The sequence below is a fragment of the Pseudomonas duriflava genome (genome assembly GCF_007830155.1).
Lineage (GTDB): Bacteria > Pseudomonadota > Gammaproteobacteria > Pseudomonadales > Pseudomonadaceae > Chryseomonas > Chryseomonas duriflava.
Genome location: NZ_VLKY01000005.1, coordinates 171,217 through 228,887 on the forward strand (window position 1 = coordinate 171,217; position 57,671 = coordinate 228,887).

At 55.5% G+C, this 57,671-nt stretch carries 52 protein-coding genes and 1 tRNA gene (2 of these 53 only partly in view); 15 read left to right on the forward strand and 38 right to left on the reverse strand.

Annotation, left to right across the window (positions count from 1 at the left end; all coding sequences use genetic code 11):
• The 17 genes from IQ22_RS08965 to gabD form a co-directional block, all read right to left on the reverse strand.
• Nucleotides 1-139, reverse strand: partial view of a sugar ABC transporter substrate-binding protein gene (locus IQ22_RS08965; protein ID WP_145140862.1) — the 5' end (the start) only. 803 nt of this gene lie to the left of the window's left edge; 139 of the gene's 942 nt are visible here — the first part of the coding sequence; the start codon lies at nt 137-139; its stop codon lies off the left edge, out of view.
• Nucleotides 140-207: 68 nt separating this feature from the next.
• Nucleotides 208-423 (reverse strand): hypothetical protein, encoded by a 216-nt coding sequence (locus IQ22_RS08970; protein WP_145140864.1) that lies wholly within the window; start codon nt 421-423, stop codon nt 208-210.
• Between the two features lie 298 nt (nt 424-721).
• Nucleotides 722-1,744: a Gfo/Idh/MocA family protein gene (locus IQ22_RS08975; protein ID WP_145140866.1), complete on the reverse strand. Its 1,023-nt coding sequence runs from the start codon at nt 1,742-1,744 to the stop codon at nt 722-724.
• A 138-nt stretch (nt 1,745-1,882) separates the two neighbouring features.
• Nucleotides 1,883-2,743 (reverse strand): sugar phosphate isomerase/epimerase family protein, encoded by an 861-nt coding sequence (locus IQ22_RS08980; protein WP_145140868.1) that lies wholly within the window; start codon nt 2,741-2,743, stop codon nt 1,883-1,885.
• Between the two features lie 65 nt (nt 2,744-2,808).
• Nucleotides 2,809-3,819, reverse strand: a complete 1,011-nt coding sequence (iolG, locus tag IQ22_RS08985) for a bifunctional inositol 2-dehydrogenase/D-chiro-inositol 1-dehydrogenase (RefSeq protein ID WP_145140870.1) — start codon at nt 3,817-3,819, stop codon at nt 2,809-2,811.
• Nucleotides 3,820-3,916: 97 nt separating this feature from the next.
• Nucleotides 3,917-5,854, reverse strand: coding sequence for a 3D-(3,5/4)-trihydroxycyclohexane-1,2-dione acylhydrolase (decyclizing) (gene iolD / locus IQ22_RS08990; protein ID WP_145140872.1), 1,938 nt, complete (start codon nt 5,852-5,854; stop codon nt 3,917-3,919).
• 93 nt (nt 5,855-5,947) lie between these two features.
• Nucleotides 5,948-6,790, reverse strand: a complete 843-nt coding sequence (locus IQ22_RS08995; protein ID WP_145140874.1) for a TIM barrel protein — start codon at nt 6,788-6,790, stop codon at nt 5,948-5,950.
• A gap of 88 nt (nt 6,791-6,878) precedes the next feature.
• Entirely contained in the window at nt 6,879-8,381 is a 1,503-nt protein-coding gene (locus tag IQ22_RS09000) for a CoA-acylating methylmalonate-semialdehyde dehydrogenase (RefSeq protein ID WP_145140876.1), read from the reverse strand.
• An 82-nt stretch (nt 8,382-8,463) separates the two neighbouring features.
• On the reverse strand, nt 8,464-9,930 hold the full coding sequence (locus IQ22_RS09005) for a sugar porter family MFS transporter (protein ID WP_145140878.1): 1,467 nt from the start codon (nt 9,928-9,930) through the stop codon (nt 8,464-8,466).
• Between the two features lie 140 nt (nt 9,931-10,070).
• Entirely contained in the window at nt 10,071-10,880 is an 810-nt protein-coding gene (iolB, locus tag IQ22_RS09010; RefSeq protein WP_145140880.1) for a 5-deoxy-glucuronate isomerase, read from the reverse strand.
• 11 nt (nt 10,881-10,891) lie between these two features.
• On the reverse strand, nt 10,892-11,803 hold the full coding sequence (gene iolE, locus IQ22_RS09015; protein ID WP_145140882.1) for a myo-inosose-2 dehydratase: 912 nt from the start codon (nt 11,801-11,803) through the stop codon (nt 10,892-10,894).
• A gap of 52 nt (nt 11,804-11,855) precedes the next feature.
• On the reverse strand, nt 11,856-13,799 hold the full coding sequence (locus tag IQ22_RS09020; protein ID WP_145140884.1) for a bifunctional 5-dehydro-2-deoxygluconokinase/5-dehydro-2-deoxyphosphogluconate aldolase: 1,944 nt from the start codon (nt 13,797-13,799) through the stop codon (nt 11,856-11,858).
• A 371-nt stretch (nt 13,800-14,170) separates the two neighbouring features.
• Nucleotides 14,171-15,517, reverse strand: a complete 1,347-nt coding sequence (locus IQ22_RS09025; protein WP_145140886.1) for an OprD family porin — start codon at nt 15,515-15,517, stop codon at nt 14,171-14,173.
• 196 nt (nt 15,518-15,713) lie between these two features.
• Complete coding sequence (locus IQ22_RS09030; protein WP_145140888.1) at nt 15,714-16,685, reverse strand: sensor domain-containing diguanylate cyclase; 972 nt, start codon at nt 16,683-16,685, stop codon at nt 15,714-15,716.
• A 106-nt stretch (nt 16,686-16,791) separates the two neighbouring features.
• Nucleotides 16,792-17,982, reverse strand: a complete 1,191-nt coding sequence (desA, locus tag IQ22_RS09035; protein WP_145140890.1) for a delta-9 fatty acid desaturase DesA — start codon at nt 17,980-17,982, stop codon at nt 16,792-16,794.
• A 597-nt stretch (nt 17,983-18,579) separates the two neighbouring features.
• Nucleotides 18,580-19,860, reverse strand: a complete 1,281-nt coding sequence (gabT, locus tag IQ22_RS09040; RefSeq protein ID WP_145140892.1) for a 4-aminobutyrate--2-oxoglutarate transaminase — start codon at nt 19,858-19,860, stop codon at nt 18,580-18,582.
• Nucleotides 19,861-20,105: 245 nt separating this feature from the next.
• Nucleotides 20,106-21,554 (reverse strand): NADP-dependent succinate-semialdehyde dehydrogenase, encoded by a 1,449-nt coding sequence (gene gabD, locus IQ22_RS09045; protein ID WP_145140894.1) that lies wholly within the window; start codon nt 21,552-21,554, stop codon nt 20,106-20,108.
• A gap of 570 nt (nt 21,555-22,124) precedes the next feature.
• On the opposite strand from gabD, the gene IQ22_RS09050 reads away from it, so the two are divergent.
• Nucleotides 22,125-23,270, forward strand: coding sequence for a dienelactone hydrolase family protein (locus IQ22_RS09050; protein ID WP_145140896.1), 1,146 nt, complete (start codon nt 22,125-22,127; stop codon nt 23,268-23,270).
• A 150-nt stretch (nt 23,271-23,420) separates the two neighbouring features.
• Nucleotides 23,421-23,497: transfer RNA gene (locus IQ22_RS09055), tRNA-Arg, on the forward strand.
• 404 nt (nt 23,498-23,901) lie between these two features.
• On the opposite strand, the gene IQ22_RS09060 is transcribed toward IQ22_RS09055, so the two are convergent.
• The 4 genes from IQ22_RS09060 to IQ22_RS09075 all read right to left on the reverse strand — a co-directional run bounded on the left by IQ22_RS09060 (nt 23,902) and on the right by IQ22_RS09075 (nt 27,755).
• On the reverse strand, nt 23,902-24,207 hold the full coding sequence (locus IQ22_RS09060) for an ArsR/SmtB family transcription factor (RefSeq protein ID WP_145140898.1): 306 nt from the start codon (nt 24,205-24,207) through the stop codon (nt 23,902-23,904).
• 89 nt (nt 24,208-24,296) lie between these two features.
• On the reverse strand, nt 24,297-25,421 hold the full coding sequence (locus tag IQ22_RS09065) for an alkene reductase (protein ID WP_145140900.1): 1,125 nt from the start codon (nt 25,419-25,421) through the stop codon (nt 24,297-24,299).
• Between the two features lie 485 nt (nt 25,422-25,906).
• Nucleotides 25,907-27,025: a murein transglycosylase A gene (gene mltA / locus IQ22_RS09070; protein WP_145141182.1), complete on the reverse strand. Its 1,119-nt coding sequence runs from the start codon at nt 27,023-27,025 to the stop codon at nt 25,907-25,909.
• A 226-nt stretch (nt 27,026-27,251) separates the two neighbouring features.
• Complete coding sequence (locus tag IQ22_RS09075) at nt 27,252-27,755, reverse strand: hypothetical protein (RefSeq protein ID WP_244309044.1); 504 nt, start codon at nt 27,753-27,755, stop codon at nt 27,252-27,254.
• A 365-nt stretch (nt 27,756-28,120) separates the two neighbouring features.
• On the opposite strand from IQ22_RS09075, the gene IQ22_RS09080 reads away from it, so the two are divergent.
• The 3 genes from IQ22_RS09080 (at nt 28,121) to IQ22_RS09090 (ending at nt 34,244) form a co-directional block, all read left to right on the forward strand.
• Nucleotides 28,121-29,830 (forward strand): peptidoglycan D,D-transpeptidase FtsI family protein, encoded by a 1,710-nt coding sequence (locus IQ22_RS09080; protein WP_145140902.1) that lies wholly within the window; start codon nt 28,121-28,123, stop codon nt 29,828-29,830.
• A gap of 331 nt (nt 29,831-30,161) precedes the next feature.
• On the forward strand, nt 30,162-32,063 hold the full coding sequence (locus tag IQ22_RS09085) for a pyruvate kinase (protein WP_145140904.1): 1,902 nt from the start codon (nt 30,162-30,164) through the stop codon (nt 32,061-32,063).
• Nucleotides 32,064-32,198: 135 nt separating this feature from the next.
• Nucleotides 32,199-34,244: a M13 family metallopeptidase gene (locus tag IQ22_RS09090; protein WP_145140906.1), complete on the forward strand. Its 2,046-nt coding sequence runs from the start codon at nt 32,199-32,201 to the stop codon at nt 34,242-34,244.
• Between the two features lie 212 nt (nt 34,245-34,456).
• Here the strand turns inward: IQ22_RS09090 and IQ22_RS23335 are convergent, their stop codons facing one another.
• Nucleotides 34,457-34,624, reverse strand: a complete 168-nt coding sequence (locus IQ22_RS23335) for a hypothetical protein (RefSeq protein WP_167654165.1) — start codon at nt 34,622-34,624, stop codon at nt 34,457-34,459.
• A gap of 112 nt (nt 34,625-34,736) precedes the next feature.
• On the opposite strand from IQ22_RS23335, the gene IQ22_RS23555 reads away from it, so the two are divergent.
• From IQ22_RS23555 to IQ22_RS09105, 3 genes are all read left to right on the forward strand, one after another.
• Entirely contained in the window at nt 34,737-34,886 is a 150-nt protein-coding gene (locus IQ22_RS23555; RefSeq protein WP_244309045.1) for a hypothetical protein, read from the forward strand.
• An 11-nt stretch (nt 34,887-34,897) separates the two neighbouring features.
• Nucleotides 34,898-35,221 carry a GNAT family N-acetyltransferase gene (locus IQ22_RS23560; RefSeq protein WP_425298852.1) on the forward strand — a complete coding sequence of 108 codons (324 nt, stop codon included), beginning with the start codon at nt 34,898-34,900 and terminating at the stop codon, nt 35,219-35,221.
• A gap of 231 nt (nt 35,222-35,452) precedes the next feature.
• A complete protein-coding gene (locus IQ22_RS09105; protein WP_145140908.1) occupies nt 35,453-36,268 on the forward strand; it encodes a DUF1206 domain-containing protein in 816 nt (271 codons plus the stop codon).
• A gap of 126 nt (nt 36,269-36,394) precedes the next feature.
• On the opposite strand, the gene IQ22_RS09110 is transcribed toward IQ22_RS09105, so the two are convergent.
• Nucleotides 36,395-36,928, reverse strand: a complete 534-nt coding sequence (locus IQ22_RS09110) for a 2,4'-dihydroxyacetophenone dioxygenase family protein (protein ID WP_145140910.1) — start codon at nt 36,926-36,928, stop codon at nt 36,395-36,397.
• A gap of 193 nt (nt 36,929-37,121) precedes the next feature.
• Here IQ22_RS09110 and IQ22_RS09115 point away from each other — a divergent pair, with 193 nt between their 5' ends.
• Nucleotides 37,122-38,090 carry a helix-turn-helix domain-containing protein gene (locus IQ22_RS09115; protein WP_145140912.1) on the forward strand — a complete coding sequence of 323 codons (969 nt, stop codon included), beginning with the start codon at nt 37,122-37,124 and terminating at the stop codon, nt 38,088-38,090.
• 66 nt (nt 38,091-38,156) lie between these two features.
• Here IQ22_RS09115 and uvsE read toward each other — a convergent pair whose 3' ends face one another.
• On the reverse strand, nt 38,157-39,182 hold the full coding sequence (gene uvsE, locus IQ22_RS09120) for a UV DNA damage repair endonuclease UvsE (RefSeq protein WP_145140914.1): 1,026 nt from the start codon (nt 39,180-39,182) through the stop codon (nt 38,157-38,159).
• Nucleotides 39,183-39,277: 95 nt separating this feature from the next.
• The gene (locus tag IQ22_RS09125) at nt 39,278-40,171 is read right to left on the reverse strand and encodes a LysR family transcriptional regulator (RefSeq protein WP_145140916.1); all 894 of its coding nucleotides are present in this window, start codon (nt 40,169-40,171) and stop codon (nt 39,278-39,280) included.
• A gap of 146 nt (nt 40,172-40,317) precedes the next feature.
• On the opposite strand from IQ22_RS09125, the gene IQ22_RS09130 reads away from it, so the two are divergent.
• A complete protein-coding gene (locus IQ22_RS09130) occupies nt 40,318-40,905 on the forward strand; it encodes an NAD(P)H-dependent oxidoreductase (RefSeq protein WP_145140917.1) in 588 nt (195 codons plus the stop codon).
• 232 nt (nt 40,906-41,137) lie between these two features.
• Here the strand turns inward: IQ22_RS09130 and IQ22_RS09135 are convergent, their stop codons facing one another.
• Nucleotides 41,138-41,380: a hypothetical protein gene (locus IQ22_RS09135; RefSeq protein ID WP_145140919.1), complete on the reverse strand. Its 243-nt coding sequence runs from the start codon at nt 41,378-41,380 to the stop codon at nt 41,138-41,140.
• Between the two features lie 336 nt (nt 41,381-41,716).
• Between IQ22_RS09135 and IQ22_RS09140 the strand changes: the two genes are divergently transcribed.
• A complete protein-coding gene (locus tag IQ22_RS09140; protein ID WP_145140921.1) occupies nt 41,717-42,562 on the forward strand; it encodes an NAD-dependent protein deacetylase in 846 nt (281 codons plus the stop codon).
• Between the two features lie 27 nt (nt 42,563-42,589).
• On the opposite strand, the gene IQ22_RS09145 is transcribed toward IQ22_RS09140, so the two are convergent.
• The 8 genes from IQ22_RS09145 to IQ22_RS09180 all read right to left on the reverse strand — a co-directional run bounded on the left by IQ22_RS09145 (nt 42,590) and on the right by IQ22_RS09180 (nt 50,481).
• Nucleotides 42,590-42,943, reverse strand: coding sequence for a response regulator (locus IQ22_RS09145; RefSeq protein WP_145140923.1), 354 nt, complete (start codon nt 42,941-42,943; stop codon nt 42,590-42,592).
• A complete protein-coding gene (locus tag IQ22_RS09150) occupies nt 42,940-44,664 on the reverse strand; it encodes a histidine kinase famiy protein (protein WP_145140926.1) in 1,725 nt (574 codons plus the stop codon). Before IQ22_RS09150 ends, IQ22_RS09145 begins: the two co-directional genes overlap by 4 nt.
• 176 nt (nt 44,665-44,840) lie before the next feature.
• A complete protein-coding gene (locus IQ22_RS09155) occupies nt 44,841-45,452 on the reverse strand; it encodes a LysE family transporter (RefSeq protein ID WP_145140928.1) in 612 nt (203 codons plus the stop codon).
• A 74-nt stretch (nt 45,453-45,526) separates the two neighbouring features.
• The gene (locus IQ22_RS09160) at nt 45,527-46,318 is read right to left on the reverse strand and encodes a helix-turn-helix domain-containing protein (protein ID WP_145140930.1); all 792 of its coding nucleotides are present in this window, start codon (nt 46,316-46,318) and stop codon (nt 45,527-45,529) included.
• 414 nt (nt 46,319-46,732) lie between these two features.
• Nucleotides 46,733-47,995, reverse strand: a complete 1,263-nt coding sequence (locus IQ22_RS09165; RefSeq protein ID WP_145140932.1) for a hypothetical protein — start codon at nt 47,993-47,995, stop codon at nt 46,733-46,735.
• Nucleotides 47,996-48,204: 209 nt separating this feature from the next.
• A complete protein-coding gene (locus tag IQ22_RS09170) occupies nt 48,205-49,287 on the reverse strand; it encodes a GGDEF domain-containing protein (protein ID WP_145140934.1) in 1,083 nt (360 codons plus the stop codon).
• A 275-nt stretch (nt 49,288-49,562) separates the two neighbouring features.
• Nucleotides 49,563-50,018, reverse strand: coding sequence for a DUF2267 domain-containing protein (locus IQ22_RS09175; RefSeq protein ID WP_158635420.1), 456 nt, complete (start codon nt 50,016-50,018; stop codon nt 49,563-49,565).
• Between the two features lies 1 nt (nt 50,019).
• On the reverse strand, nt 50,020-50,481 hold the full coding sequence (locus tag IQ22_RS09180) for a DUF2267 domain-containing protein (protein WP_145140938.1): 462 nt from the start codon (nt 50,479-50,481) through the stop codon (nt 50,020-50,022).
• A 217-nt stretch (nt 50,482-50,698) separates the two neighbouring features.
• Between IQ22_RS09180 and IQ22_RS09185 the strand changes: the two genes are divergently transcribed.
• Both IQ22_RS09185 and IQ22_RS09190 read left to right on the forward strand, forming a co-directional pair.
• Nucleotides 50,699-52,063 carry an erythromycin esterase family protein gene (locus IQ22_RS09185; protein WP_145140940.1) on the forward strand — a complete coding sequence of 455 codons (1,365 nt, stop codon included), beginning with the start codon at nt 50,699-50,701 and terminating at the stop codon, nt 52,061-52,063.
• Between the two features lie 2 nt (nt 52,064-52,065).
• Nucleotides 52,066-52,731, forward strand: coding sequence for a phosphoribosyltransferase (locus IQ22_RS09190; RefSeq protein ID WP_145140942.1), 666 nt, complete (start codon nt 52,066-52,068; stop codon nt 52,729-52,731).
• A 30-nt stretch (nt 52,732-52,761) separates the two neighbouring features.
• Here IQ22_RS09190 and IQ22_RS09195 read toward each other — a convergent pair whose 3' ends face one another.
• Nucleotides 52,762-53,835, reverse strand: coding sequence for an SMP-30/gluconolactonase/LRE family protein (locus tag IQ22_RS09195; protein WP_145140944.1), 1,074 nt, complete (start codon nt 53,833-53,835; stop codon nt 52,762-52,764).
• Nucleotides 53,836-54,194: 359 nt separating this feature from the next.
• Entirely contained in the window at nt 54,195-54,578 is a 384-nt protein-coding gene (crcB, locus tag IQ22_RS09200; RefSeq protein WP_145140946.1) for a fluoride efflux transporter CrcB, read from the reverse strand.
• A gap of 525 nt (nt 54,579-55,103) precedes the next feature.
• Between crcB and IQ22_RS09205 the strand changes: the two genes are divergently transcribed.
• Nucleotides 55,104-55,436, forward strand: a complete 333-nt coding sequence (locus tag IQ22_RS09205; RefSeq protein WP_145140948.1) for a thioredoxin family protein — start codon at nt 55,104-55,106, stop codon at nt 55,434-55,436.
• A gap of 39 nt (nt 55,437-55,475) precedes the next feature.
• Here the strand turns inward: IQ22_RS09205 and IQ22_RS09210 are convergent, their stop codons facing one another.
• On the reverse strand, nt 55,476-56,516 hold the full coding sequence (locus IQ22_RS09210) for a DUF748 domain-containing protein (RefSeq protein ID WP_158635421.1): 1,041 nt from the start codon (nt 56,514-56,516) through the stop codon (nt 55,476-55,478).
• Nucleotides 56,517-56,661: 145 nt separating this feature from the next.
• Between IQ22_RS09210 and IQ22_RS09215 the strand changes: the two genes are divergently transcribed.
• Nucleotides 56,662-57,597, forward strand: a complete 936-nt coding sequence (locus tag IQ22_RS09215; RefSeq protein ID WP_145140952.1) for an NADP-dependent oxidoreductase — start codon at nt 56,662-56,664, stop codon at nt 57,595-57,597.
• 33 nt (nt 57,598-57,630) lie between these two features.
• Here the strand turns inward: IQ22_RS09215 and IQ22_RS09220 are convergent, their stop codons facing one another.
• On the reverse strand, nt 57,631-57,671 hold the 3' portion of the coding sequence (locus IQ22_RS09220; RefSeq protein ID WP_145140954.1) for a GNAT family N-acetyltransferase. The gene runs 466 nt beyond the window's last position; only the last 41 of its 507 coding nucleotides appear in the window; the start codon falls outside the window, past its right edge; it ends in the stop codon at nt 57,631-57,633.

A 57,671-nucleotide genomic window follows, 5' to 3' on the forward strand; every position in this document is an offset into this window, starting at 1 on the left:
CCATAGATTCGCGCAGGTACGTAAGCCAATTATCATCGAACTGCGCCATGCTCACGCCGACTTTGAGATCGGCCAAAGCTGCCGTGCTGGTCATCAATAACGACAGGGCTAAAGAAGCGACACGGTTTTTCATCCGCATGATAGATAACTCCATTTTATTGTTGGTGTTATGGCAGTGCTTGTAGCGTTATCGCGAGCCTGAAGGGCTCATCGGTGAAAAGAGCCCACCGGTTTGGAGCGATGCGATGAGGGCATGCGGAGGTGACGGTTATTCAGATCCTGAGGGCCCAGCGGTAGATAGCGAAGCGAGCCTGCAGTCTGGACACTTTGTAACAACAGGGAAAGAGCACGTTGGAAGCGACGGGAGAAGAAGGCTCGCTGTACGAGCGTAAAAGCGGTAGCAGAAAGCGGGACGGTTTTCATCGACGGCACCTATTTATTGTTGTTGGGCTCGCCCGGCGTGACTCGTATGGCATCAAGCCGGACCGTTAACACGTCAACCTAGAAGTGACTTTATTGGAAAATAAATTCCACATCAATAATTTTTAGAATTTTATTAAACATATTTTCAAACACTTGACTGGATGGGGACAACACACCCGAAAGCGCCCAAACAGACAGTTCTGAAGGTAAGAAAACAGTGGGGAAGCCTGCAGCAAAGCGGCAATGCAGGCTTATGAAAAGAAGGTTGAATGCTCATCTGTGTAAAAAGCGAGGCTTGTCAGCCTAAGGAAACAACGCAGCCTTCCTGACCACTCTGTCGGGCAGCATCCAGCACCCTTATGCAGGCAACGGCATCCCATGGGTCAACTGGGGGCCGGGCCTTCCCTTGCAAAGCCTGAGCGAGCTGGCTGTAGAAGAGATCCCAGCGCCCTCGCTCGGAAGGTACCCGTTCACGGTCCTCACCACGTTGCAGCCACCCCCACCGCCGATGTTCCTCCAGGCCCCATCGGTCTTTTTCCGTACGTGGCGAACGTCCATCGAACAGGGCCTGGGTCTGACCGTCGAGCCCCTCCACGGTGTAACTGGCTGTCGAACCCGTCACGCGAAAACGCGGGCCTGGTGTCTTTTGCAGGCAGTTACCATGAATATGCGAGATAACTCCGCCTTCATGATGCAGCGAGAGGAAAAATCCGTCGTCACGCTCGACCGTATCCGGCAGAAAACTTACTTCGGCATAAACGCTCTGAGCTGGCCCGAACAGTAGCAGCGCCTGATCGACCAAATGGCTGCCAATATCACGCAATACACCGCCCCCTGTATTTTGGTAAGCCGATACTGGATCGAAAACCTCAATACGGGATTCACAGGTCTGGATGGTACCGAGCGTACCGTTGCTGATCAGACGCCGTACCGTAAGAACGTCCGAGTCCCAGCGGCGGTTCTGGTAGACAGTCAACATTACCCCCGCCTCTTCCGCCGCCCGGACCAGCTCACGGGCTTGCGTTTCATCCCTGGCGAACGGCTTGTCACTGACCACGGGAATACCGTGTTCGATAGCCTCCATGATCAACTCGTACCGGGTATCGGGCGGTGTGGAGATGATGACGGCATCGATGCCCGTATCGATCAACTGGGCCAGGGTATCGTAGGCGGGTGTTTGCGGATGGTCCTGGGCAAGTTCGGCCCGTCGCTCGGGCGAGCGTGTCACCACGCCAGCCAAAGTTGCATGAGGTGTGCTGGCAATCAACGGCGCATGAAAATAACGGCCGCCCTTGCCATATCCCACGAGTCCTATACGCATGGTCTGTCTCCTCGGGCAAAAAAAGGCTGCGATTCAAGGAATCCTGTGGAATTCCTCAATCGCAGCCAAAACCGCCCATGGAATGAAGGGAAACAAGGCAGTTCCGGACTGCCTGTCTTTGAAGATTCGACTACATGATTAACTCATGAACTCTTTCTTCAGGCGCTCAAGCATAAAGCGACTGGACTCGTCGGCCCGGTCTTCGAAACCAAATACGGCTACAGTGGCAATGCCGTCGAACTTCATCTCGCGCAAGGTGGAGAAAAAGGCGTCCCAGTCCACTTCGCCCTGGCCGATATCCATGTGCTGGTGCACCGTTGCCGTAACGCCCGGCGGGTTGACGATGTAACGCAGCCCGGACGAAGCCCGATGGTTCCAGGTATCCGCGATGATGAGGTGGGTTAGTTTGTCTCCGGCATATTTCAGCATCGAGGCAATATCGCCCTTGCCGTCGTCGTAAAAGAAGGTGTGCGGCGCGGCGTACAGGTAATTCACGAAGTCCTTGTCGAGGCCGCGAATCAAGTCGACCGACTCGTTATTGCGCTCGCAGAAATCATACGGATGCGCCTGGATATCAAGCTTGATTCCCTCGCGCTCAAAGATTGGCAGCAACTCCTCCATGGATTTCATGAACTGGTTTTCGCATGCCAAGGGCTGGTCCGACTGGCCACTGAACTCAGTGTTCATCAGGTCGCAGTCCATTTCCACGCAGATCTCGATGGCACGCTTCCAGTTACGCACCGCTGCCTTGCGCAGCTCCTCGTCCGTTGCAGCCCAGTGGTAGACCGGCAGCAGCGAAGACAGCTTTACGCCTGTGTCACTCAGGGCCTTCTTGAATTCGCGGATGCGGTCCTTGTCGACGCGCGGATATTTATAGAACGGCAGGAAATCGTCCCGTGGGGACAGTTCAATGTAGTCGTAGCCCAGCTCCGCCACCTTATCCACCATCTTGGGAATGGGCAGGAAACGATACATGTTCGGGTCTAGACAAATACGCATGATCTGTTCTCCTCTGGCGGCCTCCCCCGCTAGAGAGAGGCCTGTTTCTTATTAATGGCGAGAGATTATTCGTAGAACGCAGGACGCTGCGGCAGGCGGATCGGCTCGATGGCGCCGCTGCGCTGGGCGGCAACGCAGGCATCGGCTGTCACGGCGGCCGTGTAGCCATCCCATGATGAAGGTCCGGTGATCTTGTCGGCCTTGATACCGTCGATAAAGGCTTGCAGTTCTACGTCGTAGGCATCGATGAAGCGCTGCTTCCAATCCATGAGGATTTCAGTGGAAAGCTTGGCGCCGCTGCGCATCTGCACAGAGGAAGGCTCCGGCAGTTTGGCGATGCCACGCTCGCCGACAACCTCGCATTGGATGTCATAGCCGTACTGGCAGTTGACGAAAACCTCTACGTCAATACGGGTGCCCTTGGCAGTTTCCAGCAATACGATTTGTGGATCCTTCAAATGGGCGAAGGCCTGGGATGTCTTGCGGGGATAGATAACCTGGGCCGAAACGTACTGGTCGTCCAGCAGCCAGCTGAACACATTGATCTCGTGGATCAGCGTGTCAACGATAGCCATTTCGGTGGTGTAGGACTCCCCTACCGTCGGGTTGCGGTGAGCCGCATGGATCATCAGCGGCTCACCGATCTTGTCGCTGTCAATGACTGCCTTGAGTGCGCGATAGCCCTGGTCGTATGGACGCATAAAGCCGACCTGAACCAAGCGCTTGCCATGCGCCATTTCAGCTTCGACGATTTTCCTGCATCCCTCCGCCGTGACGGCCAACGGCTTTTCGCAGAAAACCGGCTTGCCGGCGGCAATGGCCGACAGCACGAACTCTTCGTGGCTGGGCCCCCAGGAGGTCACCAGGATGGCATCCACTTCCGGTGCCTTGATCAGATCATGACCGCGGGCATAGACCTCGGCCTCGATGCCCTGCTGCTGGACAACCTTGGCCGCCTGCTCCTGATTGATGTCGTTGACCGCCACGACGGTGCTGCCCACCAGTGCGTGACTGCACCGGCGAATGTGATCCTGTCCGATAGTCCCTGTTCCGATTACGCCGATACGCAGTGTCATGGTCATTCTCCGTTTGGAATTTTTGTCCGAAAAACGTTGGGGTAATGCCGGGCGGTAACGGGTATCGCTGCGCTCCACCCATCACCGTATTCACAAATCAGTACTGTCGGGCCTTGGCGGTGTTCTCCTTGAGCATGCGTGACACCGCTTGAGTTTTCTCGCTGGTGGAAACTTCAGCACCCCCGACACGCCACCAGGAGAGATACTTATGAATCATGGTCTTGGGCAGAACCTTGATATCGATTAGCGTAGAGACGGTCTGCCGACGCGCGTCTTCCAGCGCGGCATGAAGTTCGTCCAGCGTCTTCACGCGATAGGTTTTGCAGCCATAGGCGGCGGCGCTCATGGCGAAGTCCACTGGTACGAAGCCACCGTCCAGCTTGCCGGTTTCCGGATTGCGATAGCGGAACTCGGTGCCAAAGCTGTCCATACCGTGTTCCATCTGCAGGTTGTTGATACAACCAAAGGTCATGTTGTCCAGGAGGATCACGTTGATCTTCTGGCGCTCCTGAATGGAGGTGGCCAGTTCGGAGTGCAGCATCATGTAGGAGCCATCGCCTACCAGGGCATAGACCTCGCGCTCGGGCTCGGCCATCTTCACGCCCAGAGCCGCGTTGACTTCATAGCCCATGCAGGAGTAGCCATACTCCAGGTGATAGGTATTGGTACCCTTGCTGCGCCAGGCACGTTGCAGATCTCCCGGCAGGCTTCCGGCGGCCGCGACAATGATGTCGTCGTTGGCCAGGGTTTCGTTCAGTGCGCCCAGCACGCGGCTCTGGGTAAGGCTGGAACCGGTCAGCTCGACAAACTCTTCCAGTACGGCACGTGGCAGGTGATCATCGATCTCCGGCACAAAGCCCTCAGTGGCATATTCGACACTGTAGACCCGGTCTACCTCATCCTTAAGCCTGGCACGAGCCTGCTGCGGTGCGTCGCTCCACTGCGCTTTATAACCGGTGCGGCCCAATGCCTCGCCTAGTGCCTCCAAACCTACCTTTGCGTCAGCCACGACCTGTACGGCGTCGAGCTTGTAGGCATCAAAGGCACTGGCATTGAGGTTGATGAACTGGACGTCTGGATTCTGGAAGATCCACTTGGACGAGGTGGTGAAATCCGTATAGCGGGTGCCTACACCAATGACCAGATCGGCTTCCTTGGCCAGCATATTTGCTGCCAGGCAACCGGTTTCGCCAATGCCACCTACGTTCAGCTCGTGGGCCGAGACGATAGCGCTCTTGCCTGCCTGGGTCTCGGCAAAAGGAATCTCGAAGCGTTCGGCGAAACGCTGGAGGGCATCAGCCGCACCGGAGTACTTCACTCCGCCACCGCAGATAAGCAGCGGCTTGCGCTTGCCCTTGAGCAGCGCCACGGCGTCTTCCAGCATGGCCTCGGTGGCCGGACGGCGGTCGATGCGGTGGACACGTTTCTGAAAGAAGTAATCAGGGTAATCGTACGCCTCGCCCTGTACATCCTGCGGCAAGGCCAGGGTGACCGCCCCCGTCTCGGCCGGGTCAGTCAGCACACGCATGGCATTGATGGCGGCAGTCATCAGCTGTTCGGGACGGGTGATCCGATCCCAATACTTGCTCACAGCCCTAAAGGCATCATTGGTGCTGATGCTCAAATCATAGGATTGCTCGATTTGCTGCAATACCGGATCAGGCTGGCGGCTGGCATACACATCACCCGGCAACAGCAGGACGGGAATCCGGTTAGCGGTTGCCGTGGCGGCTGCCGTAATCATGTTGGCAGCACCCGGTCCGACTGACGACGTACAGGCATAGATCTGGCGACGCAGTTTTTGCTTGGCGTAACCGACCGCCGCATGAACCATGCCCTGCTCATTACGGCCCTGATGCACGATCAGCTCGCCTGGGTCCTGCTCCAGCGCCTGTCCAAGGCCCAGCACATTGCCGTGACCAAAGATAGTAAAGATGCCTTTGACGAATTTGGTTTCAACCCCATCGACGCTTACGTACTGGTTGTCGAGAAACTTCACCAGCGCCTGGGCCATGGTCAGTCGTTTTGTACTCATGCAATCACCCTTCAATTTCACGCCTGGGGTCGAGTACAGAGCGGCACTTACCGCCCTGCCCTGCCTCCTTGCCTTGTTTTGATATGTAGAGCCTTAGGCAGCTTGGCCTTCCGACGCGCCTACCTGCGCCTTCAGGTGCTGCATACTGGCCACCAGCGCTGGCTGGATATCTGCCAGGGCATGTACATCCTCGGCAAAGGGTTCGAAGGATAGGTGGCCTGCATACCCCAGCCTGAGCAGTTGCTGGATTTGCGGTGCGTTACCCAGGATATCCGCCTCGCCCACCAGCACACGGTGGCCGTCACGGATGGCATTCAGTGGCAGCGCGCTATCTTCCACGCCAGAGATGTGCACCAAACCAGTCATCTCCGGGAAGAATTCCTGCTCGCCCGCCAGGTGATGGTGAAAGGTGTCATGCACCAGGCGGAACACATCGCGCCCGCCTACAGCGTTAATGGCATCCACCGCATCGCGCTTGCGACGCAGTGAGCATTCTTCGAAGCCCAGCGGCTCGACAAAACCCAGAATGCCGTGCTCACGTAGGATAGGTGCCAGCTCGGTCAGTGCAGTACGCAGGTCACGGGCGCGCTCGGCATCGCTGCGTGGATCGTTACGGTCATTCAGCGGGCACATCACCAGCCCCTCGGCACCGCAATCACGGGCATAGGCAGCCAGCTTGAGAGTCTGGGCACGGCGCTCATCGTTCCATACATCGAACGGGTACAGTGCATTGATCGACAGCACACGAATGCCCTTCTCCTGGCACAACTGGCGTACACGCAAAGCAGGCGTGCCGTCCTCTATCTCTACACCCTTGAGGTCGTTACGGATCTCAATGGCATCGGCATTCAAAGTCACAGCCAGAGAAATGAAATCTTCCAAGGGCAGGCGGGGGGCAACCATGCGGTTCAAGGCAAAGCGTAGAGGCTGGCTCATCGTGTTGTTCTCCGTAATTTTGATAAACGCAGTGTGGTAAGCCGACTGTCGAGGCGGCTGCTCGTCCACCTCTCAAGCCAGCGTCCAATCATTTAGCTGTCGGCATGCTGAACTCGGCACCTTTGGCGATGCTGTCGGGCCAGCGCTGCATAACGCTCTTGTAACGGGTATAGAAACGAATGCCTTCTTCACCATAAGCGTGGTGGTCGCCAAACAGGGAACGCTTCCAGCCGCCAAAGGAATGCCAGGCCATGGGAACTGGAATCGGCACGTTAATCCCTACCATGCCGACCTGGATGGAACGGGCAAACGCACGAGCCACTCCCCCGTCCGTGGTAAAGCAGGACACCCCGTTGCCAAATTCATGGGCATTAATCAGCTCTACCGCCGAAGCGAAGTCCGGCACGCGAACGATGCCCAGTACGGGGCCAAAGATCTCCTCCTTGTAAATAGTCATTTCAGGCTTGACCTGATCGAACAGGGTCGCGCCTACAAAGAAGCCCTTCTCGGAGCCCGGCACCTTGAAATTGCGGCCATCCACAATCAGCTTGGCACCTTCCTCCATACCCTTGGTGATATAACCTTCAACCTTGGCCTTGTGCTGGGCAGTTACCAGCGGGCCCATATCGGCATCGCCTTCCATGCCGTTACGCACACGTAGGTTGTCGATGCGAGGCAAAAGTTTTTCGATCAGCTTGTCGCCTACGTCGCCCACGGCTACGGCAATGGAAATGGCCATGCAGCGCTCACCAGCGGAGCCGTAGCCAGCGCCGATCAAAGCGTCTGCCGCCTGATCAAGATCGGCATCCGGCATAACAATCATGTGGTTCTTCGCGCCGCCCAGGGCCTGAACGCGCTTACCGCGACGGGTACCTTCCTGGTAGATGTATTCGGCGATGGGCGTGGAGCCCACAAAGGAGATGGCTTCGACATCTGGATGCTGCAGCAGCGCATCTACCGCTTCCTTGTCACCTTGCACCACATTGAATACGCCATCAGGCAGACCGGCCTGCTTGAGCAGATCGGCCATGAGCAGGCTGGCTGAAGGATCACGCTCGGAAGGCTTGAGTACAAAGGTGTTACCGGTAGCCAACGCCATTGGAATCATCCACAGCGGCACCATGACCGGGAAGTTGAACGGCGTGATGCCTGCGCAAACACCCAGCGCCTGACGCATGTTGTAGTTGTCGATGCCGCCGCCGATGTTGTCGGTAAACGCCGTCTTCATCAGATGAGGCGCACCACAGGCAAATTCGACAATCTCGATACCACGCGTCACTTCACCCATGGCATCCGACAAGACCTTGCCGTGTTCCGTGGTGATGATCTGCGCCAGCTCCTTATGATGCTTGTCGAGCAACTCCTTGAACTTGAACAGGATGCGCGAACGGCGCAGGGCCGACTGTTCAGACCAGACCGGGAACGCCGCCTTGGCCGCCGCAACGGCCTCGCCTACCGTTTTCGTTGTAGCCAGTGCCACACGCGCCTTTACTTCACCCAATGCTGGATTGAACACATCGCTATAGCGCTCGGTGCCCGCTTCCTGAACCTGACCATTGATGTAATGGCCGATGATTGTTTCTTGACTCATGTCGAACTCCTTTGGGGCCGCTCGAAGCACGGCGCAACTAATCACACAGTTGGATCAGCCAGACCGCGCTGATCCGGACAAATCAAACAGGCTTGGATGACAGCACCTGGCTATGCCCTTTAATAGCAACGGGCATGGGTTGACGGCGGATCTTGGCAAGCATGACCCCTTCCATCCTCTCCAGAGATATACCGCTGGTTTCTGGCACGAAGCGGCTGACAAACCAGTAACAGAACACGCAGCACCCCGCGAATAGCCACATTGGGAAGGCACCATTGAACGTATCCATGAGGTACGGATGCTCATTGATCATCGGGAACGTCTGGGTCACGAGGAAATTAGCGATCCACATACAGCACACGGCAACGCTCATTCCCAATGACCGCAGGCGATTGGGGAAGATTTCGGAAATCAGCACCCATGTTCCTACGCCCCAGGACATGGCATACGTCAGCATAAAAAGCAGCATGCCGAACAGCGTGAGGTAGCCGCTCTGGTAGGTGTACATGGAGTACGAGGTAGTGAGCAGGCCAGCAATGGCGCCAATAGTGCCGTAACGCATCAGCGGAACACGGCCAACGCGATCAATCAGCCAGACCCCGGCAAGGGTGCCCACCCACTGCATGACACCGATCCAAATCGTTTGGAACAAAGCCGACTCAGTACTGGCTGTAACGCCTTTAAGCACCATCGGAGCGTAATACATCATGACGTTTACGCCCGTAACTTGCTGCAGCATAGCCAGCATGCACCCTACGAACAGGATCAGCCCCAAGCCGGATTTGCGCAGCTCCAATTTCTGCGGGCATGCCTGCAGGTTCTGTTGAAGCGAATCCTTAATTTCCTTGAGCAGACGACCCGCGTGCTCAGCATTGGAAATACGCGTCAGTGTGCGCAGAGCCTTTTCGTCCTGCCCGACCATAACCTGCCAGCGCGGCGACTCGGGAATCATGAAGACCATGATGCAGAACAGGATACAGGGTACGACTTCCGAGCCGATCATCCAGCGCCAGCCGTACTCGACCAGCCACGCCTCGGTTACACCTTTGGCAATCAGGTAATTCACGATGAACACCACTACCTGCCCGCCTACGATAGCAATGGACTGCATACCCAGCGCCCGGCCACGCATACCCTTGGGTGAGACTTCCGACATGTACATGGGCGATACGGTAGATGCCAGCCCGACCGCGAGACCACCGATGATGCGGTAGATAACAAACCAGACAAAGCTGTCGACAACAGCAGCTCCAATAGCCGAGATGGTGAAGAGAGCGGCTGCTAGAACAAGGGCCTTCTTACGCCCCAGACGACCGGCTATCCAGCCTGCGCTCAAGGCACCGATTACACAGCCAATAACGACATTGGAGACAGCCCAACCTGTCTCAGCCGGCGACAGAGAAAAGTACTCCCGCAGTGAGTCAACGGCACCAGAGATGACCGCCGTGTCATAGCCGAACAGGATGCCTCCCAGGGCAGCCACTGCGCAGATTCTTAATACATAGCCAATGTCGTGGCGATGCGTCTCAGTTGTTTTACTTATCGTCATATCGCTCGCTCTGGTTTTTGTTGTTGGGTTTCCAGAAGTCAGCTACTGCGAAGTCGCTTCTGATTCGGCTCGTGCACTCTCCTTAAAGCGCGGCTCTTGGTACTCCCGCCCATACAGCGGGAGCGTCATGGTAATAACAGCTAGCTCTGCAACAGCCACTCATGGGCCGGGTCGTTATGGAATTTCCATATACGCTTGGGTCCCGCCATGACGTTCAGGTAATAAGAGGTATATCCCCAGGGCACACAGACAGGGTGGTAGCCCTTGGGTACGAGAACCACATCGTTGTTCTCTACTGCCATGGCCTGGTCAATGCTGCGATCGTCGGTATAGACCCGCTGGAAGACAAACCCCTGACTTGGATTCAACCGGTGGTAATAGGACTCCTCCAGAAAGCTCTGCGCCGGCAGGTCATCCGTGTCGTGCTTGTGGGGCGGATAGCTGGAAGAGTGGCCGGACGGAGTAATCACCTCCACCACCAGCAGCGAGTGCGCCTCGGCCGTATCCGGCAGGATGTCGCACACGTAGCGGGTGTTGGCGTCCTTGCCTCGGGTTGAACGCTTCATCGTCGCCGGCTCGATCAACCGGGGCGGCAGTGTCTCATCGGGATTTCCAGGCGCCAGGCACACAGCCACTTCCGCCTTTCCATGGGCGATTACCCGTGCCTCTGTAGCGGGCGGCAGGTAAGCGGCATACGGTGACTTATCCTCGAATACGCTTTGGCGATCACCAATATTTTCCCAGGCAAAGGAGCCTTTCTGGGCATGGTTCGCTGTAATGGTTGCCTTACCGCTTAACAGAACAATACACACTTCCTTGTCCTGACCATTAACAGGCAGCTCATCACCCTCGTTGAGCCTGTAGGCCGCAAAGCCCACGTATTCGAGTGCATCATCAGGTACCTGGACAAGCGTGCGGCTATCGGCAGAGCCTTTAACGAGCAAATCCATATAACCTCCTCTTAATAAAGGGTGAGTCGGGCATTGGCGCGAGAAACCAGCGCCTGCAGCGTTTCGTACCCTTTCCTGGCGTAGAGATAGCTGGGAGCCACAGCCGGATCCTGCTCCGCCTCGACAACCAGCCAGCCGCGGTAGTTGGCGGCGTACAGGGTGTCGAGCAGCTGGGCGAAATCGATGTCGCCATCACCTGGCACCGTAAACGTGCCATTGACGATGCAATCCGGGAAACTCCATTGATTATTGCGAGCCAGTTGCACGACGTTCTTGCGAACATCCTTGAAGTGCGCATGGCAGACACGCTCCACATGCTTCTTCAGAACACTTAGAGGATCACCACCCCCCATATAGCAATGGCCGGAATCGAACAGCAGACCAACCTCCTCGCCCGTCACTTCCATCAACCGATCGATATCGTCAGGCGACTCCACATAAGCGCCCATGTGATGGTGATAGGCCAGGCGCACCCCTTGGGATTGGGTAAAACGAGCCAGTTGAGTGAGCTTGTCGCCATATACCTTCCACTGCTCGTCGCTATGGAAACGAGGACGCTCCACCAGCGGGACACGCTTACCCTGAATAGAGCCGGCCACCTCGCCATACACCAATACCTTGGCGCCGTTTTCAGCCAGTAGCCGACAATGCCCAGCAATCGCCTCGACTTCTTCTTCCGCACTGCGATGGGCCATAACGCTTGAGTACCAGCCAGAGACCAGCTCCAGGCCATATTCACCCAGTACGTCACGAACACCCTCAGGTGTTTTGGGAAACTTGCCGTTAAGCTCGAAACCCTGGTAACCGATCTCCTTACCCTCGCTCAGCGCCGTGCTCAGCGGTGTTTCGCCACCTAGTGAGGGCAGGTCGTCATTGCTCCATGAGATCGGGTTGATTCCGATCTTGACCGGTGAATTCGTCATATCAGCCGCACCTAATTGTTGTTGTCGGGTTGAGCAAAGGATCAGAGACGTCTTAGTCCAGTCGGCGCGCCTCCCGCCAGGACTTGATCAAGAACTCAAACGTGGATTGCACCCGGTTAATCAACGTCTCGTCATCGATTTCACCAGCAAGCCAGGCACGGCTCGGCTCCTGGAAGATCGTCCGGCCAACGGCAAAGCCCCGGCACGTCTTGCTGGCGCTGGCCTGGCGGAAGCCGTCGGCCAAGTCGGCGGCGGGTGCATTCAGGCCCAGCAGTACCACCCCGTGGCAATAAGGGTCGCGCTCGGTAATCAGGGCATCGAGCTTTTCCCAGACGTCTTCTGGCTGGGATTCGATCTTCCACCAGTTAGGATAAATACCGATGTTGTATAAACGTTTGATTGCACGATAAAGCACATCCGGCTGCTCACACGGGTGACTTTTTGGCGGGATGACTTCCAACAAGAGCTCATGGCCGCTGGCCTGGGCAGCTTCATACAATCCTTTGAGTTGCGCTTCCTGCTCCAGACGGAGCATAGACTCGTCATCCGGGTGGAATTGCACCAGGCACTTGATAATCTGTTCCTGTGGCCACTTGATCAGATTGCTGCCAATGGAGCGACCAGGCTCGAATGCCAATGGACGAGAGCCTTGCAGCTCTACAGGACGAGCGATCCACCAACCACGGCCGGTTGCAGTATTCAATGCATCCTGGCCAAACCGCTCATCGGCCAGGAGCCCTACATCACCCTGAATGGCTTTTGCTTTAAGGTCGCTTTCAACGCGTTCAATGGCCTTGATGAACAGTTGCTTGAGTTCAGGGATAGCCTTGAGATCACGGCCAGCCTGCTGCGCCAGTTCCACCAATTGACCACGATGGTCAAACGCAAAGATATACAGGGGATTCCACATTTTGCGCGGCACGCTTACCCGATGCAGGCGGTTCAGTACGGGATCAAGATCCGGCCGGGTGATCGGTGTCGGGCTATTAAAAAAATAATCGAGCTCTGCCAGGGTCGGCATGGCTGGCGCACAGGCATGGCGTGCGACCACTAGCCCCCCACAGGCATTAGCCAACTGACAGCAGCGAGCGTCGTCGCCGCCGGTGAGCCATCCACGCAGGAAGCCAGACATAAAGGCGTCACCCGCGCCCAACACGTTGAGCACCTCAACGCGGATGCCTTGATGGATTTCGCCATCCTCCAGGCGCTCGGGAATAGCCCCATGTATCACCGTGCATCCCTGCGCCCCTAGCTTGACCACCAAGGTGGCAGCAGTCACTTCGCGTACTTTGCGCAGCGCCATGAGCAGATCATCCGAACCGCCGGCAATCATGAATTCCTCTTCAGTCCCGACGACCAGATCGAAACGCGGCAGTATGCGCTGTACGTGAGCACTTACTTCCGCGTTGGCAATAAAACGGGTCTCACCATCGGCTTTACCGGTAAGACCCCAAAGTACCGGACGATAGTCGATGTCCAGTACACGCTTTACGTTGTGCTTCTCGGCATAGTCCAGCGCCCGGCTGCTTGCCTTGTACATGCCCTCAGTTGAGAAGTGCGTGCCGGTGATGAGCAATGCCTTGCTGGATGCAATAAAGGCTTCGTCGATGTCTTCTTCGCGCAACGCCATGTCGGCGCAGTTTTCGCGATAAAACACCAAAGGAAAGGTTTCACGATCCTTGATCCCCAGGAGGACCATGGCAGTCAGCCGCTCGGGATCGACTTTGATAGCACGTGTATCGCAGCCTTCCTTGTTTAGGGATTCCACCAGGAAGCGCCCCATGTGATCGTCACCAACACGGGTCAGCATGGCGGACTTCAACCCCAGGCGCGCAGTGCCGAAGGCGATGTTGGCGGACGAGCCGCCCAGGTACTTGGCAAAACTGCTGACATCTTCGAGCCGTGCACCGATCTGTTGTGCATACAGATCGACGCCGAGGCGCCCAAGACAAATAACATCCAGCTGACGTCCATTGGCAAAGGTTGTGTCGCCCATGGTGGCTCCTATTGTTTTTATCGGCCTACGGTCTCAAGCACGCCAGGTGCTGAACAGGTTGAAGCCCAGACTAAAACGTCCTCACAAATTAATCAAACATTTTTTCCATTCTTATTATTTTGGAATTAAATTTCCATACCATCTGCAAAGGCCTGTTCTCAAGGCATCACAAAAACACTTCAGCGGCCCCTGAAACTCAACTAGCAGCCTATAACCAGAGGGGGTAAAAAGCAGAGCGACAGCTCCTGAGGCTGAAAGGAACCGTTTTTTTGAGCAGCTAAAAAACCGGTCCGGCTGCTGACGTAATGCAAGCTAATTTCCAGGCATAAAAAAACCCGCCTGGGCAGGCGGGTTTTTTATTCACGTAACGCTTATAGCAGCGGAATCGAGTAGCTCACGATCAGACGGTTTTCATCCTGATCACGTTGCCCATCAAACTGCGAGCGATACATGGCGTTTTTCCAGGTCAGGCCTACGCCTTTGAACGTACCATCAGGCACAACATACGCTACGGAGATATCACGCTCCCACTCGCTCTTGTCGCCAGTAGAGCTTGCCGCATTGTCGCCGCTCAGGTAGGTCACGCCTGCGGTCAAGCCGGGCACACCCACGGTTGCGAAGTCATAAGCATAACGAACCTGCCAGGTGTCTTCGTCGGCACGAGTGAACTTGGCGATCTGCGAGTCGGTATTGATGTACGCGGAGGAACCGTCGCCCTGGTTCAGGAAGGGGAAGTCGCTGTCACCATTGGTGATCTGATAGCCTGCTGCGACGGTATGACCGTAGATCGCATAGGAAAACAGGGCGCTGTATAGACGGTTGTCCACTTCACCACTGGTACGGCCGTTACTGTAATAGCCTGTAGAAGCGTAAAGACCCGTATCATCGGAACTCTTGTTATTACCGCTACCCTGGCTATTGAAATAGCGCAGGTCGGTCTTGAACGTACCATCGCCCAGCTTGATGCTATGGCCCAGGCCCAGGAAGTGCTGGTCGTAGAAGTTTTCCAACTGACCGAAGTAGTACTGCAGGGTCAGGTCCTTGGTCACGGCGTAATCTGCTCCCGCGAAACGGAACTGATTGCTGTCACGTGCAGTAGAACCACTATTGGAGCCTGCGATGGAAAGCTCTTCGTTGTTGCTCGAACCACGCGCCTTGACGTGCTCGATCTGGCCAGCCGTTAGGGTCAGCTGATCGATGTCCTTGGACGTGATCTGACCGCCCTCAAACGTTTGCGGCAACAGGCGACCATCGTTATAGGTCACAACCGGCAGTTTGGGAATCAGCGTACCGTAACGCAGTTCGGTCTTGGCAATGCGAGCCTTGGCCGTCAGGCCCAAGGTGCTAAAATTATCTACATAGCTGCCATCGGTTTCACGGGGGAAGCTGCCACTAGCGCTCGGCTGGCGCTCAGCTGAACTCTTACCCTGGCGGCTACCGCCATCCAAACGAACACCCACCATACCCAGCGCATCAACGCCAACACCTACGGTGCCTTCGGTAAAGCCGGACTGATAGTTAAGCATGAAGCCCTGGCCCCACTCCTCGTACTTGGAGGGGTTGTTTGCGCCATTGCGGTTGTCGGTATTGATGTAGAAGTTGCGCAGCGACAGCGTCGCCTTGCTGTCCTCAATAAAGCCTGCCGCATGAACAGATGAAAAAACGGACAGACTCAAACATGCACTGGCGATTGCCAGGGCCAAAGGCTTCTTAACCATGAAAAGAAAATGCTCCAGAACTTTTTATGTTGCTATCGCCCTAACCCGCGGGTTAGAGCGAAATATGCGCAAAGAGGAGTAGGAAGACCTTATCAACGAGAGACAACAATCCCCATTGTCGTTACTCAAGCAATAAAAAGCGTGCTAACCGAATCGTCCCTGCGGCGCGCAACATAAATGTAAAAAGGGATTTCGTCTAGCCTTGGACGATTTGATCCTTGCCCTGCCGCTTGGCCTTGTACATGGCCTCATCTGCACGGGCGTAAAGGGCATCAAGCCCAGTATCGCTCTCGTGGAGAATCGCAAGTCCCTGACTAATGGTAACGCGCAGGGGACCATCGGTAGTCGGCACCATCAGTTGGCGCACCGCCCGTTGCAGGCGGCCACCGATTTGTTCGGCCAATTCAAGATCACAGCCTGGTAGCAGCAAGGCGAACTCCTCACCCCCGATCCGACCAAACAGGTCGCCTCGCCGGGTAGCCTGGGCCCCGCATTCGGCGACACGCTGGAGCACGAGATCGCCCATCTGGTGACCGAAGCGGTCGTTGATCTTTTTGAAGTCGTCGATATCCATTAACAGAAACGCCAATGACTCGCCGCTGGCTTTGGCAAATTCGAAGGCACGCTGAGCGCTCTCGAAGAAATGGCGTCGGTTGCTGCTGCGAGTCAGCACATCTGTTGTGGCTAACCGCTGAAGCTCCTCCTCCATGCGCTTCTTATCCGTGATGTCTTCAGCCATACCGACAATAAGTAACGGCATTCCTGCTTCGGTGCGCTGGCTGACAAAGCACTTGTCACTTAGCCAGCGTACCTCGCCGTCCCCTCGAATAATCCGGTACTCACGAGACTCCATGGCTCCCTGCTGCAGGACCTGGTTCAAACTGTCCTGAGCATACTGGAGATCATCTGGATAGATGTTGTTGAGCCAATCGTCATAACTCGATAAGGCGAAGGCCATCGGGCGGCCGAAAATCTGTTCGTAGGCAGGGCTGACATAGACAATTTCACGCGTTTGCCAATCGAGTGCCCATAACACGGCATTAACGCTCTCGAGCAGAGCGCTGAAAAGACGCTCACGATCACGCAGACGCTCAGCCTCAGCACGCGAATGCAGTAACGCGAGCATTGTTTCATCCGCAGAAAGCGGACCTGTCAGCTGTTCGTCCATAAGGTCGCCGTTATAAAAGTCCAGTATCATCAGATCACTGGAATGATTTCCGGTTCCCCTTTAGAAACAAAAACCCGCCATTCGGCGGGCTTTTGCAAGGCACTTCTCAAGAAGCGACTGAAGCCGGTCGCAATGAGTATGTTTTAAGGTGTTCGGCGAACTCCTTAAGGGACTGAACCCCGCTGGCTTCTGCCTCATTAATCCACTCTTTCATGGCAGCAAGCATCTCATGGCCATTGGCGCTGGTCTTTGCCCAGATGTGCTGTAGCGCCAAACGCTTTTCATAAATCAGCTTCAACGATTGACTCTGCTCAAGCAACAACTGGACCGTGGCCTGTTGTTTCTCTTTCAAGAGACTAGTCTCGCGGGACAGCAGCACTTTGGCTCGACGAAGCAAGGGACGCTTGGACGCATCAGCCGAGTTCAACTCCTGCTCAACCAGCGGTGCGATAACCTGCTTACGGTACTGCGCCATGATCTGGAAACGGTTGTTCAAAATTGCCATGGCGGTATCCATGTCCAGCATTCCCTTGCCTTCCACGCGGTGAGCGATAGGCGCTACGCGGTTTACCTTGGCCAGCTTAAGCAGACTAAACAGCCGAATCCAGGCCCAGCCCATGTCGAACTCCCACTTCTTGACCGACAACTTGGCCGAGTTCGGATAGGTGTGGTGATTGTTGTGCAGCTCTTCACCACCAATAATGATGCCCCAAGGGACCAGGTTGGTCGCGGCATCACGGCATTCAAAATTGCGGTAACCAACAGCGTGACCAAGCCCATTGACTACACCAGCCGCCCAGAACGGAATCCAGGCCATTTGAACAGCCCAGATCGTCAAACCGAGGACGCCAAACAAGGCCAGATCGATCAGCAGCATCAGCATGATGCCGCCATTGCGGAACCGGGAATACACGTTGCGCTCAACCCAGTCATCCGGGCAGTTCTTACCGTAAATACGCAGCGTTTCTTCGTTTTCGGCCTCTTCCTTATACAGTTCGGCCCCTTTGCGCATAACGGTACTTAACCCCTTGAACACAGGGCTATGAGGGTCGTCCTCGGTTTCGCACTTAGCATGGTGCTTCCGATGAACAGCCGTCCATTCACGGGTATTCATGGCGGTGGTCAGCCACAGCCAGAAGCGAAAGAAGTGTTTGAGCGCAGGGTGCAGATCCAGAGAGCGATGCGCCGAATACCGATGTAGGTAAACCGTAACGCTAACAATGGTGACGTGCGTCAGGGCCAAGGCTATTACGATCAACTGCCACACGGATAAATCAAGCAAGCCGTTATACCACATAGTGCTGGCGTGACCTCAAAAAGGGGAAGGAAACGAAAAATCAGTGAACAACCGTTCTCTCATTATTGCTGAGTATGTCAGGAAGTCCACTCTTGCTTTTGCTACCAATAGTGTCAAAAGCGCTACTCCTATAACGCCATGAAATAAACCAAAGTAAAAACAACGCCTTATTCAATAAACCGTCTATCACATCATGTGTTCACGTTATTAAAACACTGTGATGATCAGAACCTTTTTCATGAATGATTCTCCTCTATCCCCGATGAACGGCATTCCAACTGACCAATGAAATTGCAAATGCCTCATGCAAAGTGCGTTTCTGTGCCATGAAAGTCACCGTATATAACGGCCTATGCTCCGATCAGGCTCAAGAAAAGAGGGCAGATCGATAATCAAGACATTTTATTTCTGATTGAGACGGAAGAGATGAAGAATCATGACAGCCCTGTCGGGCTGCGGAGGGATGCGTTGTACTTCAAGCCAAAGGTAGCGCAAGTCGGCGCGTTCTAACATTAACGATGGGTGAGCGCTACCCCGTCACCAAATAAAAAAGCGCCACGCAGTAGCGTGGCGCTTTTTCTTTTCCAACTTGCCGGGTTACGCCAGCTCGTCGAAACACTCGGCGATAATCGCAAGACCGCGCTGCAGATCTTCATCGCTAACGGTCAGCGGAACCAGAATGCGCAGCACGTTACCGTAAGTACCGCAGCTCAGCATGATCAGGTTCTTTTCACGAGCACGTACTACGATCTGGCTGGCCAGCGCGCCGTTCGGCTTGTGTACATCGCCATCTTCAGCCAGTTCAACCGCGATCATGGCTCCCAGGCCACGCACATCAACAATTGACCTGTGCTTGGCAGCGATAGCCTTGAGACCAGCGGTCAATTGCTCACCGACCGCCTTGGAGCGATCCAGTAACTTTTCTTCCTCGAATGCCTCAATCACCGCCAGCGCTGCCGCACAGGCCAGTGGGTTACCGGCATAAGTGCCGCCCAGACCGCCAGGGCCAACCGAGTCGATAACATTTGCACGGCCGGTCACGCCGGACAGCGGGAAACCACCAGCGATAGACTTGGCAAAGGTAACCAGATCGGCATCCACACCCATTTGCTCCATCGCAAAGAAGGTGCCGGTACGGCCTGCGCCGGACTGTACTTCGTCTGCGATCAGCAGAATGCCGTGCTCGTCGCACAGCTTGCGCAGGCGAATCATAAAGTCCTTTGGCGCGGCATAGAAACCACCCTCACCCTGTACGGGTTCGAGGATGATCGCGGCGATGTCGCCCGGCTGCGCGTCGTTCTTGAAGATGCGCTCTACGCTGGCAATGGCATCGTCCACGGTAATGCCATGCAGCTCACAGGGATACAGGGCACGGAACACGCCGCCCGGCATCAAGCCCATCCCAGCGGAGTAAGGCGCTACTTTGCCGGTAAGCGACAGGGTCATCATGGTACGGCCGTGGTAGGCACTGGAGAAGGCAATTACGCCGGCGCGCTGAGTAGCGGCGCGGGCGATTTTGATGGCGTTTTCCACCGCCTCGGAGCCGGAATTGAACAGCGCAGTCTTCTTGGGGAAGTTACCCGGCACAAGCTGGTTGAGCTTTTCGCACACTTCCACATAAGGCTCATAGGCCAGCACCTGGAAGCAGGTGTGGGATACCTTCTTAAGCTGCTCTTGCACAGCCGCCACAACTTTAGGATGCAGGTGGCCGGTATTCAGTACGGCGATTCCGCCTGCGAAATCAAGGTATTCGTTTCCTTCGACGTCCCAAACCTTAGCGTTCTCGGCACGGTCGACGAAGATTGGGTGAGTCTGGCCCACGCCACGGGCTACAGCGACGTTGCGGCGGTGCATTAGGGAAGCGTTGGTATCACTCATGGTGTCCTCATTGGCTGCTCATCGTCAGCCGGATACAGGATGAAAGCAGGTACCGGTCGCAGGGCAGCATACGATGATCGACTGCCAACAGCGCCAGCTACCCGCCAAAAGGTGTTGCGTTACATCTTCATAAAACGTCGCGAGCGCTGGCAGGCAAGGCAGCCGTGTACGGAAAAGCACAGTTGGCTAACGCCAATAAGCCATTTACGCACACGGCCAACGCTGTACTACCACGCGCAGCCGCTTTAAACGCTGAGGCAGAGGTACTTGATTTCCAGGTAATCCTCGATGCCGTACTTCGATCCTTCACGGCCCAGACCGGACGACTTGATACCGCCGAACGGCGCCACTTCGTTAGAGATCAGGCCAGTGTTGATACCCACCATGCCATACTCCAGCGCCTCTGCCACGCGGAACACGCGGGACATATCACGGGCATAGAAATAGGAAGCCAGGCCGAACTCAGTATCGTTCGCGCGCTGGATGGCTTCTTCTTCAGTCTTGAAGCGGAACAGCGGCGCCAGCGGACCAAAGGTTTCCTCTTTGGAGACTTTAGCCGAGGCAGGTACATTGATCAGGATGGTTGGCTCGAAATAACTGCCGCCTAACTCATGCGCCTTGCCGCCGGTAATCACCTGAGCGCCCTGGGACACGGCATCTTCTATGTGTTCCTTCACTTTGGTAGATGCCTTGTCGTCGATCAGCGGGCCGATCGAAACGCCTTCTTCCAGACCGTTACCCACCTTCAGCTTTTCGACCGCTGCCTTGAATTTCTCGGCAAAGGCATCGTATACGCCGTCCTGCACGTAAATACGGTTTACACATACGCAGGTCTGGCCGGCATTGCGGTATTTCGACGCCATGGCACCCTGCACGGCAGCGTCCAGGTCAGCATCGTCAAAGACAATAAACGGCGCGTTGCCGCCTAATTCCAGACTAACCTTCTTGATCGTAGGTGCACACTGTTCCATCAGCTTGGCACCGATTTCGGTGGAGCCAGTAAAGGACAACTTACGCACGATTGGGCTTTCGGTCAGCTCGGCACCGATTTCCGCCGCGCTACCAGTTACAACGCTCAATACGCCTTTCGGGATACCCGCACGCTCGGCCAGTTCTACCAGGGCCAACGCAGAAAATGGCGTCTGGCTGGCCGGCTTGATAATCATGGTGCAACCTGCGGCCAGGGCCGGGCCGGCTTTACGAGTGATCATCGCGGCCGGGAAATTCCAGGGTGTAATCGCTGCGGTTACACCAATGGGCTGCTTGATTACGATCAGGCGCTTGTCAGCCTGATGGCCTGGGATGGTATCGCCATAAACCCGCTTGGCCTCTTCAGCGAACCACTCAATAAAGGAGGCGGCATAGACAATCTCACCCTTGGCTTCAGCCAGCGGCTTGCCCTGCTCCAGCGTCATCAGGCGACCCAGATCGTCCTGATGCTCGATCATCAGTTCATACCAGCGACGTAGCTTTTGCGAACGCTCCTTGGCTGTCAGGGCGCGCCAAGCCGGCAGCGCACGGTCAGCAGCCTCGATAGCGCGCTTGGTCTCGGCGCGGCCCATCTTGGGTACGGTGCCCAGGGTCTCGCCCGTGGCAGGGTTATCAACCTTGATGGTCTGCCCATTATCAGCGTCCACCCAGGCTCCATCGATATACGCCTGCTGCCGGAACAATGAAGTTTCTTTCAATTCCATGACGCTCTCCTCGAGGACTATCGAAGGCTACGGGGCTACCTCGCCTACCCCGCTTGCCCAGTTCTGAAATGGGAAAGACACAATGGCTTTCCGTTCACATTCATCTACTACGAACCAACCGCACCGCATACTTTTACACAACGCCATGCCTAAACGCTCCCCTCAAAAGCCAATTCCACCTTTACAGGCTTGATCACTAGCATGTGAGCGAATCGCTTGTGCAGGAAAACACGTCCAGAGCCCTAGGAATCCTGAGGAACACGCTTGTACGTCTATGCTCGGTAGCTCTGTTTCCTCGAAGCAGGCCTCTGAGGAAACGCATGCGTTGCGACATTGACTTAACCGTTGGCAAGCATGTTTTTCGAAAGCATGGCGTTCAGAATTTCAAACGTATGCTAGGTTTCTCTCTGAAAATCCGCAATAGATTGTTCGATAAAAACAACGCCTGCATCAGTACCCCTTCTGTAATAACCCCATAGCATTGCCGTCAGGACAGGCTGGCGGCTTCCTAGCGCACCGGTAAGGCCTGTCTATACTGCCTGGACCGATAAAAACAATAAGGGAATAACCATGTTGAAACTGTTACTACCACTTGCGCTATATAGCCTGCTGGGATCTAACGTTGCTATTGCTCAAACCAGCACCGCCCTGACGCCGGACGCCCTACCCGGCAACTATCTACTCCTGAAACAGCAGATGACCTATCCCGATAGCTGGTTATCCGGTCATTTCAAGCATTTCACTAAATGGCGTGATCACGCCCGGCAGGTGGTTCGTGATTCGCTGCTTACCCCAGACTCCAAGCGCGCCTTCAACGCCGAGGTAATTGGCCGTCAGCAGCGGTCCGGGTATCGCGCCGAAAAGATTAGTTTCAACCTGACCGATGAAAGCCGCGTGGCGGCGTTTCTTCTGACACCCGATACGCCAGGGCCGCACCCAGCTGTTCTAATGTTGCATGACCATGGTGCTCGTTTCGATATCGGTAAGGAAAAAATGATCAAGCCGTGGGGCGATCAAACAGTCCTGGCCTCTGCCCAGCAATGGGCGGATAAATACTTTTCCGGGCGCTTCCCTGGAGACGAGCTGGCCAAGCGTGGTTATGTGGTGCTGGCAGTGGATGCCCTGGGCTGGGGTGAACGTGGGCCTATTACCTATGAACAACAACAGGCCCTGGCGAGTAACTTCTTCAACCTTGGCCGCTCGCTGGCCGGCACCATGGCCTATGAAGACATCCGCCAGATCGATTTCCTCGCTACCCTGCCTCAGGTGGATCGTCACCGGATCGGCGTAGTGGGCTTTTCCATGGGTGCGTTTCGGGCGTGGCAACTTGCGGCGCTTTCCGACAAGGTAGCAGCCACGGCAGCTATCTCCTGGTTTGGCACGTACCATGGCCTGATGACGCCGGGCAATAACGTGCTACGCGGCCAGTCATCATTCTATATGTTGCATCCCGGCCTGCCGGCGCGCCTGGACATTCCCGACATAGCCAGCATTGCCGCGCCACGCCCTTTGTTGCTCTTCAACGGCGGCCAGGACACTCTTTTCCCACGCGAATCCGTGGAAGACGCCTACAAAAAAGTGCATAGCGTCTGGCGCTCCCAGAAAGCGGAGCTCAATCTCACAACACGCCTCTGGCCGGAGCTGGGCCACGTCTTCGTACAGGAGCAGCAGGACGCTGCTTTCACGTGGTTTGATACCTGGCTGAAACCACGCTGAACAAAGCGCCTAAAGGTAACGGACATTTCCAGGCAGCCCCCCTGCCTGGCGTTTCCCTAGGAGCAACCTGCTGATTTTGTTCGAAATGATGAACATGTATCTCCAGCATGGACGTCTCGCCTCAAGATGAGTATCATGTCGCCCCACAACGCATCCGTAGCTCAGCTGGATAGAGTACTGCCCTCCGAAGGCAGGGGTCGTGGGTTCGAATCCCGCCGGATGCGCCAGATACCTGTTTCCACATGCAGCGAAACACTCCAAGAAGCCCGCCCTGTGCGGGCTTTCTTGTTTCTGGATGTCTCTCATTGCATCCCTTCGTACTCACTCTTTTGTATCCTGGAAAACTCGAAATCTACGGATGCAAGGAAAGCGAAAGAATTTAGGTCAAGCCCGCTTACTCAACGATACAACCGTGGCTGGCCTTAGGTCTGAAACCAAGAAATATCAGACGCTAGACGGTAGCGACCTTTGTTTACGTGCAAAACCAGATGCTCAGAAATCTTGGTAAACGCCTCGACATTAGCTATAGGTGCAGCACTGGGGAGCGCTTAAGGCTCCCAATGCGAAGAAGGTAACACCGATGATGCATATGACTTAGTGACCAATAGAGGCTAGCTACATCTACTATCAGTTAAATAGCCTTGTTAAGAGCCTCAAGCAGCAAGGCAATCTTGCTCTCGTTTCTTTTGTAATAGGTCCACGGCCCGATGCGCTGCGAGGTTACTAGCTGCGCACGCTGTAAGGCCGCCAGATAGTTCGAGACGGTCGATTGAGACAAACCGACTCGCTCTTGAATGATACTAACGCAGACACCGAGTTGCTCTGGGTTGCCCTCCTGTTCCGGGAAGTTCTTTTTTGGATCCTTTAGCAGGGTAAGAATGGCCAAGCGGGTTGGGTTGTCCAACGCTTTCAGCGCTTCACTGAGGTCTATGCTCATATTTGCGGCGGGTAATGGGTTTTCGTGATATTACGATACTTCTTCCCGAGTCGCTGCGTGCACGGCGATAACGTGCACGCAGCGGTAACTCAGCGTGGGTAGACCGGGTAGTCAATGTACCCCCTCTCGGTGCCACCATACATGCTGCTCGGATCAAGTGCGTTCATCGGCCAGCCCTGGGCTATACGCGCCGGCAGATCAGGGTTGGCAATGAATGCCCGACCAAACGCGATCAAGTCCGCCCAACCTGCTTCAATCGCCTCTGCGGCTCGTTCCGGAGTGTATTTACCTGCGTAAATAATCTTGCCGCTGAACGTTGCACGAACGGCCTTTCTAAAGCTATCAGGCAGCTCAGGCGCCCTATCCCAGTCGGCTTCCGCCAAGGATAGATAGGCCACACCAATCGCCTCTAGAATTTTAACCGCTTCGATATAGGTCTCATGAGGATCTTCCTCCACAAGTCCAAGATACACACGTTCTTCATCTGTGCTGGCGAATAAAGGCGCGAAACGAATACCCAACCGCTCGGGACCAATGGCATCGGCGACAGCTTGAGTCACCTCTTGCAAGAAACGCAGCCGATTGTGTAGAGAACCACCGTACTCATCCGCTCGGACATTAGTGTGTGCTGATATAAATTGGTTGACCAGATAGCCGTTGGCGCAGTGAATCTCGACACCGTCGAAACCCGCTTCGAGCGCATTGCGCGCCGCTCGGACATAAATCTCTACCAAGGCTTTGACCTCAGCGTTAGAAAGCGCCCTTGGGGTCGATGGATCAGCCAACATTCCTTCGCCGGGCCCGGTCTCTATGAAGACTTTAACGTTGGTTGCCGGAATGGCGGATGGTGCGACGGGATCGCCCCCGTCCGGTTGTAACGATGTGTGGGATACACGGCCGACATGCCACAGCTGTGCGAAGATCACACCACCTTCAGCATGTACCGCCTGGGTGACGGCCTTCCAACCTTCAACCTGCTCCGGTGTATGGATGCCGGGCGTCCAGGCATACCCTTGGCCTCGGGGCTCAATCTGGGTTCCTTCCGTCACCATGAAGCCAGCACCAGTTCTCTGCTGGTAATAGGTCGCCATTAGCGCATTTGGAACATTCCCTGGCTGTGAGCTACGGGAACGCGTCAGCGGAGGCAGTACGATACGGTTGCGCAAGGAAAAGGGGCCAAGCGAAGTCGGTATAAAAAGTGCTTTATGATTCATAATTTTAAATCTAAATATCTCGATTTATAGATATAAAACCAAGACCATCTCGACACAAAGCCGGATCAATGATCTGCTACTGTCTTGAGGTTGCCGAGGCGTGTAGTGGCCATTATAGATTAGCGATGCTGACCATCATATCTATAAATAGCAATATATAGATATTCCCATTATGAGCAGCCAAACGACTATCAAGGTCTTCTGGTAGGCCCTTAATAGGGAGCCGGGCCTAGGCTGGAAAGTATCTCCTCCTATTGGCCATTCCCTTGAAAACTACCAATGATCTAAGCTTTTTCTTGAAGTCGTAGATTGCGTCTGTGGACCCTCAACAGTGCGACTCATCGGGCTTGTTAGAGGCGCGGCAGGAATGGAATAGGTCTGCTGTTATCAGCAAAAGGACTAGCTTTACCTGCATCACCCATGTTTATGGGTACACCATGATAAGGCCCGGCAGAACCGGGCCTTATTAACATTCAAGAACGTGTTCACTCAGCCGAAGGCAGCGGCACGCCTTTAGGCCACAACAGCCAGAGTTTACCGTCCTGCTTCATGTTGCCTGCCAAGGCGCCGGCCTCATCGCCAGTACCCCAGAACAGATCGGCACGCACCTCGCCGGTAATGGCACCGCCTGTATCCTGGGCCGCGACTGGACGAATCACCGGGCTGCCGTCCGGTCTGGTTGTAGACAGCCAGACCAGGCTTCCCAGCGGAATAACCTTACGATCTATCGCAACGCTATAACCGGGCGTCAGGGGAACATTGAGCGAACCGCGCGGCGCTTCATTGCTATCAGGCCGCTGGCTAAAAAATACATAGCTGGGATTGCTGGCTAGCAGGTCTGGAACACGCTCCGGATGCGCCTGGGCCCATTCGCGGATACGCCTCATGCTCACCTCTTCCTTTTTCAGCTCGCCCTGCTCGACCAGCCAGCGCCCTACTGGTCTATAGGGGTGGCCGTTCTGATCGGCATAACCAATGCGCAGCTGTCGCCCGCTGTCCAGCTGAATGCGGCCGGAGCCCTGGATCTGCAGGAATTGCAAATCCATAGGATCAGACAGCCAGGCCAGGACAGGTGCGTTTACCCCCTGCTTGGTAATAGTGGCCGCGTTGTCATAGGGCTTGAGCACATTGCCCTCCAGACGCCCGCGCAGGCGTTTACCTTTAAGCTCGGGGTAAACGCTTTCCAGCGACACCACTATCAGATCGCTCGGCACGCCATAAACCGGCACGGTGTAAGGCCCGGTGCGCTCCAGGCTGCCCCGGTAAATCGGCTCGTAGTACCCTGTGATCAGGCCGTGCTGGTCGTTGTTTGCCGAGCGCAAGCTATACACCTGGAGATAGGTCTGAAGAAAACTATTGATCGCACCTGCCGTCTCAGGCACCTGACCAGCGGCGCCACACGGGCCGCTCCAGATAGGGTCCTTGGCTAGCCGCGTACAGGCCGAACGCCACGCCTTGAAACCAGCGATGAGGTCATGGTCGCTAGAGGCAGGCAAGTCTTTCCAGTTGACGCTGACGTACGTAGCCGGCTTAGGCGGTTCGGTCGAGGAGCCACCGCCATTACAACCGGCCAGTAGCGTGATAAACGGGGCAGCGCACAGCATGAGCGGGCGCCAGAAGCGGTAGGCAGTCACGTTAAATTCTTGTATGCAGTGGGCGGCCGACTAGCTTGGTTAAATCATGCCGTGCCGTCAAATGTGACAGGTGCCTCTGAAATGTGGTGTGACAGTCTGGCCAGCTTGACCTAACGCGCAGAAGAACACTTACAACAATGATCTGCTGTCTTGCCGAAACGCCTAATAAAAAAGCCTGCTCAAGGCAGGCTTTTTTTCAATTAATCCGAACCAGCTTGGCTCGTGCGCTTTCAGGAAGCTCATCGATCGACATCAAAGTCAGATCGGGACCAGCACCTTGAGCGGCAACAGGGCTACCCAGGTTGCTGTTGGTATCGTCGGGAAGCTTGTACATGGCCCCAGTCAGCGGATCAACAATAAGCATTCCAATCAGGCCACCAAACAGAATATTGCCCCAGTACCAGCCGCTCAGGCTCGAATTCAGGGTTGTTGTGGTATCCGCATAGCCATCCTTATGGAAGGTAACGGTATAGGTCTCGCCTTTGAAGTAACCACGGCCTGACTTCAGGACAACTGTGTTTGGCGTGGTACCGCTATGGACAACCTGCCCTGCATGATTCTTGATGGTGTAGCTGGCACCCGAGGGAGTGGTCGATACCGCAACAGGGTATTTGCTATCTCCAACAATACTGGCGCAGCCGGACGTCAGGACCGCCGTCAAAGTAACAGCGAGACCGAGGGTTTTGCGGAAAATGTTCACATTTACTCCTTGAGTTTAGTACTGCTCTGCCTTCATTGGCGTGAACCGTCTTGCGCGGCTCTAGGCGGCGCATCCTAAGTAATAATTTGTGACGCATACATCATAATTGGCAGTAATGTATCCTAATGGACACATTACTGGGATTAACGGTAACGCTTTACCTGGAAAAGAACGTCCCAAAAGGTCAAGCAGTAGACAAACCCAAAAGAAATCAAATACTGCAGCAGTAACCTTGGAATGGAAGCCGAACCTTTACCTTTGTCCCTTAACGACCCGTTAAAGGCGTGCTTGCGGTACCATCCCAGGCTCAGCCTCCAGCTTGCTTTTATCTTGCAAGCCTTTCATTGCTATGTTGCTCTCTACCTATGAATGGATATTCGAACCGTTACCGCTTTTCCGTCGTGCTGTTGGTTCTCGCAGCCCTTACCCTTGCTGTCGTAACGCGTCTGTTCTATCTCAAGCTGTACGACAGTGAATTTCTGAACGAACAAGGCGACCGGCGTACGGTTCGTCATATGTCCATCCCGGTGACGCGCGGGTTGATCACGGACCGCAACGGCTCGCCGCTGGCGGTATCGACCGAAGTCTCGACGATCTGGTGCAATCCCAAGGAGATGCGGCCGGAGGATCTGGCACGGATTCCAGATCTGGCAAAGGCCCTGGGGCGTCCGGTCGCCGAGCTGGACACCTATATCCGCTCGCATCCGAAAAAAGGTTTCCTCTATCTGGCTCGTGGCCTTTCACCCATCGAGGGTGAAGACATCATGGCGCTCGGGATCAAGGGCATTCATCAGACCAAGGAATACAAACGCTACTACCCCAGTTCGGACCTGACGGCCCAACTGATCGGGCTGGTGAATGTTGACGGTGAAGGTCAGGAGGGCATAGAGCTGGGCTACAACGATTGGCTCAGCGGCCGGAACGGCGTACGTGAGGTTTTGATCAATCCACGCGGCTCGATTGTGGAAAACGTACGGGTCGTGAAGCAACCCAAGCCGAGCCAGGACATTGCCTTAAGTATTGATCTGCGCCTCCAGTTCCTGGCATACCATGCCTTGCAGAAAGCTGTGGAAAAGTTTGGTGCTTTATCCGGGTCGGCCGTACTGGTCAATCCAAAGACCGGCCAAATTCTTGCTATGGCGAACTTCCCGTCATACAACCCAAACAACCGGGCCACGATTAATCCGTCGTTCATGCGCAATCGGGCGCTAACCGACGTGTTCGAGCCTGGCTCGGTGATCAAGCCGTTCAGCATGTCTGCCGCCCTGGCCTCGGGCAAGTTCAATGAAAATACCCAGGTGAGCGTAGCGCCCGGCTGGTTTGTGATCGATGGACATACCATCCGCGACGTAGCCAAGCGCAACGTCTTGACCATGACCGAGGTGTTGATCAACTCCTCGAATATCGGCATGAGCAAGGTGGCGCTGGAGATTGGCCCACGGCCCATTGTTGAACAACTGGCGCGGGCGGGATTCGGCTCGCCGCTGTCGCTGGGCTTCCCGGGCGAGAATGCGGGCTCCTTACCTAATCATGTGAAATGGTCGAAGATCGCGACGGCCAGTATGTCCTATGGCTATAGCCTGGCGGTCAATACAGCCGAACTGGCGCAGGCCTATACGATTTTCGCCAACGACGGCATGCTCGCGCCGCTGTCGCTGCTGCGTGACAATATTCAGCCGCAGGTTCAGGCCATGGATCCTCAGATAGCCCACCGCGTCCGCATGATGTTGAAGCAGGTGGTGGAGGACCCGAGCGGTGTAGCCCGGGCACGTGTGCCGGGTTATCAGGTAGCAGGCAAGAGTGGAACAGCCCGTCGCTCTGGCGGTGGCGGTTACAAGGAAAATACTTATCGCTCGATGTTTGTCGGGATGGCGCCAGCCAGTGATCCGCAACTGGTGCTGGCAGTAATGATGGACTCGCCTACCAAGGTTGGTTATTACGGCGGCCTGGTTTCAGCGCCGGTTTTCAGTGAGATCATGGCGGGCGCGCTGCGTTCTCTGGCTATTCCGCCAGACAACTTGAAGCCAACGCAAACTGTCCAGGAAGAGACGAAAGAAGATAAGGCGCATACCTGATTGACGTCTCTTCTCTCTGAACCCCGCTCCGGCGGGGTTTTATTTGCCTGCTCCAGGCCCAAGCCAATGCAATAATCCCTTACTTGTTGCATCGCCTCGTTTACTTTGCCCATTCATCGGCTTGTAAACTCAAGCAACAAAACCCTCTTGAACGGTAAGCGGGCCATTGTTTCCAAACAGGCTAGACACGCTTGCCGGGTAGGCTATTGGCCTTCATCCCGGCGACTCGCTGCTGAAAAGCCTCGCCGGTACATCGTTATGTCATGCAATTATGCTGATCTGCCCGGCAAGGTCTGTTCCTGTTGAACTCGATACCAAGAGGTAGGATATTGTGGTTGCCCAGAAACCCTCCTCCCCTCCTGCACGCGCCGCAGCAGAACTCGAAACTACGCTGGATGACGCGCGCACCTTACGCGATACCATGCTGGCTGCTGCCTGCCAGTCGCCCATCGAGGCGGAACATATTCATGAAAGCTATACCGAGAGTGCACGTAACCTGTTGGCCTATCTTGCCTTGCGGCGCCATGATGTGCGCTCCCTGCAAATGCGCCTGGCCCGGTTAGGGCTTTCCTCCCTGGGCCGCTCAGAGGCCTACACACTGTCGGCGTTAAATACAGTGGTCGCCGTGCTTCAGCGGCTGGCGGGGGGCGAAGAGGATTCCGTTCCCACCGAGTCACTGGACATGATGCGCGGTGAGCAACTGCTCCAGGCCCATGCCAAAGCCTTGTTTGGAGCACCTCCCGTCGAGCGTGGCGTACGCATCATGGTTACGATGCCCAGCGAGGCAGCCAACGACTATTCGCTGGTCCATGACCTGCTGGCAGCCGGTATGGACAGCATGCGAATCAACTGCGCCCACGATGGCCCGGAGACATGGCTCAAGATGATCGAGCACGTGCGCCGCGCCGAAAAGGCCCTGGAACAACAATGCCGGGTAATGATGGATCTAGCAGGCCCCAAACTACGCACCGGCCAGATCGAGCCTGGGCCAGCCGTGGTCAAGGTAAAGCCTACTCGGGATATGCTTGGCCGTGTCACGCAGCCGGCTCGCGTCTGGTTGAGCGCAAAGGAGGCGCCTGCAACTCCACCCTCGGAAGCTGATGCTGATCTGCAGGTACCTCAGGAATGGCTGGCACGGCTCGAAATTGGCGACACCCTGGGTTTCATTGACGCCCGCGACTCGCAGCGGCAACTGGAAATTGTTGATACGACCCGGAGTGGCTGCTGGGCCGAACTCTACAAGACGGCGTATATCACTCCCGGCCTGGTCCTGCATGTAGAGAACCGCAAGGGCCGTGGCGAGGCGAAAATCGCTGACTTCCCGCCGCGCGAGCAAGCCCTTGTGCTGAACGAAGGCGATACCTTGATCCTCATGCAGGATAGCCAAAAGGGGCGGCCTGCAACCTATGATCGCAACGGGCGCTTGCTCACACCGGCCACCATCGGCTGTACCCTGCCCGAAGTGTTCAACGATGTTCGGGCCGGTGAGCCGATCTGGTTCGATGACGGCAAAATCGGTGGCGTCATCGACGCGCTGGACAGCGGCACGCTGCGGGTCCGAATCACTCATGCACCCGGCGGGGCTAAGCTGCGGAGCGACAAAGGCATCAACTTCCCCCAAAGCAATCTCCAGCTCGACGCCCTGACGCCTCAGGATCTCGAAGCGCTGGCCTTTGCCGCGCAGCATGCCGACGTTGTTGAAATGTCCTTTGTCAATACGGCTGAGGATGTGAAGTCACTGCTGCATCACCTCGAACGGCTCAACGCCTCCCACCTGGGCGTCGTGCTCAAGATCGAGACACGCCGGGGCTTCGAGAATCTTCCCGCCCTTCTGTTCGCGGGTATGCGTCTCCCGCGCTTCGGAGTGATGATTGCACGGGGTGACCTCGCGGTAGAGAGCGGCTTTGAGCGGCTGGCCGAGCTTCAGGAAGAAATTCTCTGTCTGTGCGAAGCCGCCCATGTGCCGGTTATCTGGGCAACACAGGTACTGGAAACGCTGGCTAAAAAAGGAGCACCTTCTCGGGCCGAGATTACCGATGCCGCAATGGGCGTGCGTGCTGAATGCGTCATGCTCAACAAGGGGCCGCACATCCTGAAAGCGGTGAACACCTTGGGTGATTTGCTCAGGCGTATGCAAGCCCACCACAGTAAGAAACGTGACCTGCTCAAGAAGTTACACGTGGCGCAACAGCCAATGCTGGCTGATCACTGCCCCGAGCCGGATACGAAGTAATGCTTCGTCCCGGCTCCGCTTACATGCAGGAGACGCCGATCCGCGGGAATCTACCGGACCCAGGCGACTCCAAAGGGCTTCAGCGGTACAGGTGAGTCAAGCCTGACCCGGCGTCATTATTGGAATGGAGCATTCATGAGAGTTGTTCTTGCAGGGGCAGTGTGCGCCCTCGCCTTAAGTGCCTGCGGCCAGTGGGGGCTTGTTGATGCCCCTTTATCTTCCCAGCCAGCCTTGCAATCAGGCATCCAGAAGCAGCACTTCGATCCTCGCGTACGCCCTCAAGACGATTTTTATCACGCTATCAACGGCCATTGGCTGGCAACTACCCCTATTCCACCTGACAAGACCGACTATGGCGCGTTCTCCCAGATTGCCGATACGACCGAACAGCAGTTACACGCCATCATCGAGGCGGCAGCCAGGACGGAGACGCCTGCTGGTAGTGAAAAGCGAAAGATCGGCGATCTGTACGCCTCCTTTATGGACGAGGCCGATATTGAGCGCAAAGGGCTTACCCCGCTTCGGGAAGCCTTTTCCCGCATTGACGCTATTGATAATCAAGGCGAGCTTGTGCGGACCATGGCCTACCTGCAACAGATCGGCGTCGACGTTCCGCTAGCCGCTATGGTCAGCCAGGACCCTAAAGATGCCCAGCGTTATACCGGTTTTCTCACTCAAAGCGGGTTGAGCCTGCCCGACCGGGACTATTACCTGCTGGACGAGCAGCCCTTCAAAGCCATACGGTCTCGCTTCGCTACCCATGTCCAGCGCATGCTGACGCTGATGGGCGCACCGCAGGCGGCCCAACAAGCTCAGGACATCGTAACCGTCGAAACGCGGCTCGCCCGTCTGCACTGGGACCGGGTAAAAAACCGGGATCCCAATGCAACATACAACCCCTACGCCACACGTCAGTTGGATACGTTAAGCCCAGCCTTTGACTGGCCGGTGTACCTTCAACAAGCGGGCTTTAGCCAACTCGACCAGGTTGTCATCGAGCAGCCCAGCTACGTGAAAGGCCTCGGGCAACTCCTGGCCGACACACCCCTGCCCCTTTGGAAAAGCTACCTTACCTGGCATGTCCTGCATGCCTATGCCTCGGTGCTGCCTAAACCCTACGCCGATGAGGATTTCGCCTTTTTCGAACACAGTCTGAACGGGGTCGAACAGCCGCCCGAGCGCTGGAAGCGCGGCGTCTCCCTGGTAAACAGCATACTGGGCGAGGTGCTGGGCAAGGCGTATGTCGAGCAGCACTTTCCGCCGGAAAACAAGGCTCGCCTGGAGGTATTGGTACAAAACCTGATCTCGGCCTACGGGCAAGCCATAGACGAGCTGGACTGGATGAGCGCACCTACGCGCCAGGCGGCCAAAGCCAAGCTGGCAAAATTCTCCTACAAGATCGGCTACCCGGATCGCTGGCGTGATTATTCAGCTCTGCAAATCACGCCAGACGACCTCATCGGCAATATCCAGCACGCCACAGCGTTCGAGTACGCACGTGATCTGGCCAAACTAGGTAAGCTGATTGATCCGGACGAATGGAAAATGACGCCGCAGACCGTTAATGCCTATTACAACCCACAGCGTAACGAAATCGTCTTTCCGGCAGCGATCCTGCAACCGCCGTTCTTTGACATGGCAGCAGAAGATGCCGTGAACTATGGAGGAATAGGCGCAGTGATCGGCCATGAGATCAGCCATGGTTTCGACGATCAGGGTTCCCAATTTGATGGTGACGGTAATCTGCGTAACTGGTGGAGCCAGGCTGATCGCCTTCAATTCGAACGCCGTACCGCAGCGCTGGCCGAGCAGTACTCAACTTATGAGCCCTTGCCAGGTCACCTGATTGACGGCCGCTTCACGCTGGGCGAAAACATTGCCGATCTGGGCGGCGTAACCATGGCCTCCCGGGCCTATCGGCTCGCCTTGGATGGCAAACCTGCTCCGGTCATTGACGGGCTGACGGCCGACCAGCGCTTTTTCATGGGCTGGGCACAGGTGTGGCGACGCAAGTACACCGACCAGAACCTTCTCAATCGGTTGAAAACGGACCCGCACTCCCCTAGCCAGTATCGTACCAATGGTGTGCTCCGTAATATCGCGCCGTTTTATGACGCCTTTAACGTGAAGCCGGGAGATGGAATGTATCTGGCACCTGCAAAACGAATCAAAATCTGGTGATCATTCCCATCCGCTTGGTGGGCCTTGGCCTTTGAAGACTCGACCCCTGGTCTGACTGCGGTTAAAGGCGCAGGCACTTTTACGGTCGGCATCATATCGACCCTATCGGCAGCCGAGCTGCTAGCTGCTGCCGCAGCTCCTGCTATCGCCGATTTCAATGATCCTGCTTTATGGCATGTAATTCATACGAAGATCCAGGACGCTAAAAGACGCTAGACTAAACACCGCTGCATCTGGGCCTGAGCATCCTGGCGGGAGGTGAACGGCCCGCTGATGCGCTCGCCATTGTGGACCAGAAACCAGCAGACAAGAAAACCCTGATCGCGAAGTACCGAAGGAACGGCGCTTCCGACAACAGCCATTATCTGAACAACAGGCATAAGGACCTCCGCTACGCTCTTAAGCCTGTTTTTAGTTTAGAACACCCCCTTACCAACGACCAATCAAATTAACTAATAATAATCATTATCAAATAGCACACTAACAGAGCTCATGACTCTATTGCTGACTGACTACACGGTATTGAACAAACTCCAACAGCAGCAGGTAGCTACGTTGAGCGTTGCGCCTGAGCAAATCGAGTTTCCGGGACGATTCAAGCAGCCCTGGCGGCCGTCACGGACGGGCCTGACAACGCCATAAAGGGCCTGACGCTGCTACGTAATGACAAACCGGTAGGATTTCTGTTGCTCAAACGCTCTATCCTTGCACCTGCATGGGCCCTGCCTGACGCCTGTACTGTACATGCCTTGCAGATCGACCGGCAGATGCAAGGCCAAGGCCTGGGCAGGCTATGTCTGCACCTACTGCCTCAATCGGTTCGACAGGTATGGCCCGAACTCAAACGAATCATGCTGGCGGTCGACGCGCACAATCAGGCTGCCATGCAGCTGTACCTGAAACAAGGCTGGCAAGACAACGGCAAATACTATCCTGGTCGGGTTGGCTTGGAACGTCGGTTGACCTTGTTGCTGTGAAGGCTCTTCCAGCAGACAGGTATCGCGTGGCCCTTTCAACCCCTTCTCAGTGTTTTTGTCGTCGGGGCAGCATTTGAAAACAGTGTATGTCGCCAGCAACGACAGGCCTTTCAAGGCGGACCGTATGATGAGCTGCGCCTGATACCTCGTCAGGTACTTCCCATCCGCTAGAACCCTATATGGCCTAATGATGTCTTTCCTATATCAGGCTTTATTGTAGGAAGACGCACTATGACTCCCAACCGTGGACTTACCCTTCTTGCTCGTAGCGGTTATGCGGCCCGAGGCGTGGTGTATTTGATCATTGGCAGTTTTGCAGCGCTGGCAGCCATGGGTTCGGGCCAGCCGGTCGATAGCCATCAGAGCTTGGAAAAGGTACTGGCTCAACCCTCCGGCACGCTGCTCTTATGGATCGTGGTAGTAGGCCTTGCTGCCTTTGCCGCCTGGCGGGCCGTTCAGGCAATCCGAGATTCGGATCACCATGGTACGGACATAAAAGGCCTGACCGTTCGGATCGGCCTCCTGGCCAGCGGAGTCACCTATGTATTGCTGTCGTTGTTTGCCGTGGGTTTACTAATAAGCGGTTTTCAAGGGCCAGGAGGTGGCGGCTCGGGAGGCGGCGGCGGTCAAACACAGGACTTTCTGGCCAAGATGCTCGCCTGGGATCATTCTAATCTCGTCATTCGCGCTATTGCCCTGATCCCGCTCGGCGTAGGAATTGCACATCTGATTAAAGGCTGGAAGGCCAGTTTCGAGAAATACTTCCAGGCCAATGCCAACGTCATGAAGATCGTACGTCCTGTTTCCCAGTTCGGCCTGATTGCCCGTGGCATCGCTTTTATCGAAATTGCCTTCATTTTGGGCATCAGCGGCTCGCGTTATCAGGCAACGAATCCCCCGGGTATCAAGGATGCCTTGAATGGCTTGCAAAACCTGCCTTTCGGACAGTTCGTTCTGCTGGTTGTGGCCCTGGGCCTGATTGCTTTTGCGGTATACAGCTTTGCCGAGGCGATCTGGCGTCGGATCAATATGAACGTCCCGGTGTGACGTGTTGAGATTCAAGCGAACTTATTCTTTGTAAGGCACGTTAACCACAAGGCACTGCATCGGATGGATGTACACCGCAATGCAGTGCCTTGTGGTTATTACACACTCTAACGCCTTAGGCTAGACTCAGCGAAACAACGTATCGACATAGGCTGCACCAATACCTATTCGCTCGTAATGCTCACGACAGAGCTTGATATAGTCGTGTACATCAAAGTAGCCCTCGCTATTGCCGTTGTGGTCCAGCCAGATCAGCGGGCCCTTCACGATGAAAAACACCCGCATCGGTTCATGGTAGTCATAGGCTACTAACGTGTGGCCCTCACCGGGCGTCTCATAGACAAAATCCCCGGCAGTGGCGGTCCAGTCATGCTCAAGGTATCCCCACTTTCCCGAGATCGTATAGGCAAAGACCTCATGGGGATGGTAATGCCGATTGACCAGACCGGCCTCCTTGGCCATCAGTACATCGCACCACTTGTTCTCGGAAGGCGAAATCCATAACGGCCGGCTGGAAACGCTATCGGTAAAAGGCACGTAATAGCGCTCATCCTCGGTTGGCGCATTAGCAATATAAACTTCGGGCTTGGTATCTGGCTTGAAGCAATGGGCGATGGGTTGCAGTTCTTTCCAGAACTCAGTGCGGGCTAACTCAGGCATGATGAAACCTCTCGTTCTTGTTCTGGCATCGACCATACCGCAGCCACGTACATAATATTTGACGAATCCGGCCGCTTCTTTTGCCGATTCAGGACACCTGAGGGCATATCGCTTCGCCTCAGACGATTGACCATCATGCCCTGGCCGCCTAGTCTCAGAGAGCAGACTCGCCCATAAAAAGAACAGGTTTGCCATGCCTATCGTGAGTCGTATTTCGACCCGTAATGTACCGCCCCATCAACGTCTCGATTTATGGGAAGCTTATAATGCTCAAGCACTGGTTGGGCTCAAGTGCTCCTCCTTTGCAGAAGAAGGCCTGGACGCCGCACAAGACAATCTTGATCTGACCACACTGCGCCTGGCAGACATTCGGGGTAACCCGCATGTTATTGAGCGCCCGCCTCCCTTAATCAGGGCGACTCCCAAGGAAGCCGTATTCGTTAGCCTCATCCTCAAGAGCGATGCGTTTTTCTACCAAGGGGCTGAGTGCTTTACACTTAAGCCCGGCGAACTGGTGCTTTACACAACTGACACGCCCTACCTGTTCGGCTTCACAGGCAACATGCGGCAACTCCTGTTCGACGTTCCGCTGGACCGCTTTCAGGATCAAGCTCAGGTGCTCAAGCGCAAGCCCATCCGGATTGGCCCAGAACAGACCACGCAGCGTGTACTTCTAAACGAACTGCGTGCTCAGGCGCTGGCCCTGTTGAATATGCAAGACACATCTCCGGCCCGCGTACCCTGTGAGGCGGCCTTGAATGTCATCCTTAATCTGTTGGCAACGCAGACAGGTCAACCCTACGCCTCCGCCCTGGCAGCACGCTATCGATTGCAGGCCTTTACGTTTATTGAAGAACACCTGCCCGATCCGGAGCTGACAGCAACACAGGTGGCAAAGGCCGTAGGCCTATCAACTCGGCATCTGAGTCGGCTGTTTGCTGAAGAACATCAGTCCGTCGCACACTTCATCCTAAAGCGCCGATTGGAGCGGACCAAGGCCGCGTTGTCTGATCCCGCGTTGCAAAGGCAAAGCGTGAGTGAAATTGCCTACCGGCATGGGTTTTCCAGCCAGGCCCATTTCTCGCGCGTATTTAGAGCAGCTTTTGGAGTATCGCCTTCCGACGTCAGAGCCCAGGCTGCTAGCGTGCCTGACAAACAATAGAGACTGCATACGGCACCGGTACATACATGTCTCCGGTGCAATGCCCCACAACGCGCTATAGCTTGCTCAAGCCGCCTTTTGAGCAAGGTAGTCGTTATAAAAGTCGATAACGGCCAGGTTCTTGTGCTTGGCTTCGAACATGATGTCGAATCTATCGAGAAACGACATTGCATACTGATTGCACCAGCGGTTCCACATGCGGTCGCTATGGGCATACAGGTCTCGCTTGTTAACCTTGGTCAACAGCGTTTCCATATCGAGCTTTTCATTGGCCGAAAAGCCCATGTCCATTAACATTTCCAGCGATTGCGAGTAATGCATGGTCGGCCGCACGCCTCGCCAGCTTTCAATGATGCGTTGGACCCGAGGGTCGTCCCGCTCGATATAGCGTCCCTCATGAATCCAGCAGTGGTGAATATCAAGTACGACAGGCGCGAGATCGGCCAGCTCCAGGCAGGCGTCTACGCCGTGCTTTTTTTCCTCGTTTTCAAAGGTAATGCACTGTTTAGCCACTTCGGACAAGCGTGGCCATATGTGCCGAATCCCTTCTACTCCGAGCCGCCCGGAAATATGGATGTTGCATTTGAAGTCCTGGAACCTGCGGCCATACCCCATCATGCGGATCATGTCGGCATGGTATTCGAACTCGCGAATACTGTTCTCCACGATGTCCGGATTATCGGACGCCAGCACACAGTACTGCCCTGGATGCATGGAAAGTCTTATGTCATGGGCACGGGCGTACTCGCCGATGGCCTCGAACTGCTCCGTAATGAAACGGCGAATAGTGGTCGAGTCATAGAAATAGGTATAACTGGGGTGGCTATAGAACGGCAGGATGTCACTGCTCATCCGCATCATTTTTAAATGCGACGGCAACGAGTTCACATAGCTCAGCAGACGCATCTGCGCCTGCAGATTGTGCTCGATGACATACAGCAGCTTTTCCTCCGCCGCCTCGGTCGTTACGCCAGACATCCAGCGCAGTGTGGTTGTCTTGCCATTGTAAAGCCGCTCGATGGTCTCGATTTCCTTGGCGGGCAGGCTTCTGTCGGGATGCCTGTAACTGCATGCAAAACCGATTCGATACATGGGAACACCTACGATAAAAAACGGATGCTGTAAGCCCAGTGGGTAGATCTCTTTCTAGTAGGAGGGCGGATCAGCGTCGAAGTGCCGGCCCTTGGTCAGAGACGGGTGTTCAGGTGCTGGGCAATAAAATCAAGGAACAGCGTAATTCGCAGCGACAACTGGGTATTGCGGTAGTACACGGCATTGATGGTCTGCTGAACATCCTGCAGGTGATCGACCAAGACCGGCACAAGCTGCCCCTGCTCACGGGCCGTATGAGTCATGAAATCAGCGAGGCAGGCGATACCCTGCCCCGCCTGAACCAACGCCAGTAAGGTCATCCCGCTGGATGCAGACAGGTCCGGGGTTACATGCAGCCTTCTACCGTGCTTATCGAGTACCGGCCATTCGTTGAGATGGTCGAGCTGGCTAAAGCCCAGCAAGGTATGTCGCTTAAGATCAGCCACGCTTTTCGGTTCGCCATAGGTGGCCAGATACTCGGGGCTGGCCAGCAGGCGTAGCGGGCTCTGCCCCAGCGGCCGCGCCTGGAGAGTGGAGTCACGCAATTCACCTATGCGAATCGCCACGTCCGTACGCTGCTCCAGGAGATCAATGAAACGGTCGTTAGTGTCCAGCTCCAGGGTAATACCGGGATACTGCTCCCGAAAGGCACCTACCAACGGCACGATGGTGTGGACCATAAACGAGGGCGCAGCATTGACCCGTAGCCGTCCGGCGGGTCGTTGCCGACGAATGGCTAACTGCTCTTCAGCCTCGTCGACCGAAGCCAGGATGGCACGTATCTGGGCCAGGAAGTGGCGGCCTTCATCGGTCAGCTCCAACCGCCGCGTAGTACGGCGCAGCAGGGTGGTATCAAGCTTTTGCTCCAGCCGGCTTAAGGCACGGCTGACGCCGGATACGGTCTGCCCTAATTGATCCGCTGCGGCTGTAATAGAACCGGTTTCCACAACAGTCTTGAAGACCAAGTGTTCTTCCAGCGTGGTTTTCATGGTGCGCCAGCCATTCTTGACTAAATATCAAGTATTTTTTCCACTTTCCCTACTTAAAAGGCAAGCATTAACCAGCCACACTGTCTGTTTTCTCAGGCGCAAGAAAGCAACGTGCGCCTAGCCATTTTGAAGCGCAGAGGGCATTCATGAACATTTTATTGATCAATGGCGGTAAAGCGTTTGCCCACTCGGGCGGACGCTATAACGATACCCTGCACACTATGGCTGTCGGCCACCTGAGCGAGCTGGGCCATACCGTGAAGGAAACCCGCATCGAAGACGGCTATGATGTGGAAGCAGAAGTCCAAAAGTACCTATGGGCTGATGCGATCATCTATCAGATGCCGGGCTGGTGGATGGGCGCGCCCTGGACCGTAAAGAAATACCTGGATGAAGTCCTTACTGCTGGTCACGGCTCATTATATGCCAATGATGGACGCACCCGCTCTGACCCGTCCAAGCAGTACGGCAGTGGTGGTCTCCTGCAAGGTCGCCGCTACATGCTGTCCCTGACCTGGAACGCACCCAAAGCGGCTTTTGACGAGCCTGGTAACTTCTTTGAAGGCAAGGGTGTGGACGGGGTGTACTTCCCGTTCCATAAGTCGCAGCAATTTATAGGCCTAGAAGCCCTGCCTACGTTCCTGGCAAATGATGTCATCAAGGAGCCTAACATCGAGCGTGATGTTGCCGATTACCAAGCGCATTTGACCAAGGTATTCGGCCAAGCAAAGTAACGTACCGGGCTTACGTACCCACTACGCTTTTAATAAAGAGCACTGCTTTACAGCGAAGTACTTGTTATAAGGCAGTGTTCCGGCGCTCCGATTAATTAACCAGCGCCGCCTATAGACTACTTATCGACATCCTAACCTTAACGTTCTGCCACTAGCGCGTGCGGTTTCTTTATAAGTTCTATTGGGTAGCACAATACTTTTCAAACTAAACGTGGCAACAAAGACAGCAGCATTAGTGTTTAGCTGCATATTCTTTATTCAAACGGTTCAACTCACGCTTCACCTCGCTAGAGATTAGCATCAGCTGTTGCAAGTCGATAATATCTAGTCGACTAACCAATCGTGTCACGCTCTGGCCTGTATCGTTATCCTTAACGGCCAGAACAACCAAATTCGAACTTTCAGGCACAGCCGATAATTGCACATCACAATTATCGTTGAACAATCCGGATACGCTAGGGTTAAACGAAGGCATAGTGGTTTACAACTATGTGAAAAAGTTTGTCCTTTAATGACTATCGGCAAACGGCAAGGGTTCTTTAATATACTATAAGGATCACAAATACCGATCAGCGGTTTTAATAATCATAGAAACCCACTAGAGCTATACAAAACTTATATATAGAGTTTTGCAAATTAATGTTACATAGCTTTCAAATTATTCTCTAAGAAATAAAAGCAGAGCATAGGCCTCATTCTTGTTTGTCTTCCTGAGTGGCCCTTGTAGAACGATCAGCTGGCCCCAGGGTCAGGTAAAAATCATAAGTCTTTGATCGAAAGACTGTGTTGCCCTTTCGCTGGAAGCCTTGCCATGCTGGATGTCACATCAGAATCACCCTTGACCGAACTACTTAATATTGTGAAATCACGTACAGTTCTGGTCATCACCGGGGCAGGTATCAGCACGGCTTCGGGCATTCCGGATTATCGAGACGCCAACGGTGTTCGCCGCGGGCGAGCGCCAATGATGCATCAGGAGTTCGTCAGCTCGGCACAGGCCCGGCGGCGTTATTGGGCACGCAGCATGCGGGGCTGGCCTACCGTGCGTCAGGCGCAGCCAAATGCAGCGCATCACGCCCTGGCCCACCTTGAGGCAAAGCACCGCATTTCACGCCTTATCACCCAGAATGTGGATGCGTTGCACGAACAGGCTGGCAGCCACCGTGTCATCGAACTGCATGGCAACCTGCATCGCGTGGTTTGCCTGGATTGTGGCAAGTGCCAACGACGAGAAGATATTCAGGCCATTCTGGAATCCGAAAACGCCTACCTGCAGGAGGCCGACATTATCCTTGCGCCCGATGGAGACGCTCAACTGGCTGAGCATTACCTCAATGCGTTTCGCATGCCCGCCTGCCCCTGCTGCGGCAGCGAAATGCTCAAGCCTGATGTTGTCTTTTTTGGCGACGGCGTACCGACCCATCAGGCTGACGCAGCAACACGCAGCGTACAAGAAGCAGAGGCGCTGTTGGTCATAGGTACCTCGCTAATGACCTACTCCAGCTTTCGTCTCTGTCAGCAGGCTCACCGGGAAGGCAAGCCCATCATGGCCATCAACCTGGGCAAGACACGGGCGGATGCCTTACTAACCCTAAAGGTTGAATCCCATTGTGAGGATGTACTCCCCCGCGTAGTTGAGCAGTGGGTAAATGCCTGAAGGCGCCACCGTTCAAACTCAGGCAGCTCACGCCTCGGCGAGCAGTTCCTGAAGCTGGTGCACCAGTTGTGCAAGTTTCACAGGCTTCATGAAAACAACCGTGTTAAGGCTGTCGATATAGTCTTCGCTGGGATACCCCGACACAACAATCACTGGGAGCGAGGGAGTGCGGAGCCTTAAATGACGAATAAGCTCGCTGCCTCCCATTCTTGGCATAGCCAGGTCGGTAATAACGGCATCGGCCGGATCCGCATCATAAATACTCAGGGCAGATACACCCTCATGGGCTATCGATACCCGGTAACCACTGGCCTCCAAAAAGTCCTGGAACAGCGTAGCAATCTGGAAGTCGTCGTCGACCACAAGGATATGGCGTATCACTCAGTCAAATTCCTCTGGCCGAACACGGACGGGGTCCGATCCAATAGCGTGGCTATTCGATCGGCCAGCTCATGCTGCCGATAGGGTTTAGTCAAGGTAATCATGGAAACATCAACATCCTGACTGGCCAGATCATCCATGTAGCCGGTTGCCAGAAGTATTGGAATATCAGGGTACCGTTGGCGAATACGTCTGGCCAGGACCAGCCCATTAATGCCGCCCGGCATCATGACGTCAGTGAATAATAAATCCACAGGGCCTTGCCGGTCGAGCAACTGCAAGGCGTCCTCTCCACTAGCAGCGGAGAAAACCTGATAGCCCAACGACTTCAAATACGACTCCGTAACCTGACGTACGTCGTCGCTGTCTTCGACCAGCAGAATTGTTGAGGCCGACTGAAGCGTAGCCGAATCCTCCGAGGAGCCGTCAGAAGGTGTAGGCGGCACCATTCGCTCAGTCGCGACGGGAAAAATCATCCGCACCGTAGTGCCCTCACCCGGCTGGCTTTCGATTTCCAGACGACCATGTGATTGCTGAACGAAGCCGTGCACCATCGCCAGCCCAAGGCCGGTGCCCGGCGTCTTGGTGGTAAAGAAGGGCTCAGTGGCCCGCTGTACGATTTCAGGCGGCATCCCCTCGCCCTCATCTATGACGCAGATCATGACATACACGCCCGCTGGCAAACGATGGGCATCGCTGCGCTCCCGGTCCTGCAAAATGGCCGTCCCGATCGTTACTTTGCCGCCGTTAGGCATTGCATCGCGGGCATTGATCAACACGTTCAGCAGGGCCATTTCCATATGGGTAGGGTCTACCGTACACGCGGGCAGCCCTGGTTTAAGATCCAAACGCAGATCCACTTTCTCACCCAACGTGCGCACCAGCATTTCGCTGAAGTCCACAACGAGGGAATTCAGACTGACCTGCCTAGGCTCCAGCCTTTGCTTTCGGGCAAAGGTCAGAAGCTGCTGAGTCAACTTGCCGCCGCGCTCGGCGGCCTGCTGGGCGCTCTGGATCGCGAGCGCCAGCATCGCGTTGTCCTGCGTGTACTGTTCGGCGAGTTCAAGATTGCCGGTAATGACCTGAAGCAGGTTGTTGAAATCATGGGCGAGCCCGGCCGTGAGCTGACCAATCGCCTCCATCTTTTGTGCTTGCCGAAACGACTGCTCTGAAAAACGTCGCCGTGTGATGTCGATTTGCGAAGCGAACCAGTACAGCAGCCTGCCGTTTTCATCAAAGATCGGCCCCGTGAAAAAGGCATTCCAGAACGGCGTACCGCCGGCCTTATAATTGAGAATATCCACAGCTACAGCGCGATGATCCTGAAGCGCGGCCCGGATTTCCGCTACGGTATCTGGATCCGTCTTCTCACCCTGAAGAAAACGGCAGTTTCGTCCTACGACTTCTTCCTCTCGATATCCGGTCAGGTCGAGGAATGCCCGATTGACAAAGACGAGAGGGTTGTCCGGCTGATTCGGGTCGCTGATGGCCATAGGCATCCGCGTCATTTCAACGGCAGCGAAGAATATGTTGCCTCGATCGTCCAGGCCCGACCGTGAGATATAGGAGGCCTGCCAGTGTTTGACGCCAGGATTACCCAACGGATGATAACTGTTGCCCTCTAGCTTCCCACCGGCCGGCAGCCCAGCACTTTGTCCGCCCCCTTCCGTATCTAGTGGTCGGTCGAGGTTGGCATCCCCCTTGTCGCTGCTTGTCGTCATCGTTTACCCCACTCTCCTGCGCCAAGCCCTTGCAGCCAGCGAAACGAATAATTCATTCCGGTAGGTGACACGAACCTTCAAGGGGGTAACGGTGTACTCATGCCCGGACGTGGTACTTAATAGACTCATCCTATCAAGGCAGGGTTTCATTTGATCTACATCACATTATTTTCATTTCAGCGTCCGTTCAGAGCCAGCAGGGCCAGTACCAACAAGGCGACCCCACATACACCGTGGCTGATGCGGTGGCCGCGCGGCGAAACAGTACGGCCCAACCAGGCGGCCAAACCAGCACTGATAAAACAACTGGTTACGGAAGCCGCCATGAATCCCCCAAAGAAGGCAGCCAACTGCCCGGTGCCAGGGGTATCGCCAACAATTCCTGCCAGCGCACTGCCAAGTGCGCCCCAGTACACAATGTTCTTGGGGTTGGTCAGGGAAATCAGAGCACCGGTCAGAAAAGCACCTGCTGTCTGCGGGCTGGCTTCATCAGTTGGCGCAGGCAGACGCCAGGCCTCATACATGCTTCTGAAGCCCAGCCAGGTCAGGTAGATCGCACAAACCACTGCCAGCGGCGTTCGGATGGCCGGCTCCATCAACAAGATAGAGATTCCGGCAAGCCCCAATAAGGCCCAGAGCGCATCGCCGATCAGTGATCCTAGCTGCACATACAAGGCGGGTCTGAAGCCACCCTGTAAACCACGCCGGAGCGTTTCCGCCAAAACGGCGCCGGGAGACAAACAAAAGATAAAACCGAACAGTGCGGCGGACATTACGATCATCAGCATGAGAGATCACCGGAAAAAGAAACAGCGCAACCCTGCCTGTTATGGCCGGAAAAAACTTGTACTGGATTGCGGTCTCACCCTCGTAGGGCACGTTGATAACGCCCTGGTGACAGTCCATAGGCTGCGCGGAAATGCCGACTCAGGTGGCTTTGATCGGCAAACCCTAACGCATAGGCTACCTGCGTGGCGGGCATCCCGGCACGCAGCAGGGCCTGGGCGCGGCGCGTACGCAGTTGCATGGCCCACTGCCGAGGGCTGAGCCCGGTTTCCTGCTGAAAGGTACGCAGCATGTGGAACTTGGACAATCCCAGTTCGCAGGCTATCTCGTCCAACGTCGGACTCTCCTGTAACCGTGCGGCCAGTAGTTCCTGAGTACGTATGACAGCTGATACCCCCATGGAGACTGGGCAGGCCAGGCGTACACCTATCGCCGTCATGACTTGAGGCAGCAGCATGACCAGTTCTTCCTCGCCGCGCTCGCACATGAACGGATCACCGGACAAGCTCCAGGCTATTGCCACGGCCAAAGCCTTTGCCAGGTCTGGTCGCTCACACACAGGTCGCTCGAACTCGACCCGGCTCACTCCTATATCGGCGGCCAGCCTCTCCGTCGTCAGGTACAAACTGACAAACCGCCATGGTTGCCCCTCCTGAGCACCGCCCGCTTGAATCTGCCCGGGGTTATAAGCGGTAATCGCTCCTGCTCGTGCAGTAAAGGTCTTTCGATCCAGCCAGACCTGCTCCTCACCAAGCAGATTGGCGCTAATGACGCATTCGTCATGGCTGTGCTTTTCAAAGCGCTGCCCTACTGCTTCGACAGCACTTACTTCCATGGACCCAAGCCGGGCGTAGCGTATACCAGTCATGATCTTATCCTTCGTCTTAGCCCATAAGCTTCCTGCTCTACAACAGGCGTAGCAAAAGGCTTACAAACGTCTACCACGTTTGCCGCTAGGCCTGCCTGCGCGGTGTGCGTACTCTACACACATCAGATGCAGCGCAGGACGCGCTCAGCCTGATCAAGGACGTATGACTCTGCCAGGATGGCATGTCGACAGGATGTCGAGCTTGGTCAGCAAATAACCCGCTTCGGCGGGTTTTTTGTTGGCTTCGAAAACCATTCAGGCCTTTTTCACCTTCCGCAGCGTCTCTTGGACACTTTTTTGGAAAGCAGCCTGTCTCCGCCCTATCAGAAGAGTCCTATCGACACCCTCGCCTCCCTGACCTTTTATTTATAGGCACTTCTGCGAGGCGGTTTGATCACAACAACGCGTAGCCGATCAGAAATCAAACCCAGCCTGCCCATGAGCAGCCGGGTCCGCCTTTCTCGTCCGGCGTGGTGCGCTTGTCGGCTTGGTTTTAACAGCCGAGTTGGGCGCTTCGACAATCCGTACCGTCAGCGTGATCTGCCGTGAGGTATCTTTGGAAACCTGCAATACGAAACGGCAGCCTGACTCAACTTGGTTGATTGCTGACGCAACATAGCCAGGGTGGCTCTCTGTCGCAGCGCACACGTTTTTCAATACAGAAGCGGTACGTTTGCCCCTCTGAAATACCAGCAAAACGGCTTTCGCCTCCTGCCACAGTGCAGATGCCAGCAGCTCATCAAGATAACGGTTGTACGCTTCGGCATGGCTCCAGAACAGGCATTCCCCGGTAAAGACGCCTCGCCCGCCTACCAGCAGTTCAAAGCCTGCCGGGCCTTTGGCCCTGAACGCTTCTTCTGCACCATCGTCCCGCTCGAAAGCGGCGTTGATATGCAGAAGAACGTGATTTCGTAGCAGCCCCTCGTCCATTGCAGCGAACAGGCTGGGACTATAAGACAGGCATTCGACCGCGCCGTGGACAGCCTCTAGCACTTGCTCATATTGCGTAGGCGTCAGCGTTGGCTCCGGCCGTTGCGGCTCGGCGGGTACGAGAGGTAGAGCGGGCAATGGTTTTCGGCTACCGGGCCGCGCCCCGCCTGGGCGCGGTCGTAAAGGAATATCAAGAGCGGCAAGCAGCGCCTTTCGTCCCAGCAGCTGCTGCCGACGTTTTTCAATCTCAGCTTCCACTTGGCTCACTAGGGCCTCGTTGTAAGCCATCACAACGCTTCTTATCCGGTCCAAGTGTTTGTCGATGTCGTTAAGCGTGCGCTCGATCATGGCCTTGGCGCCGTGCTCCTCTCCGGGTTTGACCTCAAGGGTTATCAGCAGCGATTGTTTATGGATCTTGATCGGCAGCGACGTTTCGAACGGTGCCCCGCTCCGTGCCTGGAATAACTCTTCGTCACCATCAAAAGGCACTTCGATTTCCAGCCGCTGAATGGGAGCCTCCTCTTCAACGGCATAATCTTCCTGCACGTCCATCTGCCAGTCACTGCGCCGCAAGACCGGGGGCTGTATTGTGTTCTTCTGGACGAAATAATCGACCAGCCGGGCCGGAGGTGACTGAAGAATCTGATTTTCGGCAAGGGCCGCGATTTCCTCAGGTAGCTGGGCACGCTGCTGCGCCAGCCTTTCCTGAACGTCGAAATCCGCAAAGAGAGTATCGGGCACACTCATCATGGTTCCCTGGCATCAAATCCCCTGTTCGGATTGGAGCAGGCGGAGCCCCAGGAAAATCCCCTCTACCGACAAGTGTTGTACTCACAGCAGAGAGAACAGAAAAATGGTCTCTTTGCTTGAGCACTCTAGAGGCTGGCCTTTGAGCAGTGAAAATGACCGTATCATCCAAGCGCCCCGCATTTCTCAGGGCACCCGTTGGCTATACCTCAGGACGCTTCGATCATTTTCTGTGCTTCAGCCGCCACGGCCCGGTTCCGCCCTGACTTTTTCCCCACATACAGCGCCTTGTCGGTTCGCTGAATCGCATCCTGCAAGGCCTCATTCTGGCCTATCTCACAAAAAGCCAACGTTGCAGTCACCTTGATGGGGCCGTTCTCGCCCTCGTACTCGGCGGCTTCGATCCGCTGCCGGATGCGCTCTGCAATATTCCGCACAATGCCTAAATCGGCGTTGCGCAGCAGAATGAGAAACTCCTCGCCGCCCCAGCGAGACGCGACATCCGTAGACCTAACGCTCTCTATGAGTACGGTCGAAACTTTCTGTAAGACCGCATCACCTACATCATGTCCGTAGGTATCGTTGATCGTCTTGAAATGGTCGACATCTAGCATGATCAAGGCGAGCGGCTTATAGCGCTGAGACGCATAAAGACGTTGTGCCTCAGTATGCAGCCGACCACGGTTGTACAACTTGGTCAGGCCATCCGTGTTCGCCAGATTAAAAAGATCCGACTGCATGGCCAGCGAGGAAAAGGCGGTTAGTGCTGCGATATAAATGAGGATAACTGCGGCGATGATCAGGTTGGCGAAAGCAAAAAGTTCTAATTGATCGGCATTTAAACCCACCTGGTTGACCAACTGAGGCGCCATGAGCTTACCGGCCGCAAGAACGATAAGAGTGCCCACGCAAAAGGCGGCTCTCCAGCTGATACTGATCGTATAGTTGTACAACGCCAGCGGGATGATGCAGAACAGATAGTAGTAAAACCCACTGCTCCACCCCATGATCAAGGTCGCGAGTAGCGAATGCAGTATGATTTCCCAGGCAAGGATAAGACTGACGAGCCGAAACCGCTTGGTCTTTAACAATCGGGGACAAATGGCATACGCCACAACGCTGCCCACATTAAAGACAGCTAGGCTCATGCTACCCACGAGATAAAAGACCACGGCAAAGACGGCATGCGTAATAAAAGCCGCTGTGACACCGAGGCCTGCCTTTCCCCAGAATCGCTCGGTAACGTTCTGCAGGATCTGATGGCGATCTATAGAAGAAAGCGTTTCGTTCATGTTGAAAAGGCCTGGCCTAAACAGGCCGCTTTAGCCAGACATCATGGTCTGAAAGAAGTTATGTAGTTATCGGCTTGAAAACAAAACCCTTTATGTAACGCGTCTTTCTTTCTGTAATCCCCACCTAAATACACACGCATAAAAAACCCGACCGAAGCCGGGTAAAAAAGAGTCGGGCTACAGGAGGGTGTAGTGTGTCCCGATATTCAGTCTATCGGCCTGCTTCCGATAACCTTAAGGACTCTCCTGAATATTTTTCCATAGCTGACAAACAGCTATACCGCTCCATGTCCGGGATAAGGCAAGGGCTCGTTCGACCACAGGCTACGCAGGTCAAACGGCAATCGTGTCGCGAACTCTGCTACGGTTTCGGCCGGTATTCGCTTACACATTACTTCGATCGACGCCTTCACAGCGCGTTCGACTGTAATCCCAACGTTGCGGAACACCGTATCCTGGAGCGCGCTTAGAAAATCGGCACGATTCGCAGCCGGACGGGGAGCAGTCGGACGCCAGTTCTCGAACAAGGCCCCTTTCAGAGGAATCGGCAGGCACTTGGCTAGATGTGCTACCTGCTCGGGTTCGAGTTGTCGCCGCACCGCCTGCAAGGTGCATTGCAGAGCTGTCATCGCCAAACGCGGGTTATGGGTCCCCATGCGCTCATCGACCTCGTTGATCCATTGTAGGGCCTGTTTGACTGACTGATCCAGCGGCTCGACATTGATTTGCATATTACGCTTCTCCCTCCCGAGTGCCCGGCACATCGGTTTCTTCAGGCCATAGGCTGCGCAGCGGCATAGGGAACAACCCTGCCACTTTTGCCACTTCGTTTGGATCGATTCGTTCGTACAGAACCCGCAGTACCGCCTTGGTGGCTTTTGCTGGGTCGGCATCTACGGTTGGGGAAATAAGGCTGCTTACCTTCTTTAGAAATGCATCGCGGGTCTCTTCCTGCGTCGGTGTGCCGTGCGGGTGGAAATTTTCATAGAAGATGCCTCGAATCATTAGCGGCAACTGAGCCGCCAAATGGGCTGCATTGTCGATACCAATGCGATCACGCACCGCCATCAGCACGGCGCGCAGGGCCTGATAAGCCGTTTGCCGGTCCGGCGCCCCCATGTGCGTAGCGATATCGTCCAGCCACAGATTAGTTTGCTGAATACTCCGATCCAGCACCTCGACACTAGATGTCATAGAGATCCTCCTCAAATGACGGGGTGAATCCGGTTGACCGTGCCCTGCCACCAATGTCGCAGCGAAGCGGTACGTGTACCGATAATCGGCGGCTTCCTAACCAAAGCCTTTCGACTGGAACATCACAGCGCCTACCAGAGTCTTCAGACTATGCATGACGTCATCAATAGCCCACGGAAAAGGGCGCTGTATCTCCTTTTCCATGAGGTAGATCGCCATGGTTCTGAATGCGAAAGAACGGCTGCAACGTTTTCTGCATCGCTCGACGGAACACGCTGAAGACGATATTCCCAACCTGCTGCGTCAATACGCCGAGCCCCTGCCCCCGCTCGACTCAAGCGAGTTCGGCGAACTGTTCGACCGTTATGGCGATGCCCGAGTCGTGCTGATTGGCGAGGCCAGCCACGGCACGAGCGACTTTTACCAGGCACGCGCTGCCATTACCCGGCGACTGATCGAGCGGCACGGCTTCAACATTGTGGCGGCTGAAGCGGATTGGCCCGATGCCAGTCAGATCGATCGGTACGTGCGAAGACTTGGGCCTTCCGCCTGGAAGGAAAAGGCCTTTACCCGTTTTCCAACTTGGATGTGGCGCAACACGGACATGGACGCCTTTGTCCGCTGGCTGCATGCACACAACAGTGCTCTCTCACCTGATCAACGGATCGAATTTCGTGGCCTGGATGTGTATAGCCTACGCAACTCTATTTCAGAAGTGCTGCGCTATCTGGAGGAGACCGACCCTGCGTTGGCCAAACAGGCGCGTGAACGCTATAGCTGCCTTTCCCGCTGGCAGGATGAGCCAGCCCTTTATGGTCATCTCGTCGAGCGTGCCGGCAAGGACTCGTGCGAAGATGCAGTCGTTGCACAATTGAATACCTTACTTTCCGAACGGCTCTCGCTGTTCGTCAACGACGGCGAAGCGTTCTTTAATGCCCAACAGAATGCCCGCGTCGTGCGGGCGGCCGAGCAGTACTACCGCGCTATGTACCGCGGCTCTGTCGCCTCCTGGAACCTGCGTGACCGCCATATGTTCGACACTCTTCAAGCCCTGCTGGACCATCGCGGCCCTAAGGCAAAAGCAGTCGTCTGGGCGCACAATTCACATATTGGTAATGCCGATGCAACGGCGATGGGCTGGCGTGGCGAATTCAACATCGGCCAACTCTGCCGCAGCGCCTACGATCGGCAGGCGGTTCTCATTGGCATGGGCACGGATAGAGGCCAGGTGGCCGCTGCGGATGATTGGGATGGTGACATGCGTATCAAGACGGTACGCCCGTCGCGTACCGACAGCTGGGAGCACCGTTTTCGCCAGGCAGGAATACCGGCCTCGCTGACCGACTGGCGCGACCCACGCCGCGAGGAGCTTCGCGAGGGGTTGAGTGAGCTATTCCTCAATCGCGCCATTGGCGTCATCTACCGCCCCGAGACCGAACGGATGAGCCATTATTTCGAAACGGTACTGGCGGATCAGTTTGACGCCTTTATCTGGATCGAGGAAACCCGAGCGGTTACGCCGCTTGAGCAGGACGGGGCCGTTGACCATCAAGAAGATGACACCTACCCCTTCGGCCTCTAACAATGGCCGGTTTTCGTAACCGCCAGGAGGCTGGCCGGGCGCTTCTGGAAGCCTTGCGACCGCATATCACGGGTACGCCGATCATCCTGGCCCTCCCGCGTGGTGGTGTACCAGTGGCCTATGAGATAGCCCATGCTCTTGCCGCACCGCTGGATGTGGTCCTGGTCCGAAAGATTGGCGCGCCTCATAACCAGGAGTTCGGTATAGGCGCCATCGTAGACGGCAATCCGCCCCATTGGGTTGCCGACCAGTCGGCCTTTACTTATTTTAAAGCCTCAACCGCTTGGTTCGAGGCAGAAAAAGAGCGTCAGCTTCGGGAAATCGAGCGGCGACGCCGCCGGTATTGTGGTGATCGTCCGCCGGTTTCGATTACAGACCGTCAGGTCATCGTTGTAGACGATGGAGTCGCTACCGGCAATACGGCGCGGGTTGTTCTGGAAGCCCTGGCGAAAGCACAGCCCGCCCGCCTGCTCTTCGCAGCACCGGTTGGCCCACGGGAAACGTTGGATACATTACGCCCGCTGGCGGATAAGGTGGTCTGTCTGCTCATGCCCGAACCGTTTTATGCCGTTGGTATGCATTACGATGATTTCGAGCAGACCTCCGATGAAGAGGTCATCACTCTACTCGCCCAGGCTCGGGAATCGCACCCCTCCGCAGGATCGTAGGCGCGACGGCTTTCTGCGCCTGAACGGTCATTAACGACGCGGAGCACCTACTGCATTGACATAGGTCGCGTAGAGCGATTGCCCTCCCGTAATAAACAACCGGTTACCCTTGGCGCCACCGAATTCCACGTTGGAAACAGTTTCCGGCAAGTGCAGAGTCGCCAGCGGCTTACCTTCGGGCGAGAAAACCCGAACACTGTTCTGCAAGGCATCACCAGCCCAACTGCACCAGAGGTTGCCTTCGCTGTCACAGCGGAAACCGTCAATTACACCACCCTCTTTCGCGTCAATCAGCACCCGGCCATTACTCAGACTGCCGTTCTCGCCAATATTGAAAACACGCAGGTGCAGCGGCTTGCCTGCTTCACCCCCGCCAGCTGTATCACTGACATACAAGCGCTTTTCATCTGGTGACAATGCAATACCGTTGGGTCGCTGAAAGTCGCCCGTCACTACCCTGGCGTCACCGGTGTTCGGATCGATGCGATAAACATTGGTTGGCAGTTCGAATTCAGCCTTATGTCCCTCATAAGCGCCCAGGATGCCGTACCCCGGATCGGTGAACCACACCGCACCATCGGAGGAGACCACCGCATCGTTGGGCGCATTGAGCTTCTTGCCCTGGAACGTATCCAGCAGCACGGTAGTGCTGCCGTCGTACTCCAGGCGAGTGACCCGTCGGGTGTCGTGCTCGCAACTGATCAACCGGCCCTGGCGGTCACGGGTATGACCGTTGGCATTGTTGGACTGAGCATTGAATACCGTGACCCGGCCGTCGTCCTCCGTCCAGCGCAAGACACGGGCGGTGGGGATATCACTGAACAACAGACAGCGCCAATCCGCCATCCAGACCGGTCCTTCCGTCCAGCGTCCTCCGCTCCACAAACGTTCGACCATGGCGTTGCCCAGCCGACCTTTAAACGCAGCATCATGCACCTCCCAGGCAGGGTCGGGCATGACAATGGCGGGCCTGCCATTCCAGTCCCGCTTAAGGCCGAAGGGGTCATCAGCCGCAGCCGTTGTTGCCGCCAGCGTACTCCCAGTGGCTAACGCTGCGGCAGAAGCCAAGGAGGCCGTAAGAAATTCTCGACGAGCAAAAGACATGACATGTTCCTTGTTGTAGTTGTTAGCGAACATCAGACCTGACACGTAATAGCAAGATGCCATAGAATAGTCTGACTATTGAACTTTACAACACTAACCGGAAGACGTCATGCCGCGCAGGGGAAAGCCGAATCGTTTGGCCTGAAACGCAAGAACCCCGCCGAAGCGGGGTTCTTGTTGACCGGACTCAATATCCTTATCGAGGTGCCATCCTGGCGCGGTCATCATCCTTGACCTGAGAGGAGCACATCCTGTGCTCTGTCCGATGTGTGTAGATTACGTACCTCTCCCGCTGCGCAACAGAGCGGAACACTGTAAGCGCGTGTAAGCCTTTTGCCATAGGCAGCGTCTGATCTCAGTCAGCGTGTACTGAAGAGTTGAAAAGTTAGCATACCGGCGCCCGTCATCATCAGCGAGCCGCAGACATGCACGGCAATGGCCCCCAAGGCCCAGGCGATCCGGCCCTGTTGAAGCAAGGCAACAACCTCGGCTGAAAACGTCGAAAAGGTGGTAAGCCCCCCACAAAAGCCGGTCACGATGAGCAGCCGCCATTCAGGACTAAGCGAAGGCGTCGCGGCAAAGAAGGCAAGCGCCAAGCCAATGACATATCCCCCGATCAGGTTGGCTGCGAGCGTCCCAGGCGGTACAAAGGGAAGCAGAGCATTCAGACGCAGCCCGAGAAACCAACGGAGCACTGCACCTGCCGCCGCACCCAGGGCAATCGCCAGTACGGTTTTCAGCATGGCCAATACTCCTGCCTTATTGAGTAGTTATCTGAGAGGGGCGGGTCTAGTTCAAGAAAGAAGCAACAACACAGCATGATCGCATCCTGATCGTTCAGAGCGCACCTACGCGCCCAGATAAAGGGGTGGCATAGGCATCATCAGCACGGGGCGATTAGAAGGGGGAAGGCCATCTCCCAGGCGGTACGGTAGCATGCTTGCGATTGAAGTAAAGACCAGGCGAATCGATCATACCGCGGCCCAAACGCAAGAACCCCGCCGAAGCGGGGTTCTTGTTGACCTGACTCGACGTCCTTGCCGAGTGCCATCCTGGCGTGGTCATCATCCTTGATCTGCTCAGGGCGCTTCCTGCGCCGCTGTCCGATGTGTGTAGAGTACGCACCTTGCCATGTAAGCAACAGAGCTTATCGCCGGAGCATCGTGTAAGCCTTTTGCTATAGCCCACGTACGCGTATCGTTTCGAAGGGATATCCGTTACCCCGAAAGGTCTATTGAAAATACCCCGCCGTGTTGCAGGAGAACGCCATGCCTATGAATACGCTTTACGCTGACAAAGAGCCGACCCGTGCTGAAGTCGATGCCTTGCCCGGTGCTACAGTCATCGAGTTTGGTGCCCCCTGGTGCGGCTTCTGCCGTGCTGCACAGCCGCTTATCGAGCAGGCCTTTGAGACCCATGAAGAGGTGCGGCACCTCAAGATCGAAGATGGCAGCGGCCGCCCGCTGGGTCGCTCGTTCCGGGTAAAACTATGGCCAACCTTGATTTTTTTCCGCGATGCTCAGGAAGTGGGACGGGTGGTACGCCCCGGCAGAGTAGACGAGATTCGCAAAGGGTTGGCACAAATTGATCAACCCGCTTAAGCCTTTGCAAATCGACATGCATGACCCAGGGCATCATGCCTAGTTCGAACCTGGCGTAAGAGAGTCGATGAACTGGCGACGCAATGAGGATTCGGGATCAAGACGCAGCTCGTGGGCATTCACAACACCGCTTAGCCGAAGGGTAATACCATCGTCCGGATCGGAAGGGTCATCCTGGTCAGTTAGCGTAGCCGCGAGGCCAGCGATGCCTTCCTTCAGCACGCCTAATACGCCTTCTTCTGCCATATCCTTTTCCAACGACACAGTTTTCAGGCCCTCATAACGTGGTTTGGTATAGGCGGTAAAGCGACCGTCTTTTCCAACAACATGGGTACGGGACGTAAGCGTGCCCTGCTCCACATCAATACGGGCGTAGGCACGCAAAAAGTCATTGAAGGTATTTAAGGGCAGGTTATCAATGGCCGTATCCATCTCGAAGGATGGATACGGAGAAAGCCCATTCAGTCTTAGATGAGTTGTCATCGCGCCTTTTCCCATCGGGGAGCCTGTCATCTCTGTTGTAGACCACAAGGAATCTTCAAGCCCCTCGGCATTGGCCAGGTTGCGTGTAGTCGACTGGATGTTATTGATGAAAAAGGTCACGGGGCGATTAGGATGCTTGTCGATCACACGCAGCGTGCCGTCAATGATCTCCGAGTGGTTGGGCGCCAGCGGAGACAGGGAATCCACTTGCGCCAGCCAACGGGAGTCGATGCCCATCTGGCTGTGAGCCTCGTCATCTGCAAGAACAAAAGTAAAGACCGGATGGTGCAGACGCGTCAACCCGACAGGCTTGCCCTCAGCCCATGCGCCCCACTGCGTCCAGCTCTCGACACGCTCGGTCTCGAAGAGGGGCTCAGGCACCGCCCCGTTGGCCTTTTCGATACGGACACCATGAAGCGTATATCCCCCTTTGAACAGATTGATATCTACATCAGCGACAGACGTGCGATAACCTGGAATCTTGTTCATTTGATGTTCTACATAGCGATGCACACCGAACGGTGCCAGCAGCCGTATCACCACCACGACCGCAAAAAGAATTAAAAGCGTTAGCGTAGTCTTGCTTAAACGTTTCATGCCGTTTCCCAAGCCGGTAAGGTAGCCCGCACGGGCAGATACCCATAAGACCGGCGTATGACGCCGACTATCTGCTGGCCGGACGACTGGACTACCCGCCCTCGCCTCGGCCATACCACTCTTCTTACATTTAATGGAGATTTCGATGAAAGCTGTCCAGATCCATACCTACGGCGATGCGAGCGTCCTTCATTACGGAGAAGCGGAAAAACCGTCTCTGAATCCTGACGACATTCTCATCCGTGTTGTAGCCTCGTCAGTCAATCCGGTGGACTGGAAGATCCGCCGGGGATATCTGCAGGACATGCTGCCCTACCAGATGCCGTTGACCCTGGGGTGGGATGTTTCTGGCATCGTCGAAGAGGTCGGCGCCAATGTCACACGCTTCCAGGTGGGTGATGCTGTCTTTTCACGTCCTGATATCAAGCGTAACGGGACGTACGCCGAGTATGTGGCGGTGCGTGAAAGCGAGGCGGCCTACAAGCCCAGGACTGCCTCCCATGTAGCCTCAGCCTCGCTGCCGCTGGCTGGCATTACGGCCTGGGAAGTTATTGTGAATGCCAGCCAGACCCAGCCCGGTCAGCGTGTGCTGATTCATGCTGCGTCGGGCGGTGTCGGGACTCTGGCCGTCCAGTTGGCCAAATGGCGCGGTGCCCATGTTATCGCAACCACGTCCGAGAAAAACCGCAAGCTGGTAGAGTCCTTAGGCGCTGATGAGGTCATCGATTACACAACGCAGAATTTCCAGGATGTTGTGAAAAACGTGGACGTAGTCTTCGATACCCTGGGTGGTGATGTACAAGAGGCGTCCTGGAGTGTGCTCAAGCCGGGCGGCATTCTGGTCTCTATTGTCGCTCCGCCGTCCGAGGACACCGCAAAGGCCCATGGCGTGCGCAGCGCTTTTGTTTTCATCGAACCGAACGCCGATATCCTGCGCCGCATGGCTGATCTGGTGGACAACGGCTTGCTACGCCCCGTCATCTTTGCCGAGTTCGCCTTGAAGGATATTGTCAAAGCCCATGAACTCAGCGAGTCCGGCCGCTCCGTAGGCAAGATCGTGATTCATGTAGGGCAGCCGTAAGCCTAGCGGAACATGCCTTCGGGAACGCCAGGGCTATCCTGGCGTTTGATCCAAGCCCTGGGACGGAGGCTGTA

Coding starts and splice junctions, on each gene's coding strand:
- IQ22_RS09180 (WP_145140938.1), bottom strand. CDS start 50,481: ATGACATCTAGTGTCGAGGTGCTGGATCGGAGTATTCAGCAAACTAAT.
- IQ22_RS09050 (WP_145140896.1), top strand. CDS start 22,125: ATGTTGAAACTGTTACTACCACTTGCGCTATATAGCCTGCTGGGATCT.
- IQ22_RS09000 (WP_145140876.1), bottom strand. CDS start 8,381: ATGAGTCAAGAAACAATCATCGGCCATTACATCAATGGTCAGGTTCAG.
- iolB (WP_145140880.1), bottom strand. CDS start 10,880: ATGGATTTGCTCGTTAAAGGCTCTGCCGATAGCCGCACGCTTGTCCAG.
- IQ22_RS09135 (WP_145140919.1), bottom strand. CDS start 41,380: ATGCCTTCGTTTAACCCTAGCGTATCCGGATTGTTCAACGATAATTGT.
- IQ22_RS09195 (WP_145140944.1), bottom strand. CDS start 53,835: ATGTCTTTTGCTCGTCGAGAATTTCTTACGGCCTCCTTGGCTTCTGCC.
- IQ22_RS09130 (WP_145140917.1), top strand. CDS start 40,318: ATGAACATTTTATTGATCAATGGCGGTAAAGCGTTTGCCCACTCGGGC.
- IQ22_RS09005 (WP_145140878.1), bottom strand. CDS start 9,930: ATGACGATAAGTAAAACAACTGAGACGCATCGCCACGACATTGGCTAT.
- IQ22_RS09155 (WP_145140928.1), bottom strand. CDS start 45,452: ATGCTGATGATCGTAATGTCCGCCGCACTGTTCGGTTTTATCTTTTGT.
- IQ22_RS09110 (WP_145140910.1), bottom strand. CDS start 36,928: ATGCCTGAGTTAGCCCGCACTGAGTTCTGGAAAGAACTGCAACCCATC.
- gabD (WP_145140894.1), bottom strand. CDS start 21,554: ATGGAATTGAAAGAAACTTCATTGTTCCGGCAGCAGGCGTATATCGAT.
- IQ22_RS09125 (WP_145140916.1), bottom strand. CDS start 40,171: ATGAAAACCACGCTGGAAGAACACTTGGTCTTCAAGACTGTTGTGGAA.
- IQ22_RS09020 (WP_145140884.1), bottom strand. CDS start 13,799: ATGGGCGACACAACCTTTGCCAATGGACGTCAGCTGGATGTTATTTGT.
- IQ22_RS09185 (WP_145140940.1), top strand. CDS start 50,699: ATGGTTCTGAATGCGAAAGAACGGCTGCAACGTTTTCTGCATCGCTCG.
- IQ22_RS09065 (WP_145140900.1), bottom strand. CDS start 25,421: ATGAATCATAAAGCACTTTTTATACCGACTTCGCTTGGCCCCTTTTCC.
- IQ22_RS23555 (WP_244309045.1), top strand. CDS start 34,737: ATGACTCTATTGCTGACTGACTACACGGTATTGAACAAACTCCAACAG.
- iolD (WP_145140872.1), bottom strand. CDS start 5,854: ATGAGTACAAAACGACTGACCATGGCCCAGGCGCTGGTGAAGTTTCTC.
- IQ22_RS09030 (WP_145140888.1), bottom strand. CDS start 16,685: ATGGACGAACAGCTGACAGGTCCGCTTTCTGCGGATGAAACAATGCTC.
- uvsE (WP_145140914.1), bottom strand. CDS start 39,182: ATGTATCGAATCGGTTTTGCATGCAGTTACAGGCATCCCGACAGAAGC.
- IQ22_RS09150 (WP_145140926.1), bottom strand. CDS start 44,664: ATGACGACAAGCAGCGACAAGGGGGATGCCAACCTCGACCGACCACTA.
- IQ22_RS09105 (WP_145140908.1), top strand. CDS start 35,453: ATGACTCCCAACCGTGGACTTACCCTTCTTGCTCGTAGCGGTTATGCG.
- IQ22_RS23335 (WP_167654165.1), bottom strand. CDS start 34,624: ATGCCTGTTGTTCAGATAATGGCTGTTGTCGGAAGCGCCGTTCCTTCG.
- iolE (WP_145140882.1), bottom strand. CDS start 11,803: ATGACGAATTCACCGGTCAAGATCGGAATCAACCCGATCTCATGGAGC.
- IQ22_RS09115 (WP_145140912.1), top strand. CDS start 37,122: ATGCCTATCGTGAGTCGTATTTCGACCCGTAATGTACCGCCCCATCAA.
- IQ22_RS09025 (WP_145140886.1), bottom strand. CDS start 15,517: ATGGTTAAGAAGCCTTTGGCCCTGGCAATCGCCAGTGCATGTTTGAGT.
- IQ22_RS09215 (WP_145140952.1), top strand. CDS start 56,662: ATGAAAGCTGTCCAGATCCATACCTACGGCGATGCGAGCGTCCTTCAT.
- mltA (WP_145141182.1), bottom strand. CDS start 27,025: ATGCTGTGCGCTGCCCCGTTTATCACGCTACTGGCCGGTTGTAATGGC.
- IQ22_RS09190 (WP_145140942.1), top strand. CDS start 52,066: ATGGCCGGTTTTCGTAACCGCCAGGAGGCTGGCCGGGCGCTTCTGGAA.
- IQ22_RS08975 (WP_145140866.1), bottom strand. CDS start 1,744: ATGCGTATAGGACTCGTGGGATATGGCAAGGGCGGCCGTTATTTTCAT.
- IQ22_RS08995 (WP_145140874.1), bottom strand. CDS start 6,790: ATGAGCCAGCCTCTACGCTTTGCCTTGAACCGCATGGTTGCCCCCCGC.
- IQ22_RS09090 (WP_145140906.1), top strand. CDS start 32,199: ATGAGAGTTGTTCTTGCAGGGGCAGTGTGCGCCCTCGCCTTAAGTGCC.
- IQ22_RS09165 (WP_145140932.1), bottom strand. CDS start 47,995: ATGAGTGTGCCCGATACTCTCTTTGCGGATTTCGACGTTCAGGAAAGG.
- IQ22_RS09160 (WP_145140930.1), bottom strand. CDS start 46,318: ATGACTGGTATACGCTACGCCCGGCTTGGGTCCATGGAAGTAAGTGCT.
- IQ22_RS09080 (WP_145140902.1), top strand. CDS start 28,121: ATGAATGGATATTCGAACCGTTACCGCTTTTCCGTCGTGCTGTTGGTT.
- crcB (WP_145140946.1), bottom strand. CDS start 54,578: ATGCTGAAAACCGTACTGGCGATTGCCCTGGGTGCGGCGGCAGGTGCA.
- IQ22_RS08970 (WP_145140864.1), bottom strand. CDS start 423: ATGAAAACCGTCCCGCTTTCTGCTACCGCTTTTACGCTCGTACAGCGA.
- gabT (WP_145140892.1), bottom strand. CDS start 19,860: ATGAGTGATACCAACGCTTCCCTAATGCACCGCCGCAACGTCGCTGTA.
- IQ22_RS09140 (WP_145140921.1), top strand. CDS start 41,717: ATGCTGGATGTCACATCAGAATCACCCTTGACCGAACTACTTAATATT.
- IQ22_RS08980 (WP_145140868.1), bottom strand. CDS start 2,743: ATGCGTATTTGTCTAGACCCGAACATGTATCGTTTCCTGCCCATTCCC.
- IQ22_RS09060 (WP_145140898.1), bottom strand. CDS start 24,207: ATGAGCATAGACCTCAGTGAAGCGCTGAAAGCGTTGGACAACCCAACC.
- IQ22_RS09175 (WP_158635420.1), bottom strand. CDS start 50,018: ATGCAAATCAATGTCGAGCCGCTGGATCAGTCAGTCAAACAGGCCCTA.
- IQ22_RS09205 (WP_145140948.1), top strand. CDS start 55,104: ATGCCTATGAATACGCTTTACGCTGACAAAGAGCCGACCCGTGCTGAA.
- IQ22_RS09170 (WP_145140934.1), bottom strand. CDS start 49,287: ATGAACGAAACGCTTTCTTCTATAGATCGCCATCAGATCCTGCAGAAC.
- IQ22_RS09210 (WP_158635421.1), bottom strand. CDS start 56,516: ATGAAACGTTTAAGCAAGACTACGCTAACGCTTTTAATTCTTTTTGCG.
- desA (WP_145140890.1), bottom strand. CDS start 17,982: ATGTGGTATAACGGCTTGCTTGATTTATCCGTGTGGCAGTTGATCGTA.
- iolG (WP_145140870.1), bottom strand. CDS start 3,819: ATGACACTGCGTATCGGCGTAATCGGAACAGGGACTATCGGACAGGAT.